At 60.4% G+C, this 55,716-nt stretch carries 51 protein-coding genes, 1 other RNA gene and 2 pseudogenes (1 of these 54 only partly in view); 31 read left to right on the forward strand and 23 right to left on the reverse strand.

Features of this window, described 5'->3' with window-relative positions; translation table 11 throughout:
• Positions 1-221, forward strand: a pseudogene (locus tag ACDZ94_RS09650) (hypothetical protein); the annotation flags it as partial.
• A gap of 187 nt (positions 222-408) precedes the next feature.
• On the opposite strand, the gene ACDZ94_RS09655 reads toward ACDZ94_RS09650, so the two are convergent.
• Positions 409-870 carry a TIGR02444 family protein gene (locus ACDZ94_RS09655; RefSeq protein ID WP_407016372.1) on the reverse strand — a complete coding sequence of 154 codons (462 nt, stop codon included), beginning with the start codon at positions 868-870 and terminating at the stop codon, positions 409-411.
• A 50-nt stretch (positions 871-920) separates the two neighbouring features.
• Here ACDZ94_RS09655 and ACDZ94_RS09660 point away from each other — a divergent pair, with 50 nt between their 5' ends.
• The 3 genes from ACDZ94_RS09660 (at position 921) to ACDZ94_RS09670 (ending at position 4,124) form a co-directional block, all read left to right on the forward strand.
• Entirely contained in the window at positions 921-2,831 is a 1,911-nt protein-coding gene (locus ACDZ94_RS09660; RefSeq protein ID WP_064454676.1) for an ATP-binding cassette domain-containing protein, read from the forward strand.
• Positions 2,831-3,403 carry a mechanosensitive ion channel domain-containing protein gene (locus ACDZ94_RS09665; RefSeq protein WP_432751388.1) on the forward strand — a complete coding sequence of 191 codons (573 nt, stop codon included), beginning with the start codon at positions 2,831-2,833 and terminating at the stop codon, positions 3,401-3,403. Before ACDZ94_RS09660 ends, ACDZ94_RS09665 begins: the two co-directional genes overlap by 1 nt.
• 88 nt (positions 3,404-3,491) lie before the next feature.
• Entirely contained in the window at positions 3,492-4,124 is a 633-nt protein-coding gene (locus tag ACDZ94_RS09670; RefSeq protein ID WP_064454674.1) for a LysE family transporter, read from the forward strand.
• 142 nt (positions 4,125-4,266) lie between these two features.
• Here ACDZ94_RS09670 and ACDZ94_RS09675 read toward each other — a convergent pair whose 3' ends face one another.
• Genes ACDZ94_RS09675 through ACDZ94_RS09690 form a run of 4 tightly spaced genes read right to left on the reverse strand, consistent with a single transcriptional unit; the run spans position 4,267 to position 7,425 of the window.
• A complete protein-coding gene (locus ACDZ94_RS09675; RefSeq protein WP_053258607.1) occupies positions 4,267-5,007 on the reverse strand; it encodes a hypothetical protein in 741 nt (246 codons plus the stop codon).
• Positions 5,008-5,010: 3 nt separating this feature from the next.
• A complete protein-coding gene (gene lpoB, locus ACDZ94_RS09680) occupies positions 5,011-5,598 on the reverse strand; it encodes a penicillin-binding protein activator LpoB (protein WP_064454673.1) in 588 nt (195 codons plus the stop codon).
• 50 nt (positions 5,599-5,648) lie between these two features.
• Positions 5,649-6,020 carry a YcfL family protein gene (locus ACDZ94_RS09685; protein ID WP_432751389.1) on the reverse strand — a complete coding sequence of 124 codons (372 nt, stop codon included), beginning with the start codon at positions 6,018-6,020 and terminating at the stop codon, positions 5,649-5,651.
• Between the two features lie 10 nt (positions 6,021-6,030).
• Positions 6,031-7,425 carry a COG3014 family protein gene (locus ACDZ94_RS09690; protein ID WP_432751390.1) on the reverse strand — a complete coding sequence of 465 codons (1,395 nt, stop codon included), beginning with the start codon at positions 7,423-7,425 and terminating at the stop codon, positions 6,031-6,033.
• 258 nt (positions 7,426-7,683) lie between these two features.
• On the opposite strand from ACDZ94_RS09690, the pseudogene ACDZ94_RS09695 reads away from it, so the two are divergent.
• Positions 7,684-9,579 (forward strand): annotated as a pseudogene (locus tag ACDZ94_RS09695) (FTR1 family protein).
• A 2-nt stretch (positions 9,580-9,581) separates the two neighbouring features.
• Positions 9,582-10,037, forward strand: coding sequence for a YaiI/YqxD family protein (locus ACDZ94_RS09700; protein WP_221295882.1), 456 nt, complete (start codon positions 9,582-9,584; stop codon positions 10,035-10,037).
• 74 nt (positions 10,038-10,111) lie between these two features.
• On the opposite strand, the gene elbB is transcribed toward ACDZ94_RS09700, so the two are convergent.
• Positions 10,112-10,777, reverse strand: a complete 666-nt coding sequence (gene elbB / locus ACDZ94_RS09705) for an isoprenoid biosynthesis glyoxalase ElbB (RefSeq protein WP_064454669.1) — start codon at positions 10,775-10,777, stop codon at positions 10,112-10,114.
• A gap of 116 nt (positions 10,778-10,893) precedes the next feature.
• Here elbB and ACDZ94_RS09710 point away from each other — a divergent pair, with 116 nt between their 5' ends.
• Positions 10,894-12,129, forward strand: coding sequence for a sterol desaturase family protein (locus ACDZ94_RS09710; protein WP_064454668.1), 1,236 nt, complete (start codon positions 10,894-10,896; stop codon positions 12,127-12,129).
• Here the strand turns inward: ACDZ94_RS09710 and ACDZ94_RS09715 are convergent.
• Complete coding sequence (locus ACDZ94_RS09715) at positions 12,110-12,745, reverse strand: DedA family protein (protein WP_064455024.1); 636 nt, start codon at positions 12,743-12,745, stop codon at positions 12,110-12,112. The two genes, ACDZ94_RS09710 and ACDZ94_RS09715, sit on opposite strands and share 20 nt — an antisense overlap.
• Positions 12,746-12,953: 208 nt before the next feature.
• Here ACDZ94_RS09715 and hemB point away from each other — a divergent pair, with 208 nt between their 5' ends.
• Complete coding sequence (gene hemB / locus ACDZ94_RS09720; RefSeq protein WP_064454667.1) at positions 12,954-13,967, forward strand: porphobilinogen synthase; 1,014 nt, start codon at positions 12,954-12,956, stop codon at positions 13,965-13,967.
• Positions 13,968-13,985: 18 nt separating this feature from the next.
• Entirely contained in the window at positions 13,986-16,208 is a 2,223-nt protein-coding gene (gene ppk1, locus ACDZ94_RS09725; RefSeq protein ID WP_064454666.1) for a polyphosphate kinase 1, read from the forward strand.
• Positions 16,209-16,336: 128 nt separating this feature from the next.
• Here the strand turns inward: ppk1 and ppx are convergent, their stop codons facing one another.
• Positions 16,337-17,839 (reverse strand): exopolyphosphatase, encoded by a 1,503-nt coding sequence (ppx, locus tag ACDZ94_RS09730; protein WP_064454665.1) that lies wholly within the window; start codon positions 17,837-17,839, stop codon positions 16,337-16,339.
• 485 nt (positions 17,840-18,324) lie between these two features.
• Here ppx and ACDZ94_RS09735 point away from each other — a divergent pair, with 485 nt between their 5' ends.
• From ACDZ94_RS09735 to ACDZ94_RS09750, 4 genes are all read left to right on the forward strand, one after another.
• On the forward strand, positions 18,325-18,978 hold the full coding sequence (locus tag ACDZ94_RS09735; protein ID WP_064454664.1) for a DUF1120 domain-containing protein: 654 nt from the start codon (positions 18,325-18,327) through the stop codon (positions 18,976-18,978).
• A gap of 192 nt (positions 18,979-19,170) precedes the next feature.
• Complete coding sequence (locus tag ACDZ94_RS09740) at positions 19,171-19,800, forward strand: fimbria/pilus chaperone family protein (protein ID WP_064454663.1); 630 nt, start codon at positions 19,171-19,173, stop codon at positions 19,798-19,800.
• A 70-nt stretch (positions 19,801-19,870) separates the two neighbouring features.
• Positions 19,871-22,309, forward strand: a complete 2,439-nt coding sequence (locus ACDZ94_RS09745) for a fimbria/pilus outer membrane usher protein (RefSeq protein ID WP_407016370.1) — start codon at positions 19,871-19,873, stop codon at positions 22,307-22,309.
• Positions 22,299-22,853, forward strand: coding sequence for a hypothetical protein (locus ACDZ94_RS09750; RefSeq protein WP_221295878.1), 555 nt, complete (start codon positions 22,299-22,301; stop codon positions 22,851-22,853). Before ACDZ94_RS09745 ends, ACDZ94_RS09750 begins: the two co-directional genes overlap by 11 nt.
• Here ACDZ94_RS09750 and ACDZ94_RS09755 read toward each other — a convergent pair.
• From ACDZ94_RS09755 to ACDZ94_RS09770, 4 genes are read right to left on the reverse strand one after another with little or no spacing between them, the layout of a single operon-like run.
• Positions 22,825-23,562, reverse strand: a complete 738-nt coding sequence (locus ACDZ94_RS09755) for an amino acid ABC transporter ATP-binding protein (RefSeq protein ID WP_064454660.1) — start codon at positions 23,560-23,562, stop codon at positions 22,825-22,827. The two genes, ACDZ94_RS09750 and ACDZ94_RS09755, sit on opposite strands and share 29 nt — an antisense overlap.
• On the reverse strand, positions 23,549-24,199 hold the full coding sequence (locus ACDZ94_RS09760; protein ID WP_064454659.1) for an amino acid ABC transporter permease: 651 nt from the start codon (positions 24,197-24,199) through the stop codon (positions 23,549-23,551). Before ACDZ94_RS09760 ends, ACDZ94_RS09755 begins: the two co-directional genes overlap by 14 nt.
• The gene (locus ACDZ94_RS09765; RefSeq protein WP_064454658.1) at positions 24,196-24,864 is read right to left on the reverse strand and encodes an amino acid ABC transporter permease; all 669 of its coding nucleotides are present in this window, start codon (positions 24,862-24,864) and stop codon (positions 24,196-24,198) included. The genes ACDZ94_RS09760 and ACDZ94_RS09765 overlap by 4 nt, the downstream gene beginning before the upstream one ends.
• A gap of 17 nt (positions 24,865-24,881) precedes the next feature.
• Positions 24,882-25,667, reverse strand: a complete 786-nt coding sequence (locus ACDZ94_RS09770; RefSeq protein WP_064454657.1) for a transporter substrate-binding domain-containing protein — start codon at positions 25,665-25,667, stop codon at positions 24,882-24,884.
• A 255-nt stretch (positions 25,668-25,922) separates the two neighbouring features.
• On the opposite strand from ACDZ94_RS09770, the gene ACDZ94_RS09775 reads away from it, so the two are divergent.
• The 6 genes from ACDZ94_RS09775 (at position 25,923) to ACDZ94_RS09800 (ending at position 33,214) form a co-directional block, all read left to right on the forward strand.
• Positions 25,923-26,618 carry a FadR/GntR family transcriptional regulator gene (locus ACDZ94_RS09775; protein ID WP_064454656.1) on the forward strand — a complete coding sequence of 232 codons (696 nt, stop codon included), beginning with the start codon at positions 25,923-25,925 and terminating at the stop codon, positions 26,616-26,618.
• A 121-nt stretch (positions 26,619-26,739) separates the two neighbouring features.
• Positions 26,740-27,069, forward strand: coding sequence for a thioredoxin TrxA (gene trxA / locus ACDZ94_RS09780; protein WP_015886460.1), 330 nt, complete (start codon positions 26,740-26,742; stop codon positions 27,067-27,069).
• A gap of 234 nt (positions 27,070-27,303) precedes the next feature.
• On the forward strand, positions 27,304-28,563 hold the full coding sequence (gene rho, locus ACDZ94_RS09785) for a transcription termination factor Rho (RefSeq protein ID WP_003176825.1): 1,260 nt from the start codon (positions 27,304-27,306) through the stop codon (positions 28,561-28,563).
• Positions 28,564-28,716: 153 nt separating this feature from the next.
• Entirely contained in the window at positions 28,717-30,720 is a 2,004-nt protein-coding gene (locus ACDZ94_RS09790) for an acyltransferase family protein (protein ID WP_432751391.1), read from the forward strand.
• Between the two features lie 59 nt (positions 30,721-30,779).
• Positions 30,780-32,246: a 4-hydroxy-3-polyprenylbenzoate decarboxylase gene (gene ubiD, locus ACDZ94_RS09795; protein WP_053258591.1), complete on the forward strand. Its 1,467-nt coding sequence runs from the start codon at positions 30,780-30,782 to the stop codon at positions 32,244-32,246.
• Positions 32,246-33,214, forward strand: coding sequence for a CDP-6-deoxy-delta-3,4-glucoseen reductase (locus ACDZ94_RS09800; protein ID WP_064454654.1), 969 nt, complete (start codon positions 32,246-32,248; stop codon positions 33,212-33,214). The genes ubiD and ACDZ94_RS09800 overlap by 1 nt, the downstream gene beginning before the upstream one ends.
• Before the next feature lie 62 nt (positions 33,215-33,276).
• On the opposite strand, the gene ACDZ94_RS09805 is transcribed toward ACDZ94_RS09800, so the two are convergent.
• Complete coding sequence (locus ACDZ94_RS09805) at positions 33,277-33,753, reverse strand: sn-glycerol-3-phosphate transporter (protein ID WP_432751392.1); 477 nt, start codon at positions 33,751-33,753, stop codon at positions 33,277-33,279.
• A gap of 286 nt (positions 33,754-34,039) precedes the next feature.
• Between ACDZ94_RS09805 and ACDZ94_RS09810 the strand changes: the two genes are divergently transcribed.
• The gene (locus ACDZ94_RS09810; protein WP_432751393.1) at positions 34,040-36,427 is read left to right on the forward strand and encodes a TonB-dependent receptor plug domain-containing protein; all 2,388 of its coding nucleotides are present in this window, start codon (positions 34,040-34,042) and stop codon (positions 36,425-36,427) included.
• Between the two features lie 53 nt (positions 36,428-36,480).
• Complete coding sequence (locus ACDZ94_RS09815; protein ID WP_064454651.1) at positions 36,481-37,134, forward strand: gamma-glutamylcyclotransferase; 654 nt, start codon at positions 36,481-36,483, stop codon at positions 37,132-37,134.
• Here ACDZ94_RS09815 and glpT read toward each other — a convergent pair.
• Both glpT and ACDZ94_RS09825 read right to left on the reverse strand, forming a co-directional pair.
• A complete protein-coding gene (gene glpT / locus ACDZ94_RS09820; protein WP_064454650.1) occupies positions 37,131-38,468 on the reverse strand; it encodes a glycerol-3-phosphate transporter in 1,338 nt (445 codons plus the stop codon). The genes ACDZ94_RS09815 and glpT overlap by 4 nt on opposite strands.
• 291 nt (positions 38,469-38,759) lie before the next feature.
• A complete protein-coding gene (locus ACDZ94_RS09825; protein WP_064454649.1) occupies positions 38,760-39,737 on the reverse strand; it encodes an NADPH:quinone oxidoreductase family protein in 978 nt (325 codons plus the stop codon).
• A gap of 150 nt (positions 39,738-39,887) precedes the next feature.
• On the opposite strand from ACDZ94_RS09825, the gene ACDZ94_RS09830 reads away from it, so the two are divergent.
• Positions 39,888-40,295: a flagellar basal body-associated protein FliL gene (locus tag ACDZ94_RS09830; RefSeq protein WP_064454648.1), complete on the forward strand. Its 408-nt coding sequence runs from the start codon at positions 39,888-39,890 to the stop codon at positions 40,293-40,295.
• A 144-nt stretch (positions 40,296-40,439) separates the two neighbouring features.
• Here ACDZ94_RS09830 and ACDZ94_RS09835 read toward each other — a convergent pair whose 3' ends face one another.
• From ACDZ94_RS09835 to ACDZ94_RS09850, 4 genes are all read right to left on the reverse strand, one after another.
• The gene (locus tag ACDZ94_RS09835; RefSeq protein ID WP_407016366.1) at positions 40,440-41,558 is read right to left on the reverse strand and encodes an ABC transporter permease; all 1,119 of its coding nucleotides are present in this window, start codon (positions 41,556-41,558) and stop codon (positions 40,440-40,442) included.
• Positions 41,558-44,275: a ribosome-associated ATPase/putative transporter RbbA gene (gene rbbA, locus ACDZ94_RS09840; RefSeq protein WP_221295873.1), complete on the reverse strand. Its 2,718-nt coding sequence runs from the start codon at positions 44,273-44,275 to the stop codon at positions 41,558-41,560. The genes ACDZ94_RS09835 and rbbA overlap by 1 nt, the downstream gene beginning before the upstream one ends.
• The gene (locus tag ACDZ94_RS09845) at positions 44,272-45,237 is read right to left on the reverse strand and encodes an HlyD family secretion protein (protein WP_221295872.1); all 966 of its coding nucleotides are present in this window, start codon (positions 45,235-45,237) and stop codon (positions 44,272-44,274) included. Before ACDZ94_RS09845 ends, rbbA begins: the two co-directional genes overlap by 4 nt.
• 69 nt (positions 45,238-45,306) lie before the next feature.
• Complete coding sequence (locus ACDZ94_RS09850; RefSeq protein ID WP_064454644.1) at positions 45,307-45,756, reverse strand: EVE domain-containing protein; 450 nt, start codon at positions 45,754-45,756, stop codon at positions 45,307-45,309.
• Positions 45,757-45,950: 194 nt separating this feature from the next.
• Here ACDZ94_RS09850 and ACDZ94_RS09855 point away from each other — a divergent pair, with 194 nt between their 5' ends.
• Positions 45,951-46,100, forward strand: coding sequence for a hypothetical protein (locus tag ACDZ94_RS09855; protein ID WP_167353713.1), 150 nt, complete (start codon positions 45,951-45,953; stop codon positions 46,098-46,100).
• Positions 46,101-46,107: 7 nt separating this feature from the next.
• Here ACDZ94_RS09855 and ACDZ94_RS09860 read toward each other — a convergent pair whose 3' ends face one another.
• The 4 genes from ACDZ94_RS09860 to ACDZ94_RS09875 form a co-directional block, all read right to left on the reverse strand.
• Positions 46,108-46,737, reverse strand: coding sequence for a 5-formyltetrahydrofolate cyclo-ligase (locus ACDZ94_RS09860; RefSeq protein ID WP_064454643.1), 630 nt, complete (start codon positions 46,735-46,737; stop codon positions 46,108-46,110).
• A gap of 58 nt (positions 46,738-46,795) precedes the next feature.
• Positions 46,796-46,974, reverse strand: a non-coding RNA gene (gene ssrS, locus ACDZ94_RS09865) — 6S RNA.
• Between the two features lie 30 nt (positions 46,975-47,004).
• On the reverse strand, positions 47,005-47,322 hold the full coding sequence (locus ACDZ94_RS09870) for a cell division protein ZapA (protein ID WP_064454642.1): 318 nt from the start codon (positions 47,320-47,322) through the stop codon (positions 47,005-47,007).
• Entirely contained in the window at positions 47,319-47,528 is a 210-nt protein-coding gene (locus tag ACDZ94_RS09875) for a TIGR02449 family protein (RefSeq protein ID WP_003177365.1), read from the reverse strand. The genes ACDZ94_RS09870 and ACDZ94_RS09875 overlap by 4 nt, the downstream gene beginning before the upstream one ends.
• 138 nt (positions 47,529-47,666) lie before the next feature.
• Here ACDZ94_RS09875 and ACDZ94_RS09880 point away from each other — a divergent pair, with 138 nt between their 5' ends.
• The 8 genes from ACDZ94_RS09880 to gcvT all read left to right on the forward strand — a co-directional run.
• Entirely contained in the window at positions 47,667-48,224 is a 558-nt protein-coding gene (locus tag ACDZ94_RS09880) for a YecA family protein (RefSeq protein WP_017135268.1), read from the forward strand.
• 20 nt (positions 48,225-48,244) lie between these two features.
• Positions 48,245-49,567 carry a Xaa-Pro aminopeptidase gene (pepP, locus tag ACDZ94_RS09885; protein WP_064454640.1) on the forward strand — a complete coding sequence of 441 codons (1,323 nt, stop codon included), beginning with the start codon at positions 48,245-48,247 and terminating at the stop codon, positions 49,565-49,567.
• Positions 49,564-50,751, forward strand: a complete 1,188-nt coding sequence (ubiH, locus tag ACDZ94_RS09890; protein WP_221295871.1) for a 2-octaprenyl-6-methoxyphenyl hydroxylase — start codon at positions 49,564-49,566, stop codon at positions 50,749-50,751. Before pepP ends, ubiH begins: the two co-directional genes overlap by 4 nt.
• Complete coding sequence (locus ACDZ94_RS09895) at positions 50,744-51,229, forward strand: DUF4442 domain-containing protein (protein WP_221295870.1); 486 nt, start codon at positions 50,744-50,746, stop codon at positions 51,227-51,229. Before ubiH ends, ACDZ94_RS09895 begins: the two co-directional genes overlap by 8 nt.
• A gap of 9 nt (positions 51,230-51,238) precedes the next feature.
• Positions 51,239-52,456 (forward strand): 2-octaprenyl-3-methyl-6-methoxy-1,4-benzoquinol hydroxylase, encoded by a 1,218-nt coding sequence (locus ACDZ94_RS09900; protein ID WP_221296157.1) that lies wholly within the window; start codon positions 51,239-51,241, stop codon positions 52,454-52,456.
• Positions 52,457-52,615: 159 nt separating this feature from the next.
• Entirely contained in the window at positions 52,616-53,620 is a 1,005-nt protein-coding gene (locus ACDZ94_RS09905) for an extracellular solute-binding protein (protein ID WP_064454636.1), read from the forward strand.
• Positions 53,621-53,778: 158 nt separating this feature from the next.
• Complete coding sequence (locus ACDZ94_RS09910) at positions 53,779-55,395, forward strand: ABC transporter permease (RefSeq protein WP_064454635.1); 1,617 nt, start codon at positions 53,779-53,781, stop codon at positions 55,393-55,395.
• A 156-nt stretch (positions 55,396-55,551) separates the two neighbouring features.
• Positions 55,552-55,716, forward strand: partial view of a glycine cleavage system aminomethyltransferase GcvT gene (gene gcvT / locus ACDZ94_RS09915; RefSeq protein ID WP_432751394.1) — the start only. The gene runs 918 nt beyond the window's last position; the window shows 165 of its 1,083 coding nt (coding positions 1-165); it begins with the start codon at positions 55,552-55,554; its stop codon lies beyond the right edge, outside the window.

Raw genomic sequence — 55,716 nt, forward strand, 5'->3', positions numbered from 1 at the left:
TGCGAAACCGGCCGCCAAGCCAGCTGCTAAAACCGCTGCTGCAAAACCAGCCGCCAAGCCAGCGGCTAAAACCGCTGCTGCAAAACCAGCCGCCAAGCCAGCTGCTAAAACCGCTGCTGCGAAACCAGCCGCCAAGCCAGCTGTTAAAACCGCTGCTGCGAAACCAGCCGCCAAGCCAGCTGCCAAACCGGCTGCTGCGAAACCAGCTGCCAAGCCAGTAGCTAAAACCACGGCTGCAAAACCAGCCGCCAAGCCAGCCGCCAAACCTGCTGCTGCGAAACCAGCACTGGCCAAGCCTGCTACCCCGGCAGCTTCGTCTGCTACGCCGGCAGCGTCCGCCGCTCCAACGGCATCGGCCAGCAGCACTTCTGCACCGGTAGCGCCAAGCACCACCCCAACCAGCGCTTCCTAAGCGCCGGTGGCCGCGACGCGCAGTTGCTGCAGCGCGTCGCGGTCAAGGTTGGCGGTTCCGGCCGCCAGACCTTCAAGCCACCCCAGTTGATCCCCTTCTTCAGTCGGCCATGCCTGCGTCAACACTTCCAGGCGTGCCAACAACTCCCGTTCGGCTTCCAGCTCCAGGGCTTTGACCCGCTCGCGTAACGCCGCCAAAGGTAAATCCTGTTGCGCCATGGCTCGCCATTGCGCGCGCATCTGTCGCAACGGTTCGACCACATTTTTCTGCCACGGCAGGGCAACCTGCTGCAGCGCCTGAATACGCTCGGGCTCAAGCGCCACGCCGCGCCGCTCCAGCCAGGCGGCGCAGAGCAACAGGCACACATCCGCGCCTTGATCCTGCAAGCGCAGGCAAGCGGCTTCAACGCCCGGCCGGGCGTAAGTCGAGAGGGCAAAGCTCCACAGGTCAGCGCACATATTCACACCCAAGCCAGCGAGCGACGAAGCTGGTAGACTCCGCCGCCATTATGATCCGACTTCAAAGCCTAACATTACAGCGTGGCCCGCAACGTCTTCTCGAAGACGCCGAGCTGACCCTGCACGCCGGTCACAAAGCCGGCCTGATCGGTGCCAACGGTGCCGGCAAATCCACGTTGTTCGCCCTGTTGCTGGGTGAGCTGACCCCGGATTCCGGGGACTGCTTGCTGCCGGCCGACTGGCGCATCGCCCATATGCGCCAGGAGATCGACACCCTGGACCGCATTGCGATCGACTACGTGCTCGATGGCGACCTGCGCCTGCGCCAGGTGCAACACGACCTGGCCGAGGCCGAGAAAACCCAGGACGGCGCGGCTCAGGCCCGCCTGCACTCGGAACTCGACAGTGCCGATGGCTATACCGCCGACGCCCGCGCCCGCAAGATGCTTGCCGGTCTTGGCTTTACCAATGAGCAGATGGACCGCCCGGTCGCCGACTTCTCCGGTGGTTGGCGCATGCGCCTGAACCTGGCTCAGGCGCTGATGTGCCCGTCGGACTTGTTACTGCTCGACGAACCGACCAACCACTTGGACCTCGATGCGATCCTGTGGCTGGAAGATTTCCTCAAGAGCTACCCAGGTACTTTGCTGCTGATTTCCCACGACCGGGATTTCCTCGATGCCGTGGTCGACAACATCGCCCACGTCGAACAGAAGAAAATCACCCTCTACCGTGGCGGCTACACCGCGTTCGAACGCGCGCGTGCTGAGCGTCTGGCCCAGCAGCAGCAGGCTTTCGAGAAGCAGCAGGCGCAACGCGCGCACATGGAAAGCTACATCGCCCGGTTCAAGGCCCAGGCCACCAAGGCCCGTCAGGCCCAGAGCCGGATCAAGGCCCTGGAGCGAATGGAGGAGCTGTCGGCGGCCCACGTCGATTCGCCGTTCGACTTCGTATTTCGTGAGTCGGTGAAGATCTCCAGCCCGTTGCTGGACCTTTCGGATGCGCGCCTGGGTTATGGCGACAAAACCATTCTGGAGAAGGTCAAGCTGCAGCTCACGCCGGGCGCACGTATCGGTTTGCTCGGCCCTAATGGCGCCGGCAAGTCGACACTGATCAAGAACCTGTCGGGTGAACTGCAACCGCTGGCCGGCCGCCTGACCCGTGGCGAGAACCTGGTGGTGGGCTATTTTGCTCAGCATCAACTGGACTCCCTCGATTCCAAGGCCAGCCCGTTGCTGCACCTGCAGCGTCTGGCGCCGACCGAGCGTGAGCAAACCCTGCGCGACTTCCTCGGTGGCTTCGACTTCCGTGGCGCGCGCATCGATGAGCCGGTATTGAATTTCTCCGGTGGCGAAAAGGCGCGTCTGGCCCTGGCATTGATCGCCTGGGACCGACCGAACCTGCTGTTGCTCGACGAACCCACCAACCACCTGGACCTGGAAATGCGCCTGGCGTTGACCATGGCCCTGCAGGAGTTCAGTGGCGCGGTACTGGTGGTGTCTCACGATCGCCACTTGCTCAAGAGCACCACCGACAACTTCCTGCTGGTGGCTGACGGCAAAGTCGAAGAGTTCGACGGTGACCTGGATGATTACGCACGCTGGCTGACGGATTACCGTCTGCGCAACTCGCCGGTCAGCAACACGCCGGTCAACCCGGACAAAACCGACAAAAAAGCCCAGCGCCAGGCCGCCGCCGCACTGCGTCAGCAGTTGGCGCCGCACAAGCGTGAAGCCGACAAGCTGGAAGCCGAGCTGGGCAAGGTGCATGAGCGCCTGGCCAAGATCGAAACCAGCCTGGGCGACAGCGCCGTCTACGAGGCGGCGCGCAAGGACGAGCTGCGCGACCTGCTGGCCGAACAGGCCAAACTCAAGGTGCGTGAAGGGCAGTTGGAGGAAACCTGGATGGAAGCCCTCGAGCTGCTGGAAAGCTTGCAAGCGGAGCTGGAGGCGCTGTCCTGATGGAGGCGCTGCAACTGCCGCTACCGACGCAATGGGTGGAGCCGGCCTGGATCGGCGCGCAAATCCTGCTGATTCTGCTGGCTGGTTATCTCACCCAGCGTTTTGTTGCCAAAGGTCTCACCCGTCTGGGTGAGCGCTACCCGTTCCCACCGCAACTGCTGATGCCTCTGCGCGGCGGCCTGCGCTGGCTGATCATGGGCAGTGCGTTGATTTTCGTGCTGGGCCGCCTGGGCGTGTCCGCCACGGTGTTGTGGACAGCACTGTCAGGGTTTGTCGCGGTTGCCGCTGTGGCGTTCTTCGCCATGTGGTCGGTACTGTCCAACCTGCTGTGCGCTATCTTGATTTTCACCGTCGGGCCGTTCCGCCTCGGTGATATCGTCGAGTTGGTGGACACTGTCGATAAACCTGGCGTGAAGGGTCGGGTAGTGGCGATCAACCTGCTCTACACCACGTTGATCGAAGTGGAAGATGCCGGTACCGACAGCGCGATGGTACAAGTGCCTAACAGCTTGTTCTTCCAGCGCTCCGTGCGGCGTTGGCCCGGCACTCACGTGTTCCCGGGCGACCGCTAGCGCTCAGATCTTTTAAAAATCTATAGCCAGCCTTCGGTCGGCGGAGTTAGCTTAAGGCCTGACGGCAAACTCCCTTCTGAGGTGTGTAATGGCACTCGACACATGGCTGGCCTTTTTCCTGGCCAGTTGGATCATTTCCCTGTCCCCCGGTGCCGGCGCAATCGCGTCGATGTCCAGCGGCTTGCAATACGGTTTCCTGCGCGGTTACTGGAATGCCATTGGCCTGCAACTGGGCCTGGCGATGCAGATTGCCGTGGTGGCGGGCGGGCTGGGTGCCATTCTTGCGGCGTCTTCCACTGCGTTCTATGCGATCAAATGGTTTGGTGTGGCGTACCTGGTGTACCTGGCCATCAAGCAATGGCGTGCCCTGCCCATGGACATGAGCGAGGACGCGGCGATACGCCCGATCGGTAAGCCGATGGCGATGATGTTCCGTGGGTTCCTGGTCAACGCCAGCAATCCCAAGGCTCTGGTGTTCATGCTGGCGGTGCTGCCGCAGTTCGTGAACCCGCAGGCGCCTTTGCTGATCCAGTACCTGATCCTGGGCGCGACCATGATCGGCGTCGATATGATTGTGATGGCGGGTTATACGGGGTTGGCGTCGAAAGTCTTGCGTGTGTTGCGCACGCCCAAGCAGCAAAAGCGCATGAACCGTACGTTTGCCGGTTTGTTCGTCGGGGCTGCGGGGTTCTTGGCCAGCTTGCATCGCGCAACGGCGTAACTGAACAAACGGGATTAAAAAGTGTGGGAGCGGGCTTGCCCGCGAATGCGCTATGTCAGTCAACAGAAATAGTGACTGATTCACTGTATTCGCGAGCAAGCCCGCTCCCACATTGGTTATGTGCTGGCTTTGAAGTGAGGGCTCAGCGCAGAATCTTTGGCGCTTCATCCCTTGGCAGGTTATTGCGCAACGCAGGCTTGCCCGGGTCTTGATACCCGCCGCCCAACTGTTCCGCCAACTGCCTGGCTACATCCTCACCCAAGGCTTTCGAGACTTCCTTCACGACACGTGGCCGGTTCAGGCTGACGCGCACATCGCGGCTGTTCACCAGCTTGGTGTCCTGGCCTTCACCCATGGCGGTAAATGCCGAGGTGATCTCGAAGGTGCGGGTGTTGATCAGGCTGAAGTCGGCCACCAACGTCAGGCCCAGCACCGCCGAATAGCTGTTGGTGTGGTCCAGGGCATTGATGTCCTGGGTGAAGTCGATGTCCGACAGTGTGCCGAACAGCACGTAGTCAGCACCCTTGAAGTTACCGGCCTTGATGCGCTTGATCACGTCATAGACGTCGCCCTTGGCGTCGGCGGTGTAGGGCGTTCCCTGCACCAGTTGGAACTGGTGCGACTTGAGGATTTCGCCCTTGATGTCACCGCTGAATTTACGCAGCTCGGTCTGTTCGATGTAGCTGGTACGGCTCTCGTACTCACTGTAGTTCGACGCACCGCTGGCCTGATACGCGCTGGCCTGGAAGTTATTGCTGGCCGACACCGCGTGGATGTACTCCTCGACCCGCGCCTCGTAGGCCAGGTCGGTTACCGCGATCTTAGGGGCGGCCGAGGCGCCAAAGGCGCACAGCAGGCCGATCATGCCGATCCATGCACGCATTGCTTAGCGCTCCGTGGTTTTGCGGATTTCTTTCTCGTCCATCCATTCGGCCAGGCCGCTCTCGACGTCGATCAGCTGCAGGCTGAATTTGTAGAACACGTCCTTGTAGTCCGAGCTGCGCTTGACGATGGAGCTGATGGAGCCTTCCAGGCGGTACTTGGCGGCAACCATGTTGCCGGTCTTGCTCACCGTGGATTTTTTGTACAGGCCGCTCTGGTTCTGCAGCTTGAGCTGGTCGACCTGGCTTTGCATTTCAGTGTTGTCGCTGGCGAAGCGCGCGGTGCCGGTTTTCATCAACTGGGTCTTGATCGACGTGGTGATCTCGCGGGTATCGATGTACTCGCTGGTCTTGTTCTTCACGTCATACACCTGCACCACCGGACGGCCTTGCAGAATGCCGGACTGCGCCAGAGAGCGGGTCATGCTTTCAGCGATCATCTGCAGGTCGGTGGAACCGAACTCGTTGGTCACCAACTCCACGGCCTTGGTGTCGCCGTAGCTGATGTTCTTGCCGCCGAGTACCGGCGAGGTGTTGGAGCAACCGCTGGCCAGCAGGGCGACCACGGCGAGGAACGAGAAGCGTACGAACATGGGGAAATCTCTCTGAAACAGGCTTTTTAGTTGAAGAGCAGGGGCGCGACTCAACGCGTCTTCACTTCAAGACGGAAGTCCGCGGCCTGGGGCAAATTGGCAATGGCGGGCAGGAAGGTCGCCTGGTTGGGGTACAGGTTCAGCACTTTCCAGGTTTCTTCATCGCCCACAGGGAAACCGTCGGCGCCCAGCCAGGCGAAGCGGTAATACATCATCTGGTTGCTGCTGGTGATGTTGCTCAGCTGCACTTTGGCCGTGAGGAAGCCGTTTTCGCGGGCAACGCGAATGGCACCGACGGCGATGCCTTTGAATTTACCCATCACCACGATTTTGCTGGCGGCGCTGCCGGGTTCCGGTGGCGGTGGGGTGGCGCAGCCGGCGAGCAGGATCAGCGCGAGGGCGCCGAGGATGAAATGACGCATAACGTGCTCCTTAAGGTTGTTTGAGGGCGATGGCCTGAGCGGAAGTGCCTGGCACCACATGCGCGGCAAGGCCACCGGCGAAAACCTGGTTGCCGACCACACGCAGAGTGATCACTTGATAGCGCTGGTCGGCCTTGACCGTCACCAGCGTCCCGCCCAAGGCGTTGGGCAGGCTGACTTGGTGTTCGCCATGCTTGAGGCGCAGGCGCGTCACTTGGGTCATGTCCGGCAGGGTGCGCCAGGTGCGGGTGTCAGCACCTTCGGTCACCGCCGAGGCGATGCCCAGCACCAGGCTTGCCATGGGGTTGGTCTTGTTCAGGTTGTTTTGCGTCACGCCACGGCTGACTGCACGCACGGTGGTGCGCAGGATGATCCCAGGCATGTCGTCACGCAGGGCGCGGCGGGACATGGCGGTGGTGCTATTGAGTGCCGTGAGGTTCTGCTGCTTGCCGTCGACGCCGATCTGGCTGAAGGTCGCGGTCGAGGTGTCTGCCTTGATCACCGGGAATGACAGTGGGGTGATGACCAGGTGGCCGTCGATCGGGATCGGCAGCGGTAGGCGGATCGAGTCACGCGCCGGTGCCAGGCCACTCTGCACCACGATCAGCACGTCGGTCTCGTCGGCGCCTACCCTTGATTTGTCCAGGTCCATCAGCGCTTGCTCCAGCAGCGGCGTGTTGGGGCGCAACTCGGCAGCCTTGCGATAACCCGGTGCGGCCAGGTCTTTCTCTCCCAGGGCTTCGTAGACAAAGCCTGCCAGGTAATGGCTGAACGCACTCTGGTAGCTGTTCTTCAGGCCGACCACATCCGGCGCATCCAGTGCTTCAATCGGGTAGCCACGCAGGTCTTTGATCTGAGTGGTTACGCCCTGGCGCTCGGCCTCGTTTTCGCGCTTGAGGTATTCCTTGTCGCGCAGGTCGGCGATAACGGCTTCGCGCTCGTGGGTCTTCTTGATTTCGGTGCGGGCGCCGTCGAAGTCATTCACGGCCAGCAGGTTCAGGGCCATTTGAGTGGTCAGCATGACCTTTTCGTAGTCGTAGCCTTCGTAGCGGCGCACCTTGTCGTTGACCAGGAAACTGCCGAACTGGGCGAGGTACTTTTCGCTGTCGAACTTGACCGACTCTTCCCACTTGTAGACCTGCAGGTCGGCACTGCGCCAGGCGGTCTGGCTGCCGGTGAGGTCACCTTTGGCGCGCAACAGCTCACCCTTTTCGAAGAAGTAGAGCAGGTCCTTGTCTTCGCCGGTGTTGTTCTTTTCCAGCAGGGTCAGGGCGCCATCGACGTTACCGGTGGCCAACTGCTGGTTAGTGGCTTGCAGCTCAGTGTCGTAGCTGCGAAACATCGAACAACCGGAAAGCAAGGTAACCGCCGCAAGCGTGAGCGGGGTCAAGGCGCGAAATGCCATGCAAACTTCTTCCTTGAAAGTGATAAGCAGATGTGCAAATTCCTCATAAAAACGAGGAAATAAATACCCTTTAGAAATAACAGGGCGCGGCATTATAGGCGCCATTACTAGCAAAACAATGGCTTTTTGTTACGCCTTAATGCGGTGAGTGCCATCAATCCGTTAGTGGTATTCCAAGCGCCAGATCACGAACGCCTTGAGTCAGAGCCTTTAAAGTTAAACAATGTGTTACTTCGTATTTACCTTTGAGATTCATTCATGATTGCCCCCTTCCGTTTTCTCGCCTGGCTGGTGCTGCCGGCCCTGATGTCGTGCAGCTTCAATCTGCTGGCCGCGACTGCCGAGGGCGCCCCACAAGCCCTGCATTTGCTGGATTACATTGGCGCTGACTACCCACCGACGGTGGAGGCGGGCAAGGTTATCGATGAATCTGAATATCGCGAATAACTGGAGTTTCTCGGCGTGTTGCAGGGCCTGGTGACTGAGCTGCCGGAAAGGCCGGAGCGCGCGGAGTTGGTCAAGGGCGTCGACGAATTGTTAGCGGCTGTGACCGCCCACCAGGATGGCGCAGCTGTCGCTCGCCTGGCCCGGCAGTTGGGCGCCAAGTTGGCGGTGGCCTATGAAGTCAGCCAGGCGCCGGTCATCACGCCCGACCCCGCACGTGGCGCACCGCTCTACGCCCAGCATTGCTCGGTTTGCCACGGCACTGCCGGCGCGGGTGATGGTCCGGCCAGTACGGGGATGACGCCGCCACCTGCCAACCTGCGAGATGCCGTGCGTCTGGACCGCCTGAGCCTCTATGCGATCTACAACACCCTCGGCCTGGGCGTTGAAGGCACTGACATGCCGTCCTTCGCCGATCAACTGGATGACCGTCAGCGCTGGGACCTGGCCACTTACATCGCCGGCTTCACAGCGGACCCGGCTGCGGCAAAAAGTGAACAGCCCTTCAACCTCGCCGACCTGGCACGCCAGACGCCTAATGAAGTGCTGGCCGCAAACGGTCCAGGCGCCGCCGCGACCTTCCGTGCCCAGCGCGCACAACCGCCACAGGTCAAGCGTGGCCCGGCGCAGTTGCTCGACTACACCGCCGCCACCCTGGACAAGAGTCTCGCCGCATTCCGTAGCGGTGAGCACGAGCAGGCTTATGACCTGTCGGTAGCCGCTTACCTTGAGGGCTTCGAGCTGGTGGAAAGCTCTCTGGATAACGTTGACGCCAACGTGCGCAAGGACACCGAGAAAGCCCTGATGGCCTACCGGCAGTCATTGCAGGACGGCCTGCCGATCGAGCAAGTGCAGCAGCGTCTGGACGTTGCTAAAGGCAAGCTCGCCGAGTCCGCCGGCTTGTTGGGCAGCGATGGCTTGAGCTGGTCGTTGAGCTATATCTCCGGGCTGTTGATTCTGTTGCGTGAAGGCCTGGAAGCCATCCTGGTGCTGGCGGCGATCCTGGCGTTCCTGCGTAACACCGGCCAGCAATCGGCGGTGCGCAGTGTGAACGTCGGCTGGGGCCTGGCGCTACTGGCCGGTCTGGCGACGTGGGCGTTGGCGGCGTATGTGATTGACGTCAGCGGTGCCCAGCGCGAATTGCTGGAAGGTTGCACGGCGCTGTTCGCCAGTGTGATGGTGCTGTGGCTTGGCGTGTGGATGCATGATCGGCGCCATGCAGCAGCCTGGCAGGATTACATCAAGAGCAGCCTGGTCGGCGGCGGAGGGCGCTTTGGTTTTGCGCTGCTGGCGTTTTTCTCGGTGTACCGTGAGCTGTTCGAAGTGATCCTGTTCTACGAAACCCTGTGGCTGCAAGCCGGCCCGGCCGTGCACAACGCAGTGCTGGCAGGTGGTGCTACGGCGCTGGTGCTGTTGGTGGGTTTGGCGTGGGTGATCCTGCGGGGTTCGGCGAAGCTGCCGTTGGCGCTGTTCTTCGGCATCAACGCGGCGTTGCTGTGTGCGCTGTCGGTGGTGTTCGCCGGGCATGGCGTGAAGGCGTTGCAGGAAGCGGGCATCTTCGGTACGCGGCCGGTGGCGTTTTTTGACTTCGACTGGTTGGGCATCCATGCCGATGCGTACTCGTTGAGTGCGCAGGCTTTGGCGATCCTGGCGATTGTGGTGCTTTACGGCCGCAGCCGTCTGGCCGAAAAACAGCGTGTGGTGGCCTGATCGTGCGCGTCTGGATTGATGCGGACGCCTGTCCGCGCGCGGCCAAGGACCAAGTGGTGAAGTTCGCCCTCAAGCGCCAATTCGACGTGGTGCTGGTCGCGGGGCAGAGCCAGATCAAGCCGAGCTTTGCCTGTGTGAAGCTGATCGTAGTACCCAGCGGCCCGGATGCGGCGGATGACTACCTGGTGGAGCACGCGGTGCCCGGCGAGCTGGTGATCTGCAGCGATGTGCCCTTGGCCGACCGTTTGGTGAAGAAGGGTGTCACCGCCCTCGACCCACGGGGCAAGGAATTCAGCCCGGCGAACATGAGTGAACGGCTGGCGGTGCGCAACCTGTTCACTGATCTGCGCGAACAAGGCCAAATGGGCGGCGGCCCACCGCCCCATGGGGAAAAGGACAAGCAGGCGTTCGCCAACGCGCTGGACAGGATACTGACCAAGTTGATGCGCCCGTCCTGACCTGGTTGTAAGCAAGGCTTTTTGTGGCGAGCGGGGCAAGCCCGCTCGCCACCGTTAAGTGTTCGACTGTCTGTTCAATCGTTCTCGTGGGTCAATTCCAGCACGCGATCCACGAGTTTGTTGATGCCCGACGCCACCTCACTGATGCTTTTGCCGAGCATGTAGGCAGGGGTGCTCACCAGCTTGCGCGCCTTGTCCTCGACAATATCCTCCACCGCGCACTCGCGGTGGGTGGCACCCATTTTATCGAGGGCGGCGGCGGTGGCGGCATCGTTGCCGATGGTGCAGGTGACGCCGGGGCCATAGATCTTCGCGGCCAGGGCCGGCGAGATGCAGATCAGCCCGACCGGTTTGCCCGCTTCGGCAAAGGCTTCGGCCAGCGCCAGAACCTGCGGGTTGATGCTGCAACCGGCGCCTTCCACGGCAAAGGTCGAGAGGTTCTTCGCCGCGCCAAAACCGCCGGGCACGATCAGTGCGTCGAAGTCTTCGGCGTTGGCCTCACGGATGTCCTTCACCTCACCCCGGGCGATACGCGCCGACTCCACCAGCACATTGCGCGATTCGGGCATCTCTTCGCCGGTGAGGTGGTTGATCACGTGATGTTGCGCGATATCGGGTGCAAAACATTGGACCTGAGCACCACGCTGGTCCAGGCGCAGCAAAGTGATGACGCTTTCGTGGATCTCTGCGCCGTCGTACACGCCACAGCCGGAAAGGATCACTGCAATCTTTTTGCTCATGAGTATTTCTCCCTATTTCGTGGCGTTAAATGTCTACTAATTTGTCACCTGTTGCCAATGGGATCTGGCGTTGCTACACCTAATCTTGATGTAACAAAAATAGACCGGACTAGCCCATGGACTTCGTGCCTTACGCGGTACCGTTTTTCATTGCCTTGATCGTGGTTGAGCTGCTGGCCGACCACTGGCGCGGCGAGCGCAACTATCGGGTGGCGGATGCCATCAACAGCCTCAGCACCGGTGTGCTGTCCACGACCACGGGGCTGTTGACCAAGGGCGTGGGGTTGCTGACCTACGCGTTCGCGCTCAAGCATTTGGCACTGATCGAACTGTCGGCCCAGAGTGTCTGGACCTGGGTGTTCGCCTTTGTGTTTTATGACTTCTGCTACTACTGGCTGCATCGCTGCGGGCATGAGCGCAACATCCTGTGGGCCGCGCACTCGGTGCATCACCAGAGCGAGGACTACAACCTCACCACCGCCCTGCGCCAGACCAGCACCGGCTTTCTGTTGAGCTGGATCTTTTACTTGCCGTTGGCCGTGCTGGGCGTGCCGCTGGTGGTGTTTATCAGCGTGGCCTCGCTCAATCTTCTGTATCAATTCTGGGTGCACACCCGGCATGTGCCCAAGCTCGGCTGGTTCGAGTGGTTCTTTGTGACACCGTCCAATCATCGGGCCCACCATGCACAGAATGCTCTCTACATGGATCGCAACTACGGCGGGGTGTTCATTATTTGGGATCGGCTGTTCGGCAGCTTCCAGGAAGAAGACGACAACGAACCGGTGATTTTTGGCGTGACCACGCCCTTGGCCAGCTGGAACCCGCTATGGGCCAACCTGCAGTTTTATGCGCAGCTGTGGAGTGATGCACGACGTACCGAAAAATGGTGGGACAAGCTGCGCATCTGGTTCATGCGCACTGGCTGGCGCCCGGCGGACGTGAAGGCCAAATACCCGATGGCCAAACCCGATTTGAGTCAGTTCCGCAAATTTGAAGTGCCGTTGGATGCGCGCCAGCAGGTCTATATCGCGCTGCAATTTGCCGCGTATGTGGGCTTTGGCAGCTATTTGATGAACTTCGGCGAGGGGCTGCCCACGGCGGCGCTGATCCTGGGCTGGAGTGCGGTGGCGGTGGGGTTATTTACGTTGGGCGTAGCCCTGGAGAATCGCCCGTGGGCGCTGAAAGCCGAGCTGGTACGCCTGGGGCTGAATGTGCCACTGGTGTGGCTGGCGCCGCTGGTCGGGTTATGGCCGGCCAGCAGTTTGGGCTGGCTGGGTTTGGTGAGTTACAGCTTGCTCAGCGTGATCGGCCTCTACTGTTGCAGAAGCCGGCTTACTCGGTGGGTGTCTTAGGCGTTTCGACGGGGGCCGGCTCGGCGGCGAGCCGGGCCTTTGCATCCTCGCAGGCCTGGCGGGCAATGCGGGCGTTCTTGAAGCGGCGGCGCAACCACAGGCCAAAGCCCAACAGCACCAAGGCGCCCAGCACCCACAGCTCGTATTTCTTGACGCTGCCGAGCATGCCTTCCAGCACCGCGCCGAAGTGGTAAGCCGCAGCGCCCAAGGCTGCCGCCCAGACTGCAGCGCCAATCCCGTTAAGAATCAGGTAGCGCACCGGCGGGTAGCCTGACAAACCAATCGCCACGGGCATCACGGTGCGCAAGCCGTAGACAAACCGGAAGCTCAGCACCCAGATGTCCGGATGCTTACGGATATGTTCCAGGGCCTTGTCGCCCATCAATTGCCAGCGCGGCTTGCGCGCCAACAGTTTGCGGCCGTGCTTGCGCCCCAGGAAGTACCACAGCTGGTCGCCGGCGTAGCTGCCAAAGAAGGCAACGACCACCACCAGGTTGATATCCATGTATCCACGGAACGCCAGGAAGCCTGCGAGAACCAAAATGGTCTCGCCTTCGAAGAACGTGCCCAGGAAGAGAGCAAAGTAGCCGAAGTCATGCAGAAATTGTTGAAGCATGGTCTGGGGTGCTGGCGAAATGAACGCGCAGCCTACGCCTTCGTGAACATTCATGAAAGTATCGAGATGTGTCACGAAGTGAACAATTCCTACATAAACGACGAATGCGACTGCAGGTCGCATCGATAAGCACAACTGTCATTCCTTCGTCATAATGGCCGCTTATAACTGCAACGCTCGCCCGTAAACGCGGGCTCAGGAGTCTGTCGTGAGCTTTACCCCTGCCAATCGCCTGTTCCCCGCCACCCGCCTGCGTCGCAATCGCCGTGATGATTTTTCTCGCCGTCTGGTGCGTGAAAACGTGCTGACGACGAACGATCTGATTTTGCCGGTGTTTGTGCTGGACGGTGAAAATCGCCGGGAAGCGGTGGCGTCGATGCCGGGTGTGGAGCGCTTGACCATTGATCTGCTGCTTGAAGAAGCGGCGAATTGGGTTGAACTGGGGATTCCGGCGCTGGCGCTGTTTCCCGTGACACCCTCCGAACTCAAGTCGCTCGACGCTGCCGAAGCCTGGAACCCGCAAGGGATCGCCCAGCGCGCCACCCGCGCCTTGCGCGAGCGTTTCCCGCAGCTGGGTGTGATCACCGACGTGGCGCTGGACCCGTTCACCACCCACGGCCAGGATGGCATTCTTGACGAAGACGGCTATGTTCAGAACGACATTACCGTCGATGCACTGGTCAAGCAGGCGTTGTCCCACGCGGCAGCGGGTGCCCAGGTCGTGGCGCCGTCGGACATGATGGACGGCCGCATCCAGGCGATTCGCGAAGCCCTGGAACTGGCTGGCCACGTCAATGTGCGGATCATGGCCTATTCGGCCAAGTACGCCAGCGCCTATTACGGCCCGTTCCGCGATGCGGTGGGTTCGGCGCTGAACCTGGGCAAGGCCAACAAGGCCTCCTATCAGATGGACCCGGCCAACAGCCATGAAGCCCTGCACGAAGTGGCGGCCGACCTGGCCGAAGGTGCCGACATGGTGATGGTCAAACCCGGGATGCCGTACCTGGACATCCTTTACCGGGTCAAAGAGGAATTCAAGGTGCCGACCTTTGTCTATCAGGTCAGCGGTGAATACGCCATGCACATGGCCGCGATCCAGAATGGTTGGTTGAGTGAAGGGGTGATCCTTGAATCCCTGACAGCCTTTAAACGTGCCGGCGCTGATGGCATTCTGACCTACTTCGCCGCCCGCGCTGCCCAATTGCTTAGAGAGCAACAATAGCCCTCACAGGAACACTCGATGAATACCGAAGGACTCTCAGAAGTTGCCGTAAAAGACGCTCACCCGGTGGTGGAACAAGTCACCGAGACCCCGCCCGAGCTGGAGCCCGCTCCGCCTGCCGTGGTGCCCGAAGCCCCTGCGCCGGCCCCGGTGGCGGCGGTGACCAACCTGGATGACAGCAGCCTGTACATCCACCGCGAGCTGTCACAACTGCAATTCAACATCCGCGTGCTGGAGCAGGCGCTGGACGAGTCCTATCCGCTGCTGGAGCGGCTCAAGTTCCTGCTGATTTTTTCCAGCAACCTGGACGAGTTCTTTGAGATTCGCGTCGCGGGCCTCAAGAAGCAAATTACCTTCGCCCGCGAACAAGCCGGTGCCGACGGCCTGCAGCCGCATCAGGCCCTGGCGCGTATCAGTGAGCTGGTGCATGGCCACGTGGACCGCCAATACGCGATCCTCAATGACATTCTGTTGCCCGAGCTGGAAAAACATCAGGTCCGCTTCATCCGTCGCCGTCACTGGACCGCCAAGATCAAGACCTGGGTGCGTCGCTACTTCCGTGACGAGATTTCACCGATCATCACCCCGATCGGCCTCGACCCTACTCACCCGTTCCCGCTGCTGGTGAACAAGAGCCTGAACTTCATCGTTGAACTGGAAGGTATCGACGCCTTTGGTCGCGATTCTGGCCTGGCGATCATCCCGGCACCGCGTCTGTTGCCACGGATCATCAAGGTACCGGAAGAGGTGGGGGGCGCTGGCGACAATTATGTATTCCTCTCGTCAATGATCCACGCGCATGCCGATGACCTGTTCCAGGGCATGAAGGTAAAAGGTTGCTACCAGTTCCGCCTGACCCGTAACGCCGACCTGGCGCTGGATTCCGAAGACGTCGAAGACTTGGCCCGTGCCCTGCGCGGCGAGCTGTTCTCGCGTCGCTACGGTGACGCGGTGCGCCTGGAAGTGGCTGATACTTGCCCGAAACACCTGTCGGACTACCTGCTCAAGCAGTTCAACCTGGCCGAGTCCGAGTTGTACCAGGTCAATGGCCCGGTGAACCTGACGCGCCTGTTCAGCATCACCGGCCTGGACAGCCATCCGGAGTTGCAATACACGCCGTTCACGCCGCAGATCCCGAAACTGCTGCAAAACAGCGAGAACATCTTCAGTGTGGTGAGCAAGCAGGACATTCTGCTGCTGCACCCGTTCGAGTCCTTTACTCCAGTGGTCGACCTGCTGCGCCAGGCCGCCAAGGACCCGCATGTATTGGCCGTGCGCCAGACGTTGTACCGCTCCGGCGCAAACTCGGAAATCGTCGATGCGCTGGTAGACGCTGCGCGTAACGGTAAGGAAGTCACCGCGGTGATCGAGCTGCGTGCGCGGTTCGATGAAGAGTCCAACCTGCAACTGGCCAGCCGCCTGCAAGCGGCCGGTGCGGTGGTGATCTACGGCGTGGTGGGCTTCAAGACCCACGCCAAGATGATGCTGATCCTGCGCCGTGAAGCCGGCGAGATTGTGCGCTACGCCCACTTGGGCACCGGCAACTACCACGCCGGCAACGCCAAGCTCTACACCGACTACAGCCTGCTGACTTCCGACGACGCCTTGTGTGAAGACGTCGGCAAGTTGTTCAGCCAGTTGATCGGCATGGGCAAAACCTTGCGCATGAAGAAGCTGCTGCACGCGCCGTTCACCCTGAAGAAGGGCATGCTCGACATGATTGCCCGGGAGACCCAGTTCGCCCTCGACGGCAAACCGGCGCACATCATTGCCAAGTTCAACTCGCTGACTGATCCAAAGATCATCCGCGCGCTGTACAAGGCCAGCCAGTCCGGTGTGCGCATCGACCTGGTGGTGCGTGGCATGTGCTGCCTGCGCCCGGGCATTGTCGGGGTCTCGCATAACATCCATGTGCGCTCGATCATCGGCCGCTTCCTGGAGCACACGCGGGTGTTCTACTTCCTCAACGGTGGCGAGGAGCAGATGTTCCTTTCCAGCGCGGACTGGATGGAACGCAACCTCGACAAGCGTGTGGAGACCTGCTTCCCGGTGGAAGGCAAGAAGTTGATCATGCGGGTCAAGAAGGAGCTGGAAAGCTACCTCACCGACAACACACACAGCTGGAGCCTGCAGTCGGACGGCCGTTACGTGCGCAACACGCCGACCGGCAATCAGAACCCGCGCAGCGCGCAGGCGACGTTGCTGGAGAAGCTGGGCAGCCCGATTCTGGCGGTGAATTAATAGCCAATACGGACTAACAATGTGGGAGGGGGCTTGCTCCCGATTGCAGTGGGTCAGTTGATGAACAGGTCAACTGACACTCCGCTATCGGGAGCAAGCCCCCTCCCACATTTGTTTTGCAGTGTGCTTTAGTGCAGGTTCAGGCTGAATCCCACCCGTGTCAGCCACTCCGCTTCCTGGGCAAAGTCCGCCTGGGTCAGCTGGTTTTCATCCAGCCAGCCTTTCGGGAATACCACGTCGAGGCTGTCGCCCCGGGCGCGCAGGGTGACCTGAGGCATTTCCTGAGTGCCACGGATGTGGTGGAACAGGATCGCAAAGCGCAGCAGCACGCACAGGCGAATCAGCTTGATGCCTTCATCGCCGAATTCGGCAAACTTGTCCTTTGGAATGTTACGTCGATGGCCGCGCACCAGCAGCGCGAGCATCTGTTGGTCTTCGCGGGAGAAACCGGCGAGGTCCGAGTGCTCGATCAGGTAGGCGCCATGTTTGTGGTAATGGTAATGGGCGATGTCCAGGCCCACTTCATGCACTTTGGCTGCCCAGCCGAGCAGTTCGCGCCAGACGCCGTCTTCCAGGTCCCAGTCCTCGGCCACCTGGTCGAAGGCGTGCAGGGCTTTGCGCTCCACCCGGGCCGCCTGTTCCAGATCGACGTGATAACGCTCCATCAATGAGGTAAGGGTGCGCTCACGCACGTCTTCGTGATGATGGCGGCCCAACAGGTCGTAAAGCACGCCTTCGCGCAGGGCGCCATCGCAGTGGTCCATGCGTTGCAGTTCGAGCGCGTCGAAGATCGCTTCGAGAATCGCCAGGCCTGCGGGGAAGATGGTGCGGCGATCGGGCTTGATGCCATCGAAGTCGATTTTCTCGGCATCGCCCAGTTTGAAGAGCTTGCGCTTGAGCCACGCCAGGCCTTCGGCGTTGACCTCGCCGGTGCCGTGGCCGCCGGCTTTCAGGGCCAGGCCGATGGCGCGGATGGTACCGGACGAACCGATGGCCTCATCCCAGGTCAGGCGGTGCAGGGCGTGCTCAATGCTCATGATCTCCAGTCGCGCGGCCGTGTAGGCCTGGGCATAGCGTGCTGGGGTGATCTTGCCGTCCTTGAAATAGCGCTGGGTAAAGCTGACGCAGCCCATTTGCAGGCTCTCGCGCAGCAACGGCTCGAAACGCTGGCCGATAATGAACTCGGTACTGCCGCCGCCGATGTCCGCCACCAGGCGCTTGCCGGGAGTGTCAGCCAGGGTATGGGAGACGCCGAGGTAGATCAGGCGCGCTTCTTCACGGCCGGAGATGACTTCTACCGGGTGGCCGAGGATTTCCTCGGCGCGGCGGATAAATTCACCGCGGTTGCGCGCTTCACGCAGGGCGTTGGTACCGACGATTCGCACGGCGCCCAAAGGCATGCCATTGATCAGCTGGGCAAAGCGCTTGAGGCAGTCGAGCCCGCGTTGCATGGATTCTTCATTGAGCTGGCGCTCGTCGTCGATCCCGGCAGCCAGTTGTACTTTTTCGCCGAGCCGTTCGAGGATGCGGATTTCGCCGTTCTGGGCCTTGGCCACGACCATGTGAAAGCTGTTGGAGCCCAGGTCGATGGCGGCGATCAGGGACAGATTCTTGGCTTGGGATTGCGGCATGGTTTGGGGGTCTCGGTCGATAACCTCACCATCGTGCCACGATCGACCGCTGGCGCCAACGCGTTGTGCTTCAGTAATTTTCCTGAGGCTGTCTGTGGGGAATTCCTTTAGGAAATGTAGGGCGGTTTTATAAGTGTGCGCTGAATAAGACCCTTGATGTTGTAGCGTGTTTTAATTAGGTGCAGCGCACGTGCCATTTATGACTTTCCCTACAGTCAGTGATTTGATATCGCTTTCATTCTTTTGTTCAGGACTACATTGTCGGTGGCTTAAAGTGATGCTTTATTTTTATCATTCCCACAATTATTGATGTGTTGTCTGATTCTTTAACGAAGTGTCAAAGCGACACACTGTTATCCGGCAATTCTGCCTGGGTGGCATTTATTTATCGTTGTACATGTCCCGGAAGATAAGTCGTTGGGCGATGGAGTCGCCAAGACACAAATAAAGAACACCTGATAACTTCTTTTAGTGACAGGATGAACATGAAAAAAATTGTTGGATTGACTCTTGGTATTGCGTGCCTGGCTGCGGCCTTAACTGTACAGGCGACTACCAATACCAGTGCCCAACTGGTCGTCAGGGGTACGATTACACCGGCAGCCTGCAACCTCAGCCTGGCCGGCAGCGGTATCATCGACTATGGCACGATTCGTTCGGGCGAATTGTCCCAGACGGCGTTCAATCCGCGCGAAGAGAAGACCACTTCCCTGATCGTCAATTGTGGCGCGACGCCTGCCCGGTTCGGCATCACCTTTACCGATCTGCAAGCGGGCAACAAGGTGACGGGTATCCTGGGTGCAGGCTTTACTGAAGCGCAGAACTTTGGTTTGGGGGCTGTAGGAACCCGTCGCACCGGTGGCTATTCGGTCACCCTCAGGGACCTGCGTTCGTCCGGCGTGGTGCTGCATCCGATCATGCGTATCGGTGCTGGCGCCTGGAATAACAGCGATGGCAAAGTTGCTCAATCGCCCACCCAATACTCGTGGCGCAATGGCGCAGCCTTTACACCCGCCGCGGTTAACCAATTGACGGGCACGCTTGCAGTGAAGGCTGTCATCAACCGAGCTCGGGACCTGGACCTGAGTCGAGATGTCTCTATTGATGGGCGCGCCACGCTTGTATTGAGTTACATCTAAGTAACGGAAAACAGCCAGCCAAGAAACTCATTATTTCTGGTTGGCTGTTTTTCTGTGGGCGCTTGACGGTCAATGGTCAACTTTATTAGTGGCGGGGAATATAGAGTGCGTGGTTTTTTAATAATAAGCAGTGCGTTATTGCGGGGTGCAAGCATTTGCCTTTTGTTTGCCACTGTTGCTGTGGCGGACGGTATGTATCCGGAAACAACGGTGGTGGTGCTTTATGAGGAAGACGGCGAAGCCACAATAAATATCAAGAATACCGATGCCGGGCCAGCGCTGCTTCATTCAGTCGTGGAAAACGTGCCGGAGGACCTGGAGCCGCTATTGATTGTGACGCCGCCCATCGCTCGTGTGGAGGCGGGCGAAACGCAACTGGTGCGGTTCATCGCCACCTTGAAGGAGCCGCTTAAGACCCAACGACTCAAGCGAGTGTCCTTCGAAGGTATTCCCCAGGCGCGCGCGGTGGATGGTGCGACCATCGGTATCACCCTTCGACAGAATTTGCCGCTGATCCTGCACCCACAAGGCTTGCCTCGGCACCATACGCCTTGGGAGTTGCTGAAGTGGAAGCGGGCGGGCGAGCGCCTCACTGTCCATAACGACAGTGCCTATGTCGTGCGCCTGGCGCCGGATGTGAAAGTGTTTCCAAAAGGCTTTCTGGCTACATTGCCACGCACCTACCTACTGCCGGGTGAAGTGCTGACGGCAGAGCTCGACAGCCCCTTGGGCAATGCGGCTGAGGTCGAGATACAGCCGGCTACGGTTTATGGGTTTACGGTAGACAACTACCGGGCTCCGATCGTAACCGATGGGGCTTGACTGACTCATGTCGAACCCTTCGAGTAATAGCATCGCGGCGTCTTTTTGGCCCTGCAGACCTACGCTTATCATGGGGTTTGCGACCCTGTGGAGTCTGCCCGGCCTGGTGTCGGCGATGGAGCTCGGGGAGGGTTTCGACCTCGCGTCACTGACAGCCCACGGCATCGACCCGAAGGTCTCCGACTACTTTCGCAACGCGGCGCGCTTTCGCGAAGGCGTCCAGGTGGTGGGGTTGCGGGTCAATGGGAACCCGCTTGGGCTGGTGGATGCACGGTTCGATCACGAGGGCCGCTTATGCTTCACCCGCGGGTTGCTGGAGAAAGCAGGATTAGTGACGCCCGGCGCGATCATTGAGGAAGGTGCTACGCCCGACCAGTCTTGCCATGACTTCTTCGGGGCATTCCCCACGACCATGGTCAAGTTGCGTCCCGGCACGGACGAGGTGACGCTGGTGGTGCCCACCCAATCGTTGCGTGATCCCCAGTGGGACGCCGGGCATTTTTCCAAAGGCGGGACCGCGGCGTTGTTCAACTATGACGTGCTGGGTTTCGACAGCCGTTCGCGCAGCGGGCCCAGCCGGTTCGTTTCGGCCTATACCGAGGCAGGCTTTAACCTTGAGGATTGGATTGTTCGCAGCCGTCAATTCTATGTGTCCGATAATGGCAAGGCCCGTACCGAGCATCTATATGCCTATGCACAGCGGGACATTGCCGAGTTGCAATCGACTTTCCAGATGGGGCAGATTTCCAGTAATAACCCGCTGTTTGGTGGCGTCCAGTTATCTGGCCTGCAGTTTTTCCCCGATGGTCAATCACGTGTCGCTGCGGGCAGTAACAATGCCGTGGTCGAAGGGCTTGCCCAGAGCCCGTCACGCATAGAAGTTCGCCAGTCCGGCGTGTTGATTCACAGCACGCTGGTGCCTGAAGGTCCCTTCCGGCTGACGGGGTTGCCCTTGCTCAATGGCACCAGTGACCTGGAGGTCAGCGTGATCGACGTACGGGGCGCCAGGCGTAGCTTTGTGGTGCCCGCGGCCTCGTTTGCGGGGACTGTCCCGGCGGCGCCCGGTTACTATTTTTCTGTTGGCAAGCTGCGCAAGAATGCGGATGAAGAGGGGCCGTCACCGGTGGTCGCCATGGGGAGCGGCACTTGGGGTTTGGGGAGCAACTCGTCTGCGGGCTTTGGCTTATTGAGTACGGATGAGTACTGGTCGGCAGGTGGCACCCTGAGCAGTGTGTTTTTCCAGCGAGTTTCTGTGGCGGCGCGTCAAAACCTTTCTCGAGACGGCAAACGTGCAGTATCCGGGTCGCGCAGCAGCGTGTCGGTCACCAGCCCGGTATACGCCACTATCGACGTCAACCTCAGCGCAACCACCCAAACCCAGGGGTATCGTGAGGTACTTGAAGCCGGCCGGTCGTACGGGGTCGATGAATTGGGTTCGCGCTTCAAAAACCAATACACAGCAAGCGTGAGCTGGGCCGAACCCACGCTGGGCGTATTTTCTGCGGGCTATACCCGCAGTTCTCAATTTGACGGGCGAACGACCGAGCATGTGTCGGCCTCCTGGAACAAGTCATTCAGCCACGCCGATGTAACGCTGATTGCGGATTCGCAGGTGGGCGGTACTCGAATGGGCCGTGACGCCACGCTTGCCGGCAGGCGACATGAGAGCGCTCTGGAGAATGACCTGTCCTTGCGTCTGCAGGTCAGCGTGCCGCTGGGACGGGATCGCCGGGTAAACAGCTATGCCAGCCGTCGCGGGGGCCGGTTCACCGCTGGCACAGCGCTTAGCGAGCGGGTCAACGAGTCTGTGAATTACGAAGTGGGGGTCGAGCGCGATATCAATGCCCGAGAACAATCGATTCGCGGCAATGTGGACCTGTTGCCACGTTATACCCGCGTTGGCCTGGGTGTCAGCCATGATCCCCAGGGCACCAGCTATACGGGGCAGTTGCAGGGCGGCGTGGTGGCTCACGAGGGTGGGCTGACGTTTTCACCGTATACCGTGCAGGACACGTTCGGCATCGTCTCGGTAGGGGGTATCGGCGCTGCAAAAGTCCAGACGCCCCAAGGCCCTGTCTGGACTGACTACCGCGGGCAAGCGGTGATCTCAGGCTTGCCGGCCTACACCAACAGCCGAGTCGAGGTGCAAACCCAGTCCTTGCCCAAGCGCGTCGACCTGAAAAACGGCACCCAGATGCTCACAGCAGGCCGTGGGTCCTTCAATGCCGTGAATTTCGATGTGGTGAAAGTGCGCCGCGTGTTGCTTACCGCGAATGACCAGCACGGCCGGCCATTACCTCAAGGCGCCTCGGTATTCGGCAAGGGTGATCGCTTCCTGACCAACGTGGTGGGTGAGGGCATGATTTTTCTCAACGACGTCGAGGAGGCGCAAAGCCTGCGGGTTTCATTGCCGGACTCTTCCACCTGCCTGTTGCGGATTGATCTTGAGACCCAGCCAGACAATGACAAATTTTATGAAACCATTTCGGCGGTGTGCCATGGCCGTTAAGTTTGAAACATGGCCGTTGGTGTTGCTCTGCACGGTATTGGCGGCGCCTGAGGTCCTGGCCGAAAACTGTCGGCTCTCGGTGAGCCAGCCGCGCATTGACTATGGCGCCATCCGCAGGGAGGCGCTCGTTGCAAAAACCTCCATGGTGCTGGGTACGCGCTCGTTGCGCGTGAACGTCATTTGCACTGAGCCTGCGGCCATGGCGTTGCGTTTTATCGGTGTTGCAGCAGACCGGCAGGGGTTTGTGTTTGGTCGGCAGGGGCGTTTTCGCTTGAGCCTCAAACACGCCCAGGTGGATGGGCGTGCTGTCGAATGGTGGGCGGCTACGCACTTGCCCGGCGAGCCTGCCAGCGGGCAGTTGCTGCCCGGCCAGACCTTGGTGGCGCGGGCGGCAGGGGTGCCGGTAGCAGGCCGCCGACTGACAGCCCAGGTTGATATCGACACCGAACTGCCCGCTGAGGCCTTGGAGGTACGTGACGAGACGCACCTTGAGGGGCAAGGCAGTTTCGAATTGATCAGCCCGGTTGTTCCACCGAGCCGATGAAATTGGCGAGCTCGGGTGTCTTGGGGTTGGCGAACAACGTTTTGGGGTCGCCTACTTCATGCACCTTGCCTTGGTGCATAAACACCAGTTTGTCCCCGACTTCCCGGGCAAAACGCATTTCGTGGGTCACCATGATCAAGGTCATGCCGTCCTTGGCCAGTTGGCGCACGACGCTGAGCACTTCATTGACCAGTTCCGGGTCCAGGGCGGAGGTGATTTCGTCGCACAGCAGCACTTTGGGCGACATGGCCAATGCGCGCGCAATGGCGACCCGTTGCTGCTGACCGCCGGACAGGCGATCAGGGAAGGCGTCGAACTTCTCCCCCAGCCCGACCCGCTCCAGCATCTGCCTGGCAAGCTGTGCGGCTTTGGCCTTGGGCACTTTCTGCACCACTTGCGGTGCGAGCATGACGTTTTCGCCCACGGTCAGGTGCGGGAACAGGTTGAACTGCTGGAACACCATGCCGACTTTCTGCCGCAGGCTGCGCAGGTCGGCACGGGCGGCGTCGAGGTATTCGCCATCGACTTCGATCACGCCGTCGTTGATGGATTCCAGGCCATTGAGGGTACGCAGCAAGGTGGATTTACCCGAGCCGCTGCGGCCGATGATCGCCACCACCTGGCCTTCTTCAACGGTCAGGTCGATGCCCTTGAGTACATGGTGATCGCCGTAATACTTATGCAGGGCGGAAATTCTAAGCAGAGGCATGCAGTCTCCTTTCCAGGTAGCGCGCACTGAGGGACAAGGGGTAGCAGAGCAGGAAGTAACCGAGGGCCACCAAGCCATAGACCATAAAGGGCTCGAAGGTGGCATTGGCGAGCATGCCGCCGGTTTTGGTCAGTTCGGTAAAACCGATGATCGAGGTCACGGCGGTGCCTTTGACCACTTGCACCGAGAAGCCAACCGTCGGCGCTACGGCAATCCGCAGCGCTTGGGGCAGGATTACGTAACGCAGTTGTTCAAGCGGGTTAAGGGCCAGGCTGGCCGACGCTTCCCACTGCCCGTGGGCGATGGACTCGACGCAGCCGCGCCAGATCTCGGCCAGGTAGGCACTGGTAAACAAGGTCAGGGCAATTGCCGCTGCCAGCCAGGGCGAGATATCCACCCCCAGCAGGGCAATGCCGAAAAACACCAGGAATAACTGCATCAGCAGCGGCGTACCCTGAAACAGTTCTATGTAGGTGCGTGCGACATTGCGCGGGAAGGCTTTGCGGCTGATGCGCATCGTCATTACTAACAAGCCGATCAGGCCGCCGCCGACAAACGCCACCAGCGACAGCAACAGGGTCCATTGCAGGCCAACAGCCAGGTTGCGCACGATGTCCCAGAACGAAAAATCACTCATCGGCTGTTCCTCATTACAAACCGTCGGCCAATCCAGTTGAGCAACTGGCGAATCATCAGCGCCATACACAAGTACACCAGGGTGGTCAGTGCGTAGGTTTCAAAGGCGCGGAAGTTGCGTGACTGAATGAAGTTGGCGGCAAAGCTCAGCTCCTCGGTGGCGATTTGCGAACACACCGCCGAACCCAGCATCACGATGATGATCTGGCTGCTCAGGGCCGGCCACACCTTGCCCAGAGCGGGCAGCAGCACCACATGACGGAACGCTTCAAAACGCGTCATCGCTAATGCTGCTGCCGCTTCCAGCTGGCCACGAGGGATGGCCTGGATGCCGGCGCGGATGATCTCGGTGGAGTAAGCCCCCAGGTTGATTACCATCGCCAGCACGGCGGCTTGCCACTCGGTGATTTTCAGCCCCAGTGACGGCAAACCGAAGAAGATGAAAAACAACTGCACCAGAAACGGCGTGTTGCGGATCAACTCGACATACACGCCGAAGAACCAGGCAAACGGCTGGATCTTCCACGCCCGGACCACGGCACCGACGGTGCCCAGGGCAACCCCCAGAATCGCGCCGATGGCCGTCAGTTCAAGCGTGAACAAGGCGCCGCGCAACAGCAGGTCGGTATTGGCCAGTACGGGCATAAAGTCGAATTGATAGGCCATGAATCAGCTCCGTCGCGTCAAAGATCGGCGGGCAGCGGCTCTTTGAGCCACTGCATCGCGTTCTTTTCCAGGCTGCCGTCGGCCTTGGCCGCCACCAGGATCTGGTTAACCTTCTCCAGCAGTGCCGGCTCGTTCTTGTTCACGCCCACGTACACCGGCGAGTCCTTGAGTTTCACTTTCAGTGCCGGTACGCGTTTGGGGTTGCGCTCGCTGATCGCCACCATCACCACGTTGCCGCTGGCAATCAGGTCGACCTGGCCGGCCAGGTAGGCGGCGATGGTCGAATTGTTGTCTTCGAAACGCTTGATGGTCGCTTCCTTGGGCGCAACGGCGGTCAGCTCGATGTCTTCGATGGCGCCGCGCGTCACGCTGATGGTTTTGCCCTTGAGGTCGTCGGTGGTGCTGATGGCCGCGTCAGGCGGACCGAACACAGCCAGGTAGAACGGCGCGTACGCCTTGGAGAAATCGATGACCTTTTCCCGCTCGGGGTTCTTGCCCAGGCTGGAAATCACCAGGTCGACCTTGCCGGTGGTGAGGAACGGGATGCGGTTGGTGCTGTTGACCGGGGTCAACTCCAGCTTGACCTTGAGCTGGTCGGCCAGCAGCTTGGCGGTGTCGATGTCCAGGCCGCGGGGTTTCATGTCAGGACCGACCGAACCGAACGGCGGGAAGTCTTGAGGGACGGCGACCTTCAGGGTGCCACGGGCGACGATATCGTCCAGACCATTGGCCTGGGCGGGTGCCTGGCTCAGCATCAGGCTGGCAAACAGGGCAGTGAGCAGGGCGCTGTAGCGCTTGGTCATGGCAACTCTCCGAAAAGGGCGAAGGGATTTTCTGACTTTGCTCAGTGCACAGCCCATGCCATCACCCCTCGGATCGTCTGCAACGCCGGAATTTGTTGAGGTTCGGTGGTCTTACTGGTCTGAACAGTGATTACGCTTTTCGCACCTTTTTCGAGCGTCGACAAAACCCCGCGAGCCCCTTTGGGGCGTGGCTTGCCGACGGCCGCGAATAGCTTTACAACTAGCCGCTCAGTTGTCTGGAACCTTGAGTTTTTTATGAATTCCATTGCCCAAGCCGTACCGGAAGCGGCCCTGCAGGCCATCCGCAAACTGATCAAGGAACAGGGCTTCGCAGCGGGCGATGCATTGCCGTCCCAGCGCGACCTGGCGGTGCAATTGGGCGTGAGTCGGGCGTCGTTGCGCGAGGCGTTGTCGTCTTTGAGTGCCTTGGGTGTGGTCAGTGTGCAGCCGGGCAAAGGCGTCTTTGTGCAGGCGGCGGAAGACCCTCCGGGGTTTGCCTGGCCTTTTGCGGCTCAGGCCTCGCCGCTGGATATCTTCCAGTTGCGCTATGCCCTGGAGGGATTTGCAGCGGGGTTGGCCGCGGTGACGCTGACCCTCGATGAGTTGGACGGCCTGCAGGACAATGTCGAGGCAATGCGCAAGGTACTCAAGGCCGGCGACTTTGAAACCGCGGCCCGACTGGACTTCGAATTTCATCAGCGGATCCTGTTGGCCAGCGGTAATCAGGCGATGGTGAGCATTCTGAGTGCCAGCGCGGAGGTGTTCCTGGAGAGTCAGAAACTACCGTTCATCCGACCGGAACGGGCCATGGAGACCTGGCAGGAACACCGCAAGATCCTGCGTGCACTGGCCCGGCGCTCCAGTGCGGTGGCGCAGAAAACCATGCAGGAGCACGTACGCAATGCGGCGTTGCGCACGGGCATAGCGTTCGTGACTCCCGTGACGCCGTGAGTTGGGCTATACCCAAACTCATGCATCACCATAGCAAGAGTCAATCAGAGGCGGCTTCCTGAACGAGGGAAGGGCGGCTATGATGGGCAACGTTTTTTTTGCTTACAATCCGGAGACATCCATGAGCAACGATCTTATCAAGCACGTCACCGACGCGACCTTTGAGGCCGAAGTACTCAAGGCTGCTGGCCCGGTGCTGGTTGACTACTGGGCTGAATGGTGCGGCCCTTGCAAAATGATCGCTCCTGTCCTGGACGACATTGCAACGACCTACGAAGGCAAACTGACCATTGCCAAGCTGAACATCGATGACAACCAGGAAACCCCGGCCAAGCACGGCGTGCGCGGTATTCCAACGCTGATGCTGTTCAAGAACGGCAACGTCGAGGCCACTAAAGTGGGCGCGCTGTCGAAGTCGCAACTGCAAGCTTTCCTCGACGCGAACATCTAAGCGTCGTCAAAAAAGCCCCGCAAATCGCGGGGCTTTTTCGTGAAACAGGGCTAGACGCTCCGAAATTCAGGTGGTACATTCGGCCCCGCACTGGTTTCTCCACTGCCCCCTGCAAGCCGTCGCCGACGCATTCCTTTTCGATTAGTACGCGATCCTGTCGCCTTCTCTGCGGCGCGGCCTCATTAAGCCAAAAGCTTAATTTCCCCCCTCCATAAATGATTACGTCATTCCTATATGAATCTGACTGAACTCAAGCAAAAGCCGATTACCGACCTGCTCCAATTGGCCGAAGAAATGGGCATAGAAAATATGGCCCGTTCGCGCAAGCAGGACGTGATTTTCTCCCTGCTCAAAAAGCACGCGAAAAGCGGCGAGGAAATCTCCGGTGATGGCGTGCTGGAGATTCTCCAGGACGGCTTCGGCTTCCTCCGCTCTGCAGACGCTTCCTATCTCGCCGGCCCAGACGACATCTATGTCTCGCCGAGCCAGATCCGTCGCTTCAACTTGCGCACCGGTGACACCATCGTTGGCAAGATCCGCCCTCCAAAGGAAGGCGAGCGTTATTTCGCCCTGCTCAAGGTCGACACGATCAACTTCGATCGTCCCGAGAACGCGAAAAACAAGATTCTCTTCGAGAACCTGACCCCGCTGTTCCCGACCGTGCGCATGAAGATGGAAGCCGGTAACGGTTCCACCGAAGACTTGACCGGTCGTGTTATCGACCTGTGCGCCCCGATCGGTAAAGGCCAGCGCGGCCTGATCGTCGCCCCGCCGAAAGCCGGTAAGACCATCATGCTGCAGAACATTGCAGCGAACATCGCACGTAACAACCCGGAAGTTCACCTGATCGTGCTGCTGATCGATGAGCGTCCGGAAGAAGTAACCGAAATGCAGCGCACCGTGCGCGGCGAAGTGGTTGCCTCGACGTTCGATGAGCCGCCAACCCGCCACGTGCAGGTTGCCGAAATGGTGATCGAGAAGGCCAAGCGCCTGGTCGAACACAAGAAAGACGTGGTGATCCTGCTCGACTCCATCACCCGTCTGGCCCGTGCCTACAACACCGTGATCCCGAGCTCCGGCAAGGTACTCACCGGTGGTGTCGATGCCCACGCCCTGGAGAAACCGAAGCGTTTCTTCGGCGCCGCGCGGAACATCGAAGAAGGCGGCTCGCTGACCATTATCGCCACCGCGCTGGTTGAAACCGGCTCGAAGATGGACGAAGTGATCTACGAAGAGTTCAAGGGTACCGGCAACATGGAACTGCCTCTGGACCGCCGTATCGCGGAAAAGCGTGTGTTCCCTGCGATCAACATCAACCGTTCCGGCACCCGCCGCGAAGAGTTGCTGACCGCCGACGACGAACTGCAGCGCATGTGGATCTTGCGCAAGCTGCTGCACCCGATGGACGAAGTAGCCGCCATCGAGTTCCTGATCGACAAGCTGAAAACCACCAAGACCAACGACGAGTTCTTCCTGTCGATGAAGCGTAAGTAATACGACGTTTCAGGTCTAAAAAATGGCGCCCTTTGTGGCGCCATTTTTTTGCATCGAAAAAGAGAGATTTGTGCGCTAATAGTGTCAGTTAAGAAACAAAAAGGTGGGTGCGGCTACGCTCACCTCCATCCGAATCAGGCTGATCGACGATTTATGACCGCTCTTGCTTACCGAAGGGACATTGATGGCTTGCGCGCCATCGCTGTCCTGGCTGTTGTGCTGTTCCATTTTGGAGTACCTGGCGTTACTGGCGGTTTTGTCGGCGTTGACGTGTTCTTCGTGATTTCAGGGTTCCTGATCACCTCGATCATCTGGCGCGAGCGTCAGGCCGGGCATTTCAGTTTTGTGGATTTTTGGGCCAGGCGGGCCAGGCGTATCCTGCCGGCGTTGATTGTGATGATGTCCGCATCATTGGCCGTCGGCTGGTTTTTGATGGCGCCCAAAGACTATTCAGAGCTGGGGCGGTCGATACACAACCAGGTGATTTTCATCTCCAATCTGTTCTTCATGCGTCAGGACGGTTACTTCGACACGGCCTCCGACATGAAGCCCATGTTGCACACCTGGTCGCTATCGGTTGAAGAGCAGTTCTACATCGCCTTTCCACTCTTGCTGGCGTTGCTGTCGAGCCGGCTGAAGCAATGGCGCGGCGCCTTGTTTGTATTGCTGCTGGTGTCATTTGCGGCGAGCGTATGGGCCGTGTCTCGGGAACCGGACAAGGCTTTCTTCCTGCTACCGATGCGAGCCTGGGAATTGTTGGCGGGTTCGATGCTGGCCGTCATGCCGGCGCGGGCTCGGCGGGCAAGCCCGATGCTGGCGCAAGCCGTCAGCGTGCTCAGCCTCGGCCTGATTATGGCGGCGGTATTTGGTTACGACGACAGCACCGCCTTCCCAGGGGCTGCCGCTTTGTTGCCGGTATTGGGTGTGGTGGGGCTGATTTGGGCCAACGGCCAGCAACCGACGTGGGTAGGGCGGCTGCTGGGCAGTCGTGTGTTGGTGGGCATTGGGCTGATTTCCTATTCCTGGTACCTGTGGCATTGGCCGGTGCTGGTGTTTGGCAAGTACGCCAGTATCTTTGGCCTGTCGCCCTGGGAGCTTGTGGCTCTGTTCGTCGTGAGCCTGGTGCTGGGTTATGCATCCTGGCGGTTTGTCGAAGGGCCGTTCCGTGAGCGGCGCTTGCTGGCAGGTCGCAGGTCGATTCTGGTAGCGGGTTTCCTTGGGCTTGCCAGCCTGGGCCTGGTCGGCAAAAGCCTGGTCTGGTCGGATGGTTTTGCATCGCGGCTGCCGCCCCAGGCGTTGCAATTTGCCAAGGCGCATACCTGGAGCCCCACACTCATGAGTTGCCTGTCGGACGATAAGAAAGACCCGCACCGTGAGCTGTGCCATTTTGGTCCACAGGCGAGCTCGGCTCGGGCAATGGTCTGGGGCGACAGCCATGCCTCGGCCCTGATTCCGGCATTGAATGACGGGGCGAGCAAGTACGACTTCAGCATCACCCAGGCCGGTTATGCCGGCTGCCTGCCTTTTTACAGGAAGGAAAACACGCCAGGTTGCAGTGCGTTCAACGAACGCGTGACCCAGTTGTTGAGCCAGGAACACTTCAGCGATGTGGTGTTGGTCGCCCGCTGGAGCCTCTACGTTTATGGCCAGCACTCCGGCGATACGGGCGCTTCGATTCATGATCCTGAGACGGGCAAGTATGACCGTGCTACCGCTGAGCACTTGTTCTCCGAGGGTTTGAGGGCGTTGGTGCAGCAACTCCGTGCCGGCGGCCATCGGGTCTGGTTGGTCAAGGAGGTGCCGCTGCAGGATTTCAATGTGCCTTATCGACTCAGCCGCTTGGCGATGTTAGGTCGCCCGACCGACCGAGAAGGCTTGCCACTGGCCGAACACGTCCAGCGACAGGCCTATATCAGCAGCGTTTTTGAGCAAATCGCCGCGGCTGACCCGGGAGTCCAGCTCCTGGACCCTGCGCCGGCGCTGTGTGCTGCAAACGGTTGGTGTCGGGTCGAACTGGGTGGCCAGTCGCTGTATACCGATGACAACCACCTTTCAAGCGTGGGCACGCGGTATGTAGAAGGGTTCCTTGAGCCCTTCTTCCGCAGCTTGCGCAATGCATCCGTTGAGTCGGATGTGAGTCGCAATGACGTGCAATAAGCTGCCAGCGCTCGTAAGAGCAGGTAGGATGTACGCCTATTTTACGGGTGGCATGGTTAATGAAATTCAAGGATCTTCGGGATTTCGTGCAGCAACTTGAGCAGCGCGGAGAGTTGAAACGTATCCAGGTGCCGATTTCCCCGGTGCTGGAAATGACTGAGATTTGCGACCGTACCTTGCGTAACAAGGGCCCGGCGCTGCTTTTCGAAAACCCGACCGGCTTTGATATCCCGGTGCTCGGCAACCTGTTCGGCACCCCCGACCGCGTGGCCTTTGGCATGGGGGCCGAGTCTGTCAGCGAACTGCGCGAGATCGGTAAGCTGCTGGCCTTCCTCAAGGAGCCCGAGCCACCCAAGGGCTTGAAGGATGCCTGGTCGAAGCTGCCGATCTTCCGCAAGATCATTGCCATGGCACCCAAAGTCGTCAAGGACGCGGTGTGCCAGGAAGTGGTCATCGAAGGGGATGATGTCGACCTCGCCATGCTGCCGGTGCAGACCTGTTGGCCCGGCGATGTCGGCCCGCTGATTACCTGGGGCCTGACTGTCACCAAAGGCCCGAATAAAGATCGTCAGAACCTGGGCATCTACCGTCAGCAAGTGATCGGCCGCAACAAAGTGATCATGCGTTGGCTAAGCCACCGTGGCGGCGCCCTGGACTTCCGTGAGTGGTGCGAAAAACATCCCGGCAAGCCGTTCCCGGTCTCCGTGGCCCTGGGCGCCGACCCGGCGACCATCCTCGGCGCAGTGACCCCGGTGCCCGATAGCCTGTCCGAATACGCCTTTGCCGGCCTGCTGCGTGGCAATCGCACTGAGCTGGTGAAGTGCCGTGGGAATGATCTGCAAGTGCCGGCCACCGCTGAAATCATCCTGGAAGGGGTGATTCATCCGGGCGAAATGGCCGATGAAGGCCCTTATGGCGACCACACCGGCTATTACAACGAAGTCGACAGCTTCCCGGTGTTCACCGTCGAGCGCATCACCCACCGGATCAAGCCGATCTACCACAGCACCTACACCGGCCGGCCGCCGGATGAGCCGGCTATTCTCGGTGTGGCGCTGAACGAAGTGTTCGTACCGATCCTGCAAAAGCAGTTTCCTGAGATCACCGACTTCTACCTGCCGCCCGAAGGCTGCTCGTACCGCATGGCCATCGTCACCATGAAGAAGTCGTACCCAGGCCATGCCAAGCGGGTAATGCTCGGTGTGTGGTCGTTTTTACGACAGTTCATGTACACCAAGTTCGTTATTGTCACCGACGACGACATCAATGCCCGGGACTGGAACGACGTGATCTGGGCCATTACCACGCGCATGGACCCCAAGCGCGACACGGTAATGATCGATAACACGCCGATCGACTACCTGGACTTTGCTTCGCCGGTATCGGGCCTGGGCTCGAAGATGGGCCTGGATGCCACGCACAAATGGCCGGGTGAAACCACCCGCGAGTGGGGCCGGGTGATCGTCAAGGATGAAGCCGTGACCGCGCGCGTCGATGCGATCTGGAAAGAATTGGGAATAGATTGATGCGTGTAACCCTGCAACCTTCCGGCGCGGTACTGGACCTGGTCCCTGGCGAACGAATCCTCGAAGGCGCACGCCGCCTGGGCTACGAGTGCCCGCAGGCCTGCCGCAACGGCGTGTGCCATGTGTGTGCCGCGCTGCTGGTGGAAGGGCGGGTGCAGCAAGCCGGTGAAGTGCGCGATCACGGTGAGTTCTACACCTGCATCGCCGAACCGCTGGAAGATTGCGTTGTGCTGTGGGATGGCGTGTTGGCGCCGGGAGAGTTGCCGTTGCGCAAGTTGTCGTGCCAATTGAGTGAGTGTGTGGAAGTCGGTGGCGATGTGTGGCGCGTGCGCCTGCGCGCGCCGGCCGGTAAGGCGGTGCGTTACCACGCCGGGCAATACCTGATGATCGAACGGGACAACGGCGAGAAGTCGGCGTTTTCGCTGGCCTCGGCGCCCCACGCCGGGCGCGAGTTGGAGTTGCATGTGCTGGCCCGCGAGGACAGCGCTCGCAACCTGCTCGAGCAGTTGCAACGCGACCGGATGGCGCGCATTGAACTGCCGTTTGGCGATACCCATCTGGCCGAATTGCCGGACGGTCCGCTGGTGCTGATCGCTGCGGGTACGGGCATGGCGCAGATGCACAGCCTGATCGAGCATTGCCGCGCCTCGGGCTTCAAGCACCCGGTGCACCTGTATTGGGGCGTGCGACGTCCGGAAGACTTCTACGAGATCGAACACTGGGCGCAATGGCAGCAACTGCCGAACCTGTTCCTGCACAAAGTGGTCAGCGACCTGTGCGGTTGGGAAGGGCGCTGCGGGCTGCTGCATGAAGCCGTCTGTGAAGACATCAGCGACCTCAAGTCTGTGCATGTCTACGCCAGTGGTTCGCCGGCGATGATCTACGGCACCCTGGATGCATTGGTCGAGGCCGGCATGGATGCGCACCAGATGCGTGCCGATGTGTTTGCCTACGCGCCGCGCCCTTGAAGCCTTGAGCTGAACTATTGTGGGAGCTGGCAAGCCAGCTCCCACATAGGTATGCAGCGTTCTTAGAAACGAACGCCTGCCGTCAGCATCGCAGCATTGAAGCCCAGTAACACCAGTTCGCTGGTCACCGGGCCGAAGTGAACCCCCACAGACGGAATGATCGCCGGCGCCACGCCAAAGCGGTTGAGCGGGATTTTGTCCCGATACTTGCCGCTGTAGCCCTGAAGCGCGCCTGCGGTCACCTTCACGTAAAACGGCGAATCGACAATATCGTAGCGCTTGCCTGCGTACACGTAGTACGAACGCTGGCTGAACGAGTTGCGAAACGTCGCCCCGCCATACACCAAACCCGACGCCTCGTTGCGCTCCAGGTTGATCAAATCCTGATGGTTATTGTGCTTTGGGTCCGGTGAAAAGTGCTGGGTGTAGACGCTTGTCTGGGCGTACCAGAAGCCTTTGTCGTTTTCGGTGACAGCCTCAGAGGCCAGGGCGCTGGCGGCTTGTGCCAACAGCAGCAGGCCGCAATAAAAGTATTTCATGGTTCGACCTCGATAGTCGTTCGGATGGGCGGCTAATGTGGGGTCGCTAAACGTTGGCAGTTTGGCGGTTAACGTCCTGCACGGCCTGAACCTGCGCTGAAAGCTTGGTCGCCTATGCTTATTCATTTACGGTATTACTGATGTAGGAAAAATCTCATTAAGATATAAGGAACGGACTACCGACTATCTGCCAATAACCACTAACGGACCGCCACCGCCCACCAGCCGGATCGATCGTACGAACCAGAGCATTGAAGTTCTGATTGTTGATTCTTAGGGGAGCGGTATGGGGAGCTATAAGAAACACACGCTGTACACAGCGATTTTGTCGGCAAATTTGCTGACCGCTGTGGGATTCAATCCAGTCCTTGCGAGCGAAACAGCTACCGCCGACGCACCAAAACTCGACACCGTGATCGTCACCGGCACTCGCGCCCAAGAGCGCACCGCCAGTACTTCGTTGTCGCCCATCGACGTGATCTCCGGCGATACCCTGCGCAGCACCGGCTCTGATGAGCTGGGTGCGGTGTTGGCGCGCCTGATTCCGTCGATCAACTTCCCGCGCCCCAGCCTGGTGGATGGCGCCGAACTGGTGCGCCCTGCGCAGTTGCGCGGTTTGTCGCCGGACCAAGTGTTAGTGCTGGTCAACGGCAAACGCCGCCACACCAGTGCATTCGTCAACCTCGGCGGGGCCGTGGGTCGTGGCTCGGCCCCGGCGGACTTGAATGCCATCCCGCTGTCGGCCGTCGACCATATCGAAGTGCTGCGTGACGGTGCGTCGGCGCGCTATGGCTCTGACGCGATTGCCGGGGTGATCAACGTGATCCTCAAGCACGACGACCATGGCGGCTCGATTTCGACCAAGTTCGGCGAGTACAAAAAGGGTGACGGTATCCAGCGCAATGTCAGCGGCAATACCGGCCTGGCCTTGGGCGACAACGGCTTTATCAACCTTTCGGCCGAAGGCGCCGACAACGATTACACCAACCGCGCCGGGGATGATTTGCGCTCTGGCAGCATCGGCTCCACCACTTACGGGCAGCGGGTGTTCCGTCAGGGTGAGCCGGCCACCAATGAAGGCAAATTGCAGTTCAACTCCGAGTATTCCTTCAGCGACGGGCTCGAGTTCTACACCTTTGGCGGTTACAGCAAACGCCGCGGTGAAACGGCGGCGTTCTACCGGGCAAGCAATGCGTCCAATAACATTGCGGCGCTCAACCCCAATGGCTACCTGCCGTTGATCAAGGGCAACCTGGAAGACAGCTCATTGGTCGTCGGTTTGCGTGGCTTGCTGGCTTACGACTGGCACTACGACCTGTCGGCCAACTACGGCAAAAATCAGTATGAGCTGAGTACCGACACCATCAACACCTCACTGGGCCTGGCCACGCCGCGAAAGTTCGACAATGGCACGCTGAGCAACGAGCAGAAACAAGTCAGCCTGGACCTGTCCCGTGAGTTCGACGTGGGCTTCCTGCCTTACCCGGTGTCGGTGGCCTTTGGCGGCGAATACCTGCACCAGGGTTATGAAATCGAAGCGGGCGACCCGGCGTCCTACTACCAGACCGGCAGCTCAGGCCTGGGTGGTTTCCGTGATGCCGATGCCGGCAGCAGTTCACGGCATAACTGGGCCCAGTACCTGGACCTGGAAACCAACTTCACCGAAAAACTCAGCGCTTCGGCCGCCGTGCGCCATGAGGACTACAGCGACTTCGGCTCCAATGTCAGCGGCTCGTTGTCGGCCCGCTATGACTTCACCCCGCAAGTGGCCCTGCGTGGCAGCATCTCCAACGGCTTTCGAGCGCCGTCTCTGGCCCAGCAGAACTTTGCCTACACCTCGTCACAGTTGATCGGCAGCACCATTCAGGAGGCCGGCACCTTCCCGGCCAACAGCAAGGTGGCCCGCTCGCTGGGCGCCGAAGACCTGAAAGCCGAGAAGTCGCGTAACTACAGCCTTGGCCTGGTGCTTGAACCTGCCGATGACCTGACCGTGACACTCGACGTGTACCGCATCGACATCCGCGACCGCATCAGCCTGTCGTCCAACCTCAATCTCAACCCGGCCACCATTGCCTACCTGCAAGCCAACGGTGTCGGCAACATCAACTACACCAGTGCCCGCTATTTCACCAACGCCACCGACACCAGTACCGACGGCGTCGATCTGGTGGCCAACTATCGTTACCAGTTCGATAATGGCATCCGCTGGAACAGCACGGTTGGCTACAACTACAACCACACTAAGGTCACGGACGTGAAGGCCAACCCGGCCATTCTGGACAGTCTGGGCGCCAATCTGGTGCGGGTGGACCGGCGCGAGCGTATCGGTTTACTCGGCGACACCACACCTCAGCACAAACTGAGCCTGGGTAACGATTTCACCTATGGCCGCTGGGCACTGCACAGCAATCTGGTGCGCTACGGCGAATTCACCAGTTACCAGGCGGACAACATCAACGACCAGACCTTCAAGGCTGCCTGGGTACTGGACCTGTCGGCGGACTACAAGCTGAAGAACTGGACCTTCACCCTGGGCGGAGACAACGTCACCGATAAATACCCGGAGAAGGTCAATGCCTACGCCAGCAGCGGCGGCAACCTCGCCTATAGCACTTTTTCGCCATACGGTTACAGCGGCGCGTTCTATTACGGTAAAGTTGCTTACAATTGGTAATAGCTTCTCGTAGCAACATTCTGTAGTGGCAAAGGAGACCTAAGCGATCCGCCATGACCGTTATTGAAACCGATCTTTTGCAATTGGCTTACCCTCCGCGGCTCGATCTGGGGCCGCAACTTACTCACGAGCAATTGATGAGCTCAATGCAGGCCACGATGGCCAAGCATAAGGGTGGGCCGGTCTGGCTATTCGCTTATGGTTCGCTGATCTGGCGTCCCGAATGCTCGTCGACCCAGCGCATGCGCGCGCGGGTTCACGGTTATCACCGTGGCCTGTACCTGTGGTCACACGAGCATCGGGGGACGCCGGAGTTGCCGGGGTTGGTGTTTGGCCTGGATCGTGGGGGTTCTTGCAGCGGGTTTGCCTACCGCTTGCCGGAAGACCAGCTTGAGGCTTCTCTTTATGCCTTGTGGCAGCGCGAGATGCCTTACCCCTCGTATCGGCCGCACTGGCTCAGCTGCCGTCTGGAAGATGGCAGTCAGGTACAGGCGTTGGGATTCGTGTTGGAGCGGCACTTGCCCAGCTATGCTGGCAACCTGCCCGATATCGTGCTCAACCACGTGTTGGAAAGCGCTTGCGGGCGTTACGGCACGACGCGCGATTACGTCGAGCAGACTGTTAACGCCCTGCGTAGCCACGCCATGCCAGATAAGAATCTGGAGGCGCGGCTCAAGCGTTGTGCAAAGGATTGTTCCGGCGATTAACGCGCCGTGCTGACGCTATTGGTGTGCCACAGCGTTGGGATCAGGAACGCGATCGCCAACAGGCAGGCGCCCACCAGCAACACAAAGCCACCGTCCCAGCCGAAATGGTCCACGGTGTAGCCCATGGCCGCACTCGCGGCCACCGAACCACCCAGGTAACCGAACAAGCCCGTGAAGCCCGCAGCGGTGCCCGCGGCTTTTTTCGGTGCCAGCTCCAGCGCCTGCAGACCGATCAGCATCACCGGGCCGTAGATCAGGAAGCCGATAGAGAACAGCGCAATCATGTCGACCATTGGGTTGCCTGGCGGGTTGAGCCAGTAAACCAGGGTCGCCACGGTGACCAAGGCCATGAACACGATGCCGGTCAGGCCTCGGTTGCCACGGAAGATCTTGTCCGACATCCAGCCGCACAGCAGCGTGCCCGGAATGCCCGCCCACTCGTAGAAGAAATACGCCCACGAGGTTTTATCCACGTCGAAGTGCTTGGCTTCCTTAAGGTAAGTCGGCGCCCAGTCCAATACGCCGTAGCGCAGCAGGTAGACGAAGACGTTGGCGAAGGCGATGTACCACAGCATTTTGTTGCGCAGCACGTACTTGACGAAGATTTCCTTGGCGCTGAATTCGTCTTCGTGGCTGGCGTCGTAGCCTTCCGGGTAATCGTTCTTGTATTGCTCGATAGGCGGCAGGCCGACCGATTGCGGGGTGTCGCGCATGGTGATGAAGGCAAACGCCGCCACCGCCAATGCCACGGTCGCCGGCACATAGAACGCGGCATGCCAGTCGTTGAACCAAGCCATGCCCAGCAGGAACAGCGGGCCGATCAGGCCTCCGCCGACGTTATGCGCCACGTTCCACACAGACACCACGCCGCCGCGTTCTTTCTGCGACCACCAGTGCACCATGGTCCGTCCACTTGGCGGCCAGCCCATGCCCTGGGCCCAGCCGTTGATGAACAGCAAAATGAACATCATGGTCACGCTGGACGTTGCCCAAGGTGCGAAACCGAAAATGAACATCACGCCCGCCGATATCAGCAGGCCGAAGGGCAGGAAATAGCGCGGGTTAGAGCGGTCGGACACCAGGCCCATGAGGAATTTGGACAGTCCGTAGGCAATCGCAATCGCCGACATCGCCAGGCCCAGCTCACCACGGGTGTAACCCTCGTCGATCAAGTACGGCATGGCCAGCGAGAAGTTTTTGCGCAGCAGGTAGTACCCGGCGTAACCGAAGAAAATACCCGCGAAGATCTGCCAGCGCAGTCGTCGGTAGGTACTGTCTATTTTTTCTTCAGGCAGGGGCGCCTGGTGTGCGGCAGGACGGAAGAAAGCAAACATTCAAGAGCTCCAAATTTCTTGTTTTGACTGCGGATGCGAATGTTACAGTTTCGTTACCGAAAATAGCATCGCCTCTTATCTGCAAACACAGGAAATCCGAGCGATTGCATGTTCTCTTACGAACATGTCGCTAATGGATAAGTATGGGCCGTAATCAGCTTCTTCGAAGCACTGGAGATCAAAATGTGGGAGCTGGCTTGCCTGCGTTGCGGTCTGTCAGCTGCATTTGTTGGAGCTGACCCACCGCAATCGCAGGCAAGCCAGCTCCCACATTGACCGCGTTTCAAATCATTACCGGATCTGAACGACGACCTTGCCCACCGCCTTGCGCTGCCCCAGGTCGTTGATCGCGTGGGCAGCCTGTTCCAGCGGATACACCTGCGACACCAACGGCTTCAACTTGCCCTCGGCGTACCAGGTGAACAACTGCTGGAAGTTCGCCGCATTGTCCTGCGGCTGGCGCTGGGCGAACGAGCCCCAGAACACCCCCACCACGGACGCACCCTTGAGCAGCGCCAGGTTCACCGGCAGCTCGGGAATGCGCCCGCTGGCAAAGCCCACCACCAACAAACGGCCGTTCCAGGCGATACCACGAACAGCTTGGTCAAACAGATCGCCGCCTACCGGGTCGTAGATCACATCGACACCGTTGCCGTCGGTCAGGCGCTTGATTTCGTCCTTAAGGTTGGCTTCGCTGTAGTTGATCAACTCGTCCGCGCCGGCGGCCTTGGCTACGGCCAGTTTGTCTGCACTGCTGGCGGCGGCGATTACCCGGGCGCCCATGGCTTTACCGATTTCCACGGCAGCCAGGCCCACGCCACCCGAGGCACCGAGTACCAACAGGGTTTCGCCGGGTTGCAGGTTGGCCCTTTGTTTCAAGGCGTGCATCGAAGTGCCGTAGGTCATGCTGAAGGCCGCGGCGGTGTTGAAATCCATGCTCGGCGGGATCGGCAGCACGTTGTAGCCCGGCACGGCGACCTGCTCGGCAAAGCTGCCCCAGCCGGTCAGGGCCATGACCCGGTCGCCGACTTTCAAGTGGCTGAGTTTTTCACCGACTTCACTGACCACGCCGGCCGCTTCGCCACCCGGCGAGAATGGGAAAGGCGGCTTGAACTGGTATTTGCCCTCGATGATCAGGGTGTCCGGGAAATTGACCCCGGCCGCGTGCACGTCCAACAGGATTTCGTTCTTCTTGATCGCCGGGCTGGCGATCTCTTCCAGCACCAGGGTTTCGGCGGGGCCGAAGGCTTTGCACAGCACAGCTTTCATCGGACTATTCCTTTTGGTGTCGTGGCCGATAAGTGTAGGAGGGTACGCCCGTGGGTCAACGAGCATGCCCGGGCCTGATAAGTCGCCATAAGCTTGTGCTCAGTCGTGCTAGCGTTATGCTACCGGGCAATCGAATTTGAGGAATGAACTGTGAAAGCGTGGATCCTGTTGATGCTCGCCCTGACCTTGCCGATGGCAGCCCAGGCCGAAGAAGCGAAAGAAGGCGAGGCGCCCAAGGTCAGCTATTACAGTCTGAACCCGCCCTTCGTGGGCAATTACGGCCTGGATGGCACAACGAAACTCAAGGTGTTCAAGGCCGACATCGCCTTGCGAGTGACTGGCCCCGAAGCCCTTGCCGCGGTCAAGGCCAACGAGCCATTGATTCGTAACCAGATGGTTGCGCTGTTCACCCAGCAGACCAACGAAGCCATGAGTACGGTCGAAGGCAAAGAAAAATTGCGCCAGGAAGCCTTGAAGCAAACCCAGCAAGTCATGAACGACGAAACCGGCAAGCCGGTGGTGGAAGACCTGTTGTTCAACAACTTGATCATCCAGTAACGGTTCCTTGTGGCGAGCGGGCTTGCCCCGCGTTGGGTGGCGAAGCCGCCCCAAAACCATACGCCTCGGTACACCTGAAACAATGTGGTGAATCTGGATGGGGCTGCTGCGCAGCCCAACGTGGGGCAAGCCCGCTCGCCACAGTTAAGAAGCCAGGCTTTTGCGAAACCTGGCCAACGCCACCGCAAAAAACACCAGGCCAATCGCCGCCAGCGCCAGCAAGTCCGGCCACACCACACTCACGCCCGCATCCCGGAACAGAATCGCTGCGCTCAGGCTCACAAAGTGCGTCGACGGCGAGCCCTGCATCACCCACTGTAGCCACTCGGGCATGCTGTCCAGCGGCGTGCTGCCACCGGACAGCAACAGCATTGGGATGATCACCGGAATTGCCAGCAAACCGAATTGCGGCGTCGAGCGAGCGAGGGTGGCGAGGAAGATCCCCAGTGCGGTACTCGCAAACAGATACAGCGCCGTCACAAACAGGAACAGGCTCATGGACCCGGCCAGCGGCACGCCGAGCAAGCCTTTGACCACCAGCTCCAGGGACAGCCAGGTGCATAGCACCACCACCAGCATGTTGCTCCAGATTTTCGCCAGCATGATTTCCAGTGCGGTCAGCGGCAGTACCAATAAATGATCAAGCGTGCCGTGCTCGCGCTCGCGCAGCAGCGCGGTGCCGGTCAGCACGATGGCCAGGATGGTGATGTTGTTGACGATCTGGATCACCGCCAGGAACCAGCCGCCTTCCAGGTTGGTGTTGAACAGCGCCCGGGTGGTCAGCAGCGCGGGTAACGTCTGACTGGCATTGGCCTGGCCGCTGTAGCTCAGCAGCTCACGCTGGAAAATCCTGCCGATGTAGCCTGCGCCCATGAACGCCTGGCTCATCGCCGTGGCATCGACGTTCACCTGCACGCCCGGTTGCCGCCCGGCCAACACGTCGGCCTGGAAATTTGCCGGCACGTTGATCACGAAGGTGTACTCGCCGCTGTCCATGACCTTATCCAGTTGGTCATAGGCCAGCGGCGCGGGTGGTTGAAACTCCGGCGGTTGCAATGCTTCGGCCATCTGCCGGGACAGCGCGCTGTGGTCTTCATCGACAAAGGCCACGCTGGCGTTGTGCACGCCAATTACCGAGCCGGCGGCGGGCATGTAGATCGCGACAGTAAAGGCGTAGGCCAGAAACAGCAGCAACACGCTGTCATGGCGCAGGCTGGTGAGTTCCTTGATACCCAGTCGCAGAATGTGAGCGAGCTTGTGCATCAGGCCTCCTGCTTCTTGAGCATGATCAAACTCAGCCCGGTGAACCCGACAAAAAACCCGAACAGCGCCAGGCACTGCGGCCACAACTGGCGCAGGTCGAGGGCCTTGGTAAAGGTGCCCACCGCGATATCCAGAAAGTGCCCGGCGGGAAACAACGTGCCCATCAGTGCGGCCGCGCCTTCCAGGGACGAGCGCGGCACGATCAACCCCGAGAACTGGATGGTCGGCAGGCTGGTGATGATCATGGTGCCGAGGATCGCCGCAATTTGAGTGCGGGTGAACGCTGAGATCAGCAGGCCCATGCTCGTTGTGGCCAGCACATACAGCAGGCCGCCAAATGCCAGGGTCAACCCGCTGCCTTTAAACGGTACACCGAACAGCCAGCGGTTCATCGCCACCAGCAGCGCCAGGTTGACCAGGCTCACGGCCAGGTAGGGGGCCTGTTTGCCCAGCAGGAATTCCAGGCGGGTCAGGGGCGTGGCATAGAAGTTGGTGATCGAGCCCAGCTCTTTCTCGCGCACGATGCCCAGCGCGGTGAGCATCGCAGGGATAAACGCCAGGATCAGCGCCATCACGCCCGGGCCGATGGCATTCACGCTGACCACGTCCTGGTTATAGCGAAAGCGCGTTTCGAGCTTGGCGGTGGCTGGGGCGTTCAAGGGCAGGCTGCTCAGCGCGGCCAGTTGCTGGAGGTTGCCCAGGTGCACGGCTTCAACATAGTTGCGGCTGGTCTCCGCGCGAAACGGCATGCCGCCGTCGAGCCACGCGGCTACCGTGGGTTGGCGACCGGCGTAGAGGTCGCGGCCAAAGCCGGGCGGGATTTCCAGCGCCAGTTTGATTTCCGAACGCTGCAGGCGACGGTGCAATTCATTGGCGTCGCGGATGGGCGCTTGTTCGGCGAAGTAGCGCGAACTGCGAAAGGCTTCCAGGTAGGCACGGCTCTGCGGCGTCTGGTCCTGGTCGTAGACGGCGAAGGCGAGGTTTTCCACGTCCAGGGAAATCCCGTAGCCGAAGATCACCATCATGAACATCGCCCCCAGCAGGGCGAAGGCCATGCGCACTTTATCGCGCAGCAGCTCCTTGCCTTCGCGGCCCGCCACGGCCAATAGCCGAGCCAGGCTGAAACCGTGTTTGCTGACGGGCGCTGCGCCGGTATCGCTGACGGTTGCGCTCGGCGCGGCAGGTTCCGGTTCGCCTTGTGCCTGCTCCAGGCAGGTGACGAACGCAGCTTCGAGGGTGTCGCCATGGAATTGCGTTTGCAGTGCGTCGGGCGTGTCGCAGGCGAGCACCTTGCCCGCGTGCATCAGGGAGATGCGGTCGCAGCGTTGGGCCTCGTTCATAAAGTGGGTGGACAGGAAGATCGTCACGCCTTGTTCGCGGGACAGCTCGATCAGCAATCGCCAGAAATCATCCCGCGCCGCCGGGTCGACGCCCGAGGTGGGCTCATCGAGGATCAGCACTTCCGGGCGATGCAGCACCGCCACGGCCAATGACAGGCGCTGGCGCAGGCCCAGCGGCAACTCGCCGGACGGCTGCTCGGCTACATCACTGAGGTCGACGCGCTTGATCAGCTCGTCGATCCGCGGGCCGGCATCAGCCTTGGGCAAGTCGAACAGTTGCGCGTGCAGCACCAGGTTCTGGCGCACGCTGAGTTCGCCGTACAACGAAAAACTTTGCGACATGAAACCCACGCGCTTGCGGGTCGCCAGGTCCTTGGCATTCACCGGGTTGCCGAGCAGCGTGGCGCTGCCTTCGGTGGCCGGCATCAGCCCGGTGAGGACTTTCATGGTGGTGGTCTTGCCGCAACCGTTAGAGCCCAGGAAGCCGAAAATCTCACCTCGGCCGATGGCGAAGCTGACTTTATCCACCGCGGTGAAATCACCAAAACGCAGCGTCAGGTCGTGGGCTTCGATGGCGATATCGGTGTTATCGCTGTTACGCGGCGGAATCACCAGCGGCTGATTGTTGTGGGCACTGTCGCCCTGGAAGTGGGTAAAGGCCTCATCCAGCTTGCCGCTGGGTGTCGCGGCCGCCAATTCGCTGCTGAGGCCGTCGGCGATCAGTTTGCCGCGATCCAGCATCAGGCAGTGTTCGAACTGCTCGGCTTCTTCCATGTAGGCCGTGGCCACCAGCAGCGTCAGCTGCGGGCGTTCGTGGCGTACGGTTTCGACCAACTCCCAAAAGCGTCGGCGCGACAGTGGGTCGACGCCGGTGGTGGGCTCGTCGAGGATCAGCAGGTCCGGGTCGTGGATCAGCGCGCAGCACAGGCCGAGTTTCTGCTTCATGCCACCGGACAGCTTGCCGGCCGGGCGCTCGGCGAAGCGCGCGAGGTCGGTGGCCAGCAGCAGGTTGTGCATGCGCTGCTCGCAATCGGCTTTTGACAAACCGAACAGTGTGGCGAAGAAACGGATGTTCTCGCTGATGGACAGTTCGGGGTACAGGTTGCCGCCCAGGCCTTGGGGCATGAAGGCGATGCGTGGGTACAGGCTGTTGCGGTGGTGGCGGTCTTCGATAGAGCCACCGAGTACTTCCAGTTGCCCCGCCTGAAGCTTTTTAACTCCGGCGATTAGCCCCAGCAGGCTCGACTTGCCCGCGCCATCCGGGCCGATCAAGCCGCAGCGTGTGCCGGCGGGCAGGCTGAAGGCGATATCGACGAGTGCCTGTTGCTTGCCGTAGCGGTGGTTGATCCCCGTGGCGTGCAGCGCCAGGTCGGTCATTGCAGGTTGGCCGGCCAGTCGATATCAGCCGTGCGCACGTAGCCGGCGCCGGGCATGCCCGGCTTGGCTTGCGGTACGGCGCTGGGTTGAGTCAGCCGCAGCTTGACGCGGAACACCAGCTTCTGACGCTCGTCGCGGGTCTCGACCTCCTTGGGCGTGAACTGCGATTTGTCGGCGACAAAGCTGATTTTCGCCGGCAGCGGTTGCTGGGGCAGGGCGTCGAGCAGGATGCGTGCGTCACTGCCGACGGTCAGGCGACCGGTGATGGACGCGGGCAGGTACAGGTTCATGTACTGATCATTGGGATCAATCAGCAACAAAACTCGGCCACCCGCGCCAAGCACTTCGCCAGGCTCGGCCAGGCGTAACTGGATGATGCCGTCGATGGGCGCACGCAGGCTGCTGTCGTCGATTTCGCTGGTGAGCTGGGCCACCTGAGCCTGGGCCGCGCCAATGGCGGCTTTCACCGCATTGACCTGAGCTTGCGCGGCAACCACGGCGGCGTTGCCGGTGTTCTGACGCGCTTGCTGCTGGTCGATCAACTGGCTGCTGGCGAAGCCGCGCTTATACAGTTCCTGGGTGCGCCTGAGTTCCTGGCTGGCCAGCAGTTGTTCACTCTGGCGCAGCTGCACGTTGGCTTCGGCGGCGGCGAAGTTTTCCTTGGCGCGCAGCACTTCGGCTTCGGCCTGGGCGCGCTGGGCTTCGAGGGTGCGGGTGTCCATGCGCGCCAGCAATTGGCCTTTGAGCACCTTGTCGCCTTCGTCCACGCGCACTTCGGCCAGGCGCCCGGGGATCTTGGCGGCGATCTGCACTTCGGTGGATTCCAGGCGACCATTGCCCATGCTCAAGCCTTCTGGCAGGCGGTCTTGGGTGGATCGCCAGTAACCGAAGCCGCCGGCACCCAGCAACAGGGCGATCAGGGCAATAGCGAAAAGGCGCGACATATGGCGGTTCGTAGACATGGCTGCATCCTGCGGCATTAGCGTCCCAGTGTGACCGGTTTACCCCGGGAGGGTGTTGATATCGGTCAGTTAAAGCAAATTGAGGATCGTGGCCCACTGCTCAGGCGTGACGGCCATGACCGAAAGCCGGCTGCCCTTTTGCACCAGCGGCAGTTCGGCGAGGGCGGTTTGCTGTTTCAGGTAACCCAGGCCCAGCACCTTGGGGAAGGTTTTAACGTGTGCCACGTTGATCGCGCTCCACGGGTTTTTCTCCGGGCTGGCCTTTGCATCGAAATAGTGGCTGTCCGGTTCCAGCGCAGTGGGGTCGGGGTAGGCCGCTTCGATGATTTTGCCGATGCCGGCAATGCCGGGCTCGGGGCAGCTGGAGTGGTAGAAGAAAAACTCATCACCGACCGCCATGGCTCGCAGGAAGTTGCGCGCCTGGTAGTTGCGAACCCCGTCCCAGCGGGCTTCGCCGAGCTTTTCCAGGCCGTTGATGGAAAGTTCGTCGGGCTCGGATTTCATCAGCCAGTAGGCCATTTTTGGGCTCCTGAAAAAGGCATTGGATAAGTTGTCAGGCAATTCCATGACAAACCGACAGTCGGTTGGCGTCAAGGTTTGCGTGTTGGTTCGCGTTACCGCAGAATGCCCGCTTTTAAGCTTGACGCAGCTGCAACGGACTACTTTGGAACGTTGTTGTCATCGTGTACGAGGTGCCTGAAGGGGGGCAATCGATGCAACGTAAACCGGATTTACTATGGATTTTGGTTATTTTGTTTGGTCTGGGCGTCGTGACCACCGGGTATGCCCAGAGCTTGTGGTCGAACAAGACCGATGCACCCATTGAACTGGCTCAGCAGCAGCCGCAACCGTTCAAGCGTTAACACTTTTTCAAGGCGTCGCTGACTCCAGCGACGTTTCTGCGACATACCACTGCTTATCGGTGACGGTGCCCGCCAGTGGCACGTCCCAGCTTGCCTGCGCCAGGCGCTCGACTTTCTGACATTCGTGGGCCAGCCCCAGCAGCGTCGGCTTGCGCCAGCTTTGGCGCCTGGCGAGGTAGGCCAGGCTGCGGTCATAAAACCCGCCGCCCATGCCCAGGCGCCCACCCACATCATCGAACCCCACCAGCGGCAGCAGCACGAGATCGAGTGCCCATACCGGGCGCTGGCGATTGGCATTCACGCGCGGCTCAAGAATGCGAAAGCGATTGGGCAACAACTTCTCCCCAGGCCGCACACGCTGGAACACCATCTTGGTTCGCGGCCAGGCACTGAGCACCGGCAGGTAAGTGGCCTTGCCCCGGCGCTGAGCGGCGCGCAGCAGCAAGCGCGGATCGATTTCGCCGTCCGTCGGTAGATACAAAGAGATATGTCTGGCCCGGCGAAACAGCGGTTGCTGTGCCAGTTGCCGATACAGGCCTTGGGCTGCCTTACGCTGTTCGCTCGGCGTCAGCTCGCGGCGGGCCTTGCGCAACATGCGTCGAAGTTGCGGGCGGGAAAGCGGCGCAGGTTCGGTCATGGTTTTTCGGCTCATAAAACAATGCCAGTCCTGGGACTGGCATTGAGTTTGGGAATTCAGGCTCCCCGACAGAGCCGCTGTCGACTTAGCCCTTGAACCCGAAAGTTCAAGGTGGAAGATGCAGTAGGCTTTAAGGCTTTCCGTCTAGCGGACATGCACACCAGCCCAACGTGCAACTTCCAGGGTAGTGCGAATCGGCTCAGGGACATCGCCGACTGGCAAACACGCCAGGGAGTGGGGCGAGTATACCTTAAACAGACTTGGCAATCAGCCCTTGGGTGCGTCTGAATCGGTGGAAAGCACCAGATCCACGCGTTCCAGCAGGTCACGCACTTGCTCGCGCGTTGAGCCGTTGGCCTGAACGTCAGGCCGTTCCTGCTTATGCAGCAGATCGTGGGTAATGTTCAGCGCAGCCATCACGGCGATGCGGTCGGCACCGATGACTTTGCCGCTGCTGCGGATTTCACGCATTTTGCCGTCCAGGTAGCGGGCAGCACTTACCAGGTTGCTGCGTTCTTCCTGGGGGCAGATGATCGAATATTCTTTGTCGAGGATCTGCACGGTAACGCTATTGCTTGAACTCATGAGTCTTGCTCCAGGGCCTTCAGGCGCGAAATCATCGATTCGACCTTACGCCGGGCGATTTCGTTTTTTTCAATGAGGTGAGCGCGTTCCTCGCGCCAGGTCTTTTCCTGAGCTAATAGGAGTCCGTTTTGACTCTTAAGTTGCTCGACCCGATCAATTAGCAACTCGAGTCTGGCCATCAGCGCTTGCAGGTCGGTGTCTTCCATTGGGTTCCACTGGATTTGTCTGATGAATGGCAACTGCAGGATAAACGATCTGACGCCCTCGATAGTCTTGGTACGTCTGCCGGTGCTAGGATACAGCGCTTCATTCTAGACATTGCGCCGTCTGGCGCCTAGCTCACCATGCCTATTCAGAACTCCCCGTACGACGCTTTTTCCAAACTGCTGAGCTCCAGCGGTCATCCTTGCTCGCCTGCCGAACTGCACGGCGTGTTGTTGGGCCGCAGCTGCACGGGTGTTGGCTTCGATGCCGACAACTGGCTGGCTGATGTGGCCGAGTTGCTGGAAACCGAACCGACCGAGAACGTGCGTAACGCGCTGATCGGCCTGCAAGAGATGGTCAAGGGCGAGCTGACCGGTGATGACGTCACCGTAGTCCTGCTGCTGCCGACCGACGACGCGCCACTCACCGAACGCGCTGCGGCGCTGGGCCAATGGTGCCAGGGTTTCCTCCACGGCTTCGGCGTGAACGCCGGCGGCCTGGAACTGAGCACCGATGCCAAGGAAGTGTTGCAAGACTTGGCGGCCATCTCCCAGGTGCAAGATGCCCTGGAAGAGTCCGAAGACGGCGAAGGCGACTACATGGAAGTGATGGAATACCTGCGCGTCGCGCCGCTGCTGCTGTTCACCGAGACCAAAAAATCCGCTGAGCCCGCTGCACCCAAGCCTTCGCTGCATTAAGAAAGGAAGCCCATCTGCCCATGATCCATATCCCGAAAGCGGAATACACCCGTCGCCGCAAGGCGCTCATGGCGCAGATGGAACCCAACAGCATCGCGATTCTGCCGGCCGCTGCCGTGGCCATTCGCAATCGTGATGTCGAGCACGTCTACCGCCAGGACAGCGACTTCCAGTACCTGAGCGGTTTTCCCGAACCCGAAGCGGTGATCGTGCTGATGCCCGGTCGCCAGCATGGCGAGTACGTGCTGTTCTGCCGCGAACGCAACGCCGAACGCGAATTGTGGGACGGCCTGCGCGCCGGCACCGAAGGCGCGATCCGTGACTTTGGCGCCGACGATGCATTCCCCATCACCGACATCGACGACATCCTGCCCGGCCTGATCGAAGGCCGTGACCGGGTGTACTCGGCCATGGGCAGCAACGCCGAGTTTGATCGGCATGTGATGGAGTGGATCAACGTGATCCGCTCTAAAGCGCACCTGGGCGCCCAGCCGCCGAACGAATTTGTTGCCCTGGATCATCTGCTCCACGACATGCGCCTGTATAAATCGGCGGCAGAAGTGAAAGTGATGCGCGAGGCCGCGCGAATTTCCTGTGCGGCCCACGTGAAGGCCATGCAGGCCAGCCGCGCGGGGTTGTATGAATTCAGCCTGGAAGCCGAGCTGGATTACGAATTTCGCAAGGGCGGCGCGAAAATGCCGGCCTATGGCTCCATCGTCGCCGCCGGGCGCAACAGCTGCATCCTGCATTATCAGCAGAATGACGCGGTGCTAAAGGACGGCGACCTGGTGCTGATCGATGCCGGTTGCGAGATTGACTGCTACGCCAGCGACATCACCCGTACCTGGCCGGTCAACGGCAGGTTTTCGCCCGAGCAAAAAGCGATTTACGAGATTGTGCTGGCGTCCCAGGAAGCTGCCTTTGCCGAAATTGCGCCGAACAAACACTGGAACCAGGCCCATGAAGCGACGGTAAAAGTCATTACTGCCGGGCTGGTGAAGCTGGGGCTGTTGCAGGGCGATGTCGACGAGTTGATCGCCAGCGAAGCCTACCGTGCGTTTTATATGCACCGCGCCGGCCACTGGCTGGGCATGGATGTCCACGATGTGGGCGAGTACAAAGTCGGCGGCGAATGGCGGGTGCTGGAAGTCGGCATGGCGTTGACCGTGGAACCCGGCATCTATATTTCGCCGGACAACCAGAACGTAGCAAAGAAATGGCGTGGCATTGGCGTGCGCATCGAGGACGACGTGGTGGTGACCAAACAAGGCTGTGAAATTCTGACCGGCGGCGTGCCCAAGACGGTTGTCGAGATCGAAGCGCTGATGGCGGCTGCCCGATGAGCCGGGTCAACCTGGCGATTATCGGCGGCGGCCTGGTGGGTGCGAGCCTGGCGCTGGCGTTGCAGGCAGGCGCCAAGGCGCGTGGTTGGAACATCGTGCTGATCGAACCCTTTGCGCCGGGTGACAATTACCAGCCGAGCTACGATGCGCGTTCTTCGGCGTTGTCTTACGGCGCTCGTCAGATTTATCAGCGGTTAGGCCTGTGGCAAGCCATCTCCCGCCGCGCCGAGCCGATCAAGCAGATTCATGTGTCGGACCGTGGGCGCTTCTCCACTGCGCGGTTATCCGCGATGGAGGAAGGCGTGCCTGCCCTCGGTTACGTGGTGGAAAACGCCTGGCTCGGCCAATGCCTGTGGCAAGGTTTGGACAAAGAAGTGGTGAGCTGGCGCTGCCCGGCGGAAGTCACGCGCATGGAGCCGCTGCCCGACGGCTATCGCCTGACCCTCAATGATGAAACCGTGTTGGAGTGCGACCTTGCGGTGCTGGCCGATGGTGGCCGCTCCGGTTTGCGCGAGCAATTAGGCATCGGTGTAAAAACACGCCCGTACAACCAGAGTGCGCTGATCGCCAACATCACCCCAAGCGAGGCACACAACGGCGAAGCCTTCGAGCGCTTCACCGATGAAGGCCCGATGGCCTTGCTGCCGCTGCCGGACAATCGCTGCGCGCTGGTCTGGACGCGCATCGGCATGGACGCCCAGCGCCTGGCCAACCTTGATGAGCGCAGTTTCTTGAGCGAACTGCAGGGCGTGTTCGGCTATCGCCTGGGTACTCTGAAGCAAGTGGGCGCTCGTCATTTGTATCCGCTGACCCTGGTGGAAGCGGAAGAACAAGTACGCTCCCACCTGGCGGTCCTCGGCAATGCGGCCCACAGCCTGCACCCGATTGCCGGGCAGGGGTTCAACCTGTCCCTGCGCGATGCGACTGCCTTGGCCGAAGCCTTGCTGGCCGGGCCGGCGGTGCCGGGTGACCTGGCGACGTTGCAAGGTTATCGCGAGCGCCAGCGCCTGGATCAGAAACTCACGGTGGGTTTCTCCGATCAAGTCACGCGCCTGTTTGGCAGCGCTCAACCCTTGGTAGCCATGGGCCGCAATATGGGCCTGCTGGGCCTGGACCTGTTGCCGCCGGCCAAACGCTGGTTCGCCCGTCAGGCCATGGGCTTGGGTACGCGCCCCGATGCGTAAGTGGTTGATCGAACGCTTGGGTAAAGCGCGGCTATTGCGTTGGGTCATGACCCTTTATCCGCCCTATCTGGGGGCGGGGATAAGCGTGCAGCACATGAGCGCCGACTTTCGTCACGTCAAAGTGCGCATGGGCCTGGGCTGGTACAACCGTAATTACGTCGGCACGCAATTTGGCGGCAGCCTGTATTCCATGGTCGACCCGTTCTACATGTTGCTGTTGATGGAGAACCTGGGTCGCGACTACATCGTCTGGGACAAGGCCGCGAGTATCGATTTCATCTCGCCGGGCAAAGGCCCGGTGTATGCCGAGTTTTCCATCGACGAGGCCTTGCTGGACGAGATTCGCCGACAGACCGAAGGGGGTGAGAAGTACTTGCCCCAGCTTCAGGTGCAGATTCATGACGGCTCCGGCACCTTGGTGGCGCGGGTCGACAAAACCCTTTACGTGCGGCGCAAGCCGCCAGCGAGACAGGCTTAAAGCATGGACATGCGCGCAGATGTGCTGATTGTCGGGGCCGGAATGGTCGGGAGCGCCTTGGCGCTGGCGTTGCAGGGCAGTGGCCTGCAAGTGCTGCTGCTCGATGGCAGCCCGCTGAGCGTCAAGCCGTTCGACCGTGACGCGGCCTTCGAGCCCCGCGTGAGCGCCTTGTCGGGCGCCAGCCAGCGCATCCTCGAGCGCTTGGGCGTGTGGGACGGCATCGTGTCGCGGCGCGCCAGCCCTTACGGTGAGATGCAGGTGTGGGACGGCAGCGGCACTGGGCACATCCACTTTTCGGCGGCCAGCGTGCATGCCGAAGTGCTGGGGCATATCGTCGAGAACCGTGTGGTTCAGGACGCGTTGCTTGATCGCCTGCACGATTGCGACCTGGGCTTGCTGGCCAATGCGCGCCTGGAGCAGATGCGTCGCTCCGGTGATGACTGGCTGCTGACCTTGGCCGATGGCCGCAAATTGCGTGCACCGCTGGTGGTTGCCGCCGACGGTGCCCACTCCGCCGTGCGCCGCCTGACCGGCACCGCGACGCGTGAATGGGATTACCTGCACAACGCCATCGTCACCAGCGTGCGCAGCAGCCAGACTCACCAGCGCACGGCGTGGCAACGCTTCACCGATACCGGCCCGCTGGCATTTTTGCCGCTGGTGCGCGACGGGCAAGAAGATTGGTGCTCAATCGTCTGGTCGACCACACCCGCTGAATCCGAACGCCTGATGGCGCTGGATGACGACAGCTTCTGCCGTGAACTGGAGCGTGCCTTTGAAGGGCGGCTCGGTACGGTGATCAGCGCCGACCCACGTGTGTGCGTGCCGTTGCGCCAACGTCACGCCAAACGTTATGTGTCTGAAGGACTGGCGCTGATCGGTGATGCGGCGCACGTGATCCACCCGTTGGCGGGGCAGGGCGTGAACCTGGGTTTTCTCGATGCAGCGGTGCTGGCCGAAGTGTTGTTGGCCGCTACCGAGCGCGGCGAGCGCCTGGCCGATGTGAAGGTGCTGAGCCGCTACGAGCGTCGACGCATGCCGCATAACCTGGCGTTGATGGCGGCGATGGAAGGCTTTGAGCGCTTGTTCCAGGCCGATCAACTGCCTTTACGCTGGCTGCGCAACGCCGGGTTGAAAATGGTCGACCAGATGCCCGAAGCCAAAGCGGTTTTTGTACGTCAGGCCCTGGGGTTGACGGGAGATCTGCCGGAGCTGGCCAAGCCCTGACTTGAAATGCAGTCCCTGTGGGAGCCGGGCTTGCCCGCGATGAGGCCATCAGCGCTCGCGCAAATCCGGCTGTGCAACATCTGGTAACTCCTCCATCGAGCGCTACCAAATGTGAGTCCTTATCATTTGCCCTCTTTTTGCAAATGAGAGACCGCACCCATGTTGGCACCCAAGCGCCTCCTGACTGCCCTGGCACTCACCCTTATCGGCAGCACCACCGTGCAGGCAGCCGACGAAGTCGTGGTCTACTCCTCGCGCATCGACGAACTGATCAAGCCGGTGTTCGACGCCTACACCCAGAAAACCGGGGTGCAGGTGAAGTTCATCACCGACAAGGAAGCCCCGCTGATGCAGCGGATCAAGGCCGAAGGCGAAAACGCCACGGCTGACCTGCTGCTGACCGTCGACGCCGGCAACCTCTGGCAGGCCGAGCAGATGGGCATCCTGCAGCCGTTCACCTCTGAAGTGATCAATAAGAACATTCCCCTGCAATACCGCGCTTCCAGCCACGCGTGGACGGGTCTTAGCCTGCGCGCGCGGACCATCGCCTATTCCACTGACCGGGTAAAACCGGGCGACTTGACCACTTACGAAGCCCTGGCCGACAAGCAGTGGGAAGGTCGACTGTGCCTGCGCACCGCGAAAAAGGTCTACAACCAGTCGCTGACTGCCACCCTGATCGAAACCCATGGCGCGGCCAGGACCGAAGAAATCGTCAAGGGCTGGGTCAGCAACCTGTCCACCGACGTGTTCTCCGATGACATCGCAGTGCTTGAAGCCATCAACGCCGGGCAGTGCGACGTGGGTATCGTCAACACCTACTACTATGGCCGCCTGCACAAGCAAAAGCCGGACCTGGCGGTGAAGCTGTTCTGGCCGAACCAGGGCGACCGTGGCGTGCACGTGAACCTGTCGGGCATTGGCCTGACCAAGCATGCGCCGCACCCGGAGGCTGCCAAGGCCTTGGTGGAGTGGATGACCACGGCTGAGGCGCAGAAGATTTTTGCCGATGTGAACCAGGAGTTCCCGGCTAACCCCGCCGTGCCGCCGTCAGCGGAAGTGGCGACCTGGGGCAAGTTCATCGCCGATACCTTGCCGGTGGAAGTGGCGGGCAAGCGCCAGGCTGAAGCCATTCGCTTGATGGACCGCGCTGGCTGGAACTAAATTTTTAGAACGCCGCCGATCAAAATGTGGGAGCTGGCTTGCCTGCGATAGCCTCACCGAGGAGTGACTGACACACCCAGGTGCCTGCATCGCAGGCAAGCCAGCTCCCACATTGGTTAGCGACGACTTCAAAACCTTCATTTTCCCGAGAGTTTTCCTTGGCCCACCCCGCCCAACGCCGCTGGTACCTGCCGGTCTTCACCGTCGCCGCTCTGGTACTGCTGCCGCTGAGCGTGCTGTTGCTGTCCTGGCAAAGCATCGACACGCAGATCTGGTCGCACTTGTGGGAAACCCAGATGCCACGTCTGCTGGGCAACACGCTGACCCTGGTGCTGGGCGTCGGCGTTGGTGTGACGCTGCTCGGCGTGAGCCTGGCCTGGCTGACCAGCCTCTGCGAATTTCCCGGGCGGCGCTGGCTCGACTGGGCCCTGATGCTGCCTTTCGCTATTCCTGCCTACGTGCTGGCCTTCGTGTTTGTCGGCCTGCTCGATTTCGCAGGGCCGGTCCAAACCCTGCTGCGTGAATGGTTGGGCAGCGGTCTACGCCTGCCGCGCGTGCGCTCCACTGGCGGTGTGATCATCGTGTTGGTGCTGGTGTTCTACCCCTACGTCTATCTTCTGGCGCGCACCGCGTTTTTGGCTCAGGGCAAAGGCTTGATGGAGGCGGCGCGAGTGCTCGGCCAATCGCCCTGGCAAGCGTTCTGGCGCGTGGCGCTGCCCATGGCACGTCCGGCGATTGGCGCTGGCGTAGCGTTGGCGTTGATGGAGACCTTGGCAGATTTCGGCGCAGTCTCGGTATTCAACTTCGACACCTTTACCACCGCCATCTACAAGACGTGGTACGGCTTTTTCAGCCTTTCCAGCGCCGCCCAACTCGCCAGCCTGTTGCTGCTGGTGGTAATGCTGGTGCTCTACGGCGAACGACGTGCCCGAGGTGCCAGCCGCGCGGGTAATGAGCGGCCACGCGGCAAGGCGCTGTATCACCTGCGCGGGTTCAAGGCCGCAGCTGCCAGTGCTTGGTGTGGTTTGGTGTTTGCCTGTGCCTTTGTTATCCCGATGCTGCAACTGGTCGCCTGGTTCTGGCAGCGGGGTCGGTTCGATCTGGATGAGCGTTATACCGGCTTGATCGTTCACACCCTCTACCTGGGCGGCATCGCGGCCCTGATCACGGTCAGCGTTGCGTTGATATTGGCCTTTGCCAACCGTCTGGCGCCGACGCGCGCGATTCGCTCCGGAATCAGCCTGGCCAATGTCGGCTATGCCTTGCCGGGCTCTGTGCTGGCGGTGTCGATCATGCTGGCGTTCAGCTACCTGGACCGTGAGCTGGTAGTGCCGTTGTCAGGTTGGCTCGGCGGCGCTGGCAAACCTTTGTTGCTTGGCAGCCTGTCGGCGCTGGTCCTGGCGTATCTGGTGCGTTTTCTGGCGGTGGCCTACGGGCCGCTGGAAAACAGCCTGGCGCGAATCCGGCCGTCTTTACCGGAAGCGGCGCGCAGCCTCGGCGTAAGTGGGCCACGACTGTTTTGCAAAGTGTATCTGCCGCTATTGCTGCCGGGGACATTGAGCGCGGCGCTGCTGGTGTTCGTCGATGTGCTCAAGGAAATGCCTGCGACCCTGCTGATGCGCCCGTTTGGCTGGGACACCCTGGCGGTACGGATCTTTGAAATGACCAGTGAAGGGGAATGGGCGCGGGCGTCGTTGCCGGCACTGACACTGGTGTTGGTGGGCCTGTTGCCGGTGATCGGCCTGATCCGACGCTCTGCACGACAAATCGGTTAGGTGCCAGTCCTACGGCTTGCGGCTACAATGCGCGGCATTCGGTGCGCTCCGTCTTTCGGGGCGAGTCGCTAAATGTCGCTGCAGGCCTGGTAATACAAGGTGTTCAGCGCACATGGCAACTCTGCGCATCTTCGCCAAGCCCGGAAGGAGAAACCCATGGGACAGCGTACGCCTCTGTATGACCTGCATCTCGCCCTCGGCGCGAAAATGGTCGATTTTGGCGGTTGGGATATGCCTCTGCATTACGGCTCGCAAGTTGAAGAGCACCATCAGGTGCGACGCGACTGCGGGGTGTTCGATGTATCTCATATGACCGTGATT

The sequence above is a fragment of the Pseudomonas sp. UBT genome (genome assembly GCF_050915955.1).
Taxonomy (GTDB): Bacteria; Pseudomonadota; Gammaproteobacteria; order Pseudomonadales; family Pseudomonadaceae; genus Aquipseudomonas; species Aquipseudomonas antarctica_A.

Excerpts from the sequence above, each read along its gene's own strand:
- ACDZ94_RS09655 (WP_407016372.1), bottom strand. The coding sequence starts at position 870 with ATGTGCGCTGACCTGTGGAGCTTTGCCCTCTCGACTTACGCCCGGCCG.
- ACDZ94_RS09660 (WP_064454676.1), top strand. The coding sequence starts at position 921 with ATGATCCGACTTCAAAGCCTAACATTACAGCGTGGCCCGCAACGTCTT.
- ACDZ94_RS09665 (WP_432751388.1), top strand. The coding sequence starts at position 2,831 with ATGGAGGCGCTGCAACTGCCGCTACCGACGCAATGGGTGGAGCCGGCC.
- ACDZ94_RS09670 (WP_064454674.1), top strand. The coding sequence starts at position 3,492 with ATGGCACTCGACACATGGCTGGCCTTTTTCCTGGCCAGTTGGATCATT.
- ACDZ94_RS09675 (WP_053258607.1), bottom strand. The coding sequence starts at position 5,007 with ATGCGTGCATGGATCGGCATGATCGGCCTGCTGTGCGCCTTTGGCGCC.
- lpoB (WP_064454673.1), bottom strand. The coding sequence starts at position 5,598 with ATGTTCGTACGCTTCTCGTTCCTCGCCGTGGTCGCCCTGCTGGCCAGC.
- ACDZ94_RS09685 (WP_432751389.1), bottom strand. The coding sequence starts at position 6,020 with ATGCGTCATTTCATCCTCGGCGCCCTCGCGCTGATCCTGCTCGCCGGC.
- ACDZ94_RS09690 (WP_432751390.1), bottom strand. The coding sequence starts at position 7,425 with ATGGCATTTCGCGCCTTGACCCCGCTCACGCTTGCGGCGGTTACCTTG.
- elbB (WP_064454669.1), bottom strand. The coding sequence starts at position 10,777 with ATGAGCAAAAAGATTGCAGTGATCCTTTCCGGCTGTGGCGTGTACGAC.
- ACDZ94_RS09710 (WP_064454668.1), top strand. The coding sequence starts at position 10,894 with ATGGACTTCGTGCCTTACGCGGTACCGTTTTTCATTGCCTTGATCGTG.
- ACDZ94_RS09715 (WP_064455024.1), bottom strand. The coding sequence starts at position 12,745 with ATGCTTCAACAATTTCTGCATGACTTCGGCTACTTTGCTCTCTTCCTG.
- ppk1 (WP_064454666.1), top strand. The coding sequence starts at position 13,986 with ATGAATACCGAAGGACTCTCAGAAGTTGCCGTAAAAGACGCTCACCCG.
- ppx (WP_064454665.1), bottom strand. The coding sequence starts at position 17,839 with ATGCCGCAATCCCAAGCCAAGAATCTGTCCCTGATCGCCGCCATCGAC.
- ACDZ94_RS09735 (WP_064454664.1), top strand. The coding sequence starts at position 18,325 with ATGAAAAAAATTGTTGGATTGACTCTTGGTATTGCGTGCCTGGCTGCG.
- ACDZ94_RS09740 (WP_064454663.1), top strand. The coding sequence starts at position 19,171 with ATGTATCCGGAAACAACGGTGGTGGTGCTTTATGAGGAAGACGGCGAA.
- ACDZ94_RS09745 (WP_407016370.1), top strand. The coding sequence starts at position 19,871 with ATGGGGTTTGCGACCCTGTGGAGTCTGCCCGGCCTGGTGTCGGCGATG.
- ACDZ94_RS09750 (WP_221295878.1), top strand. The coding sequence starts at position 22,299 with ATGGCCGTTAAGTTTGAAACATGGCCGTTGGTGTTGCTCTGCACGGTA.
- ACDZ94_RS09755 (WP_064454660.1), bottom strand. The coding sequence starts at position 23,562 with ATGCCTCTGCTTAGAATTTCCGCCCTGCATAAGTATTACGGCGATCAC.
- ACDZ94_RS09760 (WP_064454659.1), bottom strand. The coding sequence starts at position 24,199 with ATGAGTGATTTTTCGTTCTGGGACATCGTGCGCAACCTGGCTGTTGGC.
- ACDZ94_RS09765 (WP_064454658.1), bottom strand. The coding sequence starts at position 24,864 with ATGGCCTATCAATTCGACTTTATGCCCGTACTGGCCAATACCGACCTG.
- ACDZ94_RS09770 (WP_064454657.1), bottom strand. The coding sequence starts at position 25,667 with ATGACCAAGCGCTACAGCGCCCTGCTCACTGCCCTGTTTGCCAGCCTG.
- ACDZ94_RS09775 (WP_064454656.1), top strand. The coding sequence starts at position 25,923 with ATGAATTCCATTGCCCAAGCCGTACCGGAAGCGGCCCTGCAGGCCATC.
- trxA (WP_015886460.1), top strand. The coding sequence starts at position 26,740 with ATGAGCAACGATCTTATCAAGCACGTCACCGACGCGACCTTTGAGGCC.
- rho (WP_003176825.1), top strand. The coding sequence starts at position 27,304 with ATGAATCTGACTGAACTCAAGCAAAAGCCGATTACCGACCTGCTCCAA.
- ACDZ94_RS09790 (WP_432751391.1), top strand. The coding sequence starts at position 28,717 with ATGACCGCTCTTGCTTACCGAAGGGACATTGATGGCTTGCGCGCCATC.
- ubiD (WP_053258591.1), top strand. The coding sequence starts at position 30,780 with ATGAAATTCAAGGATCTTCGGGATTTCGTGCAGCAACTTGAGCAGCGC.
- ACDZ94_RS09800 (WP_064454654.1), top strand. The coding sequence starts at position 32,246 with ATGCGTGTAACCCTGCAACCTTCCGGCGCGGTACTGGACCTGGTCCCT.
- ACDZ94_RS09805 (WP_432751392.1), bottom strand. The coding sequence starts at position 33,753 with ATGAAATACTTTTATTGCGGCCTGCTGCTGTTGGCACAAGCCGCCAGC.
- ACDZ94_RS09810 (WP_432751393.1), top strand. The coding sequence starts at position 34,040 with ATGGGGAGCTATAAGAAACACACGCTGTACACAGCGATTTTGTCGGCA.
- ACDZ94_RS09815 (WP_064454651.1), top strand. The coding sequence starts at position 36,481 with ATGACCGTTATTGAAACCGATCTTTTGCAATTGGCTTACCCTCCGCGG.
- glpT (WP_064454650.1), bottom strand. The coding sequence starts at position 38,468 with ATGTTTGCTTTCTTCCGTCCTGCCGCACACCAGGCGCCCCTGCCTGAA.
- ACDZ94_RS09825 (WP_064454649.1), bottom strand. The coding sequence starts at position 39,737 with ATGAAAGCTGTGCTGTGCAAAGCCTTCGGCCCCGCCGAAACCCTGGTG.
- ACDZ94_RS09835 (WP_407016366.1), bottom strand. The coding sequence starts at position 41,558 with ATGCACAAGCTCGCTCACATTCTGCGACTGGGTATCAAGGAACTCACC.
- rbbA (WP_221295873.1), bottom strand. The coding sequence starts at position 44,275 with ATGACCGACCTGGCGCTGCACGCCACGGGGATCAACCACCGCTACGGC.
- ACDZ94_RS09845 (WP_221295872.1), bottom strand. The coding sequence starts at position 45,237 with ATGTCTACGAACCGCCATATGTCGCGCCTTTTCGCTATTGCCCTGATC.
- ACDZ94_RS09850 (WP_064454644.1), bottom strand. The coding sequence starts at position 45,756 with ATGGCCTACTGGCTGATGAAATCCGAGCCCGACGAACTTTCCATCAAC.
- ACDZ94_RS09855 (WP_167353713.1), top strand. The coding sequence starts at position 45,951 with ATGCAACGTAAACCGGATTTACTATGGATTTTGGTTATTTTGTTTGGT.
- ACDZ94_RS09860 (WP_064454643.1), bottom strand. The coding sequence starts at position 46,737 with ATGACCGAACCTGCGCCGCTTTCCCGCCCGCAACTTCGACGCATGTTG.
- ACDZ94_RS09870 (WP_064454642.1), bottom strand. The coding sequence starts at position 47,322 with ATGAGTTCAAGCAATAGCGTTACCGTGCAGATCCTCGACAAAGAATAT.
- ACDZ94_RS09875 (WP_003177365.1), bottom strand. The coding sequence starts at position 47,528 with ATGGAAGACACCGACCTGCAAGCGCTGATGGCCAGACTCGAGTTGCTA.
- ACDZ94_RS09880 (WP_017135268.1), top strand. The coding sequence starts at position 47,667 with ATGCCTATTCAGAACTCCCCGTACGACGCTTTTTCCAAACTGCTGAGC.
- pepP (WP_064454640.1), top strand. The coding sequence starts at position 48,245 with ATGATCCATATCCCGAAAGCGGAATACACCCGTCGCCGCAAGGCGCTC.
- ubiH (WP_221295871.1), top strand. The coding sequence starts at position 49,564 with ATGAGCCGGGTCAACCTGGCGATTATCGGCGGCGGCCTGGTGGGTGCG.
- ACDZ94_RS09895 (WP_221295870.1), top strand. The coding sequence starts at position 50,744 with ATGCGTAAGTGGTTGATCGAACGCTTGGGTAAAGCGCGGCTATTGCGT.
- ACDZ94_RS09900 (WP_221296157.1), top strand. The coding sequence starts at position 51,239 with ATGCGCGCAGATGTGCTGATTGTCGGGGCCGGAATGGTCGGGAGCGCC.
- ACDZ94_RS09905 (WP_064454636.1), top strand. The coding sequence starts at position 52,616 with ATGTTGGCACCCAAGCGCCTCCTGACTGCCCTGGCACTCACCCTTATC.